45 protein-coding genes, 1 tRNA gene and 3 pseudogenes are annotated in these 48,322 nt (G+C 67.3%); 39 read left to right on the top strand and 10 right to left on the bottom strand.

What is annotated here, in order from left to right:
- The first annotated feature begins 128 nt into the window (after positions 1–128).
- Positions 129–1,217: an anthranilate phosphoribosyltransferase gene (gene trpD, locus VNW74_RS04130; protein WP_414686593.1), complete on the top strand. Its 1,089-nt coding sequence runs from the start codon at positions 129–131 to the stop codon at positions 1,215–1,217.
- Here trpD and VNW74_RS04125 read toward each other — a convergent pair.
- A pseudogene (locus VNW74_RS04125) lies at positions 1,155–2,981 on the bottom strand (DEDD exonuclease domain-containing protein); the annotation flags it as partial. The gene trpD and the pseudogene VNW74_RS04125 overlap by 63 nt on opposite strands.
- A 151-nt stretch (positions 2,982–3,132) precedes the next feature.
- On the opposite strand from VNW74_RS04125, the gene VNW74_RS04120 reads away from it, so the two are divergent.
- From VNW74_RS04120 to VNW74_RS04105, 4 genes are all read left to right on the top strand, one after another.
- Positions 3,133–3,384 carry a hypothetical protein gene (locus tag VNW74_RS04120; RefSeq protein WP_325675324.1) on the top strand — a complete coding sequence of 84 codons (252 nt, stop codon included), beginning with the start codon at positions 3,133–3,135 and terminating at the stop codon, positions 3,382–3,384.
- Positions 3,385–3,521: 137 nt separating this feature from the next.
- Positions 3,522–4,640: a peptidoglycan hydrolase RipC gene (ripC, locus tag VNW74_RS04115; protein ID WP_414686592.1), complete on the top strand. Its 1,119-nt coding sequence runs from the start codon at positions 3,522–3,524 to the stop codon at positions 4,638–4,640.
- A 28-nt stretch (positions 4,641–4,668) separates the two neighbouring features.
- Complete coding sequence (locus tag VNW74_RS04110) at positions 4,669–5,520, top strand: hypothetical protein (RefSeq protein WP_414686591.1); 852 nt, start codon at positions 4,669–4,671, stop codon at positions 5,518–5,520.
- Between the two features lie 23 nt (positions 5,521–5,543).
- Positions 5,544–6,674, top strand: coding sequence for a glycosyltransferase family 4 protein (locus VNW74_RS04105; protein ID WP_325675321.1), 1,131 nt, complete (start codon positions 5,544–5,546; stop codon positions 6,672–6,674).
- Here the strand turns inward: VNW74_RS04105 and VNW74_RS04100 are convergent.
- Entirely contained in the window at positions 6,671–8,473 is a 1,803-nt protein-coding gene (locus tag VNW74_RS04100; RefSeq protein WP_325675320.1) for a long-chain fatty acid--CoA ligase, read from the bottom strand. The genes VNW74_RS04105 and VNW74_RS04100 overlap by 4 nt on opposite strands.
- A 163-nt stretch (positions 8,474–8,636) precedes the next feature.
- Between VNW74_RS04100 and VNW74_RS04095 the strand changes: the two genes are divergently transcribed.
- From VNW74_RS04095 to VNW74_RS04075, 5 genes are all read left to right on the top strand, one after another.
- Positions 8,637–9,035: a polyketide cyclase / dehydrase and lipid transport gene (locus tag VNW74_RS04095; RefSeq protein ID WP_325675319.1), complete on the top strand. Its 399-nt coding sequence runs from the start codon at positions 8,637–8,639 to the stop codon at positions 9,033–9,035.
- 134 nt (positions 9,036–9,169) lie between these two features.
- Entirely contained in the window at positions 9,170–9,607 is a 438-nt protein-coding gene (locus VNW74_RS04090; RefSeq protein ID WP_325675318.1) for an SRPBCC family protein, read from the top strand.
- On the top strand, positions 9,600–10,874 hold the full coding sequence (locus VNW74_RS04085; protein ID WP_325675334.1) for an ArsA family ATPase: 1,275 nt from the start codon (positions 9,600–9,602) through the stop codon (positions 10,872–10,874). Before VNW74_RS04090 ends, VNW74_RS04085 begins: the two co-directional genes overlap by 8 nt.
- Before the next feature lie 73 nt (positions 10,875–10,947).
- Positions 10,948–11,325, top strand: a complete 378-nt coding sequence (locus tag VNW74_RS04080) for a hypothetical protein (protein ID WP_325675317.1) — start codon at positions 10,948–10,950, stop codon at positions 11,323–11,325.
- 137 nt (positions 11,326–11,462) lie between these two features.
- A complete protein-coding gene (locus VNW74_RS04075) occupies positions 11,463–12,191 on the top strand; it encodes a lysophospholipid acyltransferase family protein (protein ID WP_325675316.1) in 729 nt (242 codons plus the stop codon).
- 18 nt (positions 12,192–12,209) lie between these two features.
- Here VNW74_RS04075 and VNW74_RS04070 read toward each other — a convergent pair whose 3' ends face one another.
- Complete coding sequence (locus tag VNW74_RS04070; protein WP_325675315.1) at positions 12,210–13,532, bottom strand: glycosyltransferase 87 family protein; 1,323 nt, start codon at positions 13,530–13,532, stop codon at positions 12,210–12,212.
- A gap of 83 nt (positions 13,533–13,615) precedes the next feature.
- Between VNW74_RS04070 and VNW74_RS04065 the strand changes: the two genes are divergently transcribed.
- The 3 genes from VNW74_RS04065 to VNW74_RS04055 all read left to right on the top strand — a co-directional run bounded on the left by VNW74_RS04065 (position 13,616) and on the right by VNW74_RS04055 (position 16,480).
- A complete protein-coding gene (locus VNW74_RS04065) occupies positions 13,616–14,500 on the top strand; it encodes a hypothetical protein (RefSeq protein ID WP_325675314.1) in 885 nt (294 codons plus the stop codon).
- A gap of 26 nt (positions 14,501–14,526) precedes the next feature.
- Positions 14,527–15,021 (top strand): polyadenylate-specific 3'-exoribonuclease AS, encoded by a 495-nt coding sequence (locus tag VNW74_RS04060; protein WP_325675313.1) that lies wholly within the window; start codon positions 14,527–14,529, stop codon positions 15,019–15,021.
- 70 nt (positions 15,022–15,091) lie between these two features.
- Positions 15,092–16,480 carry a class II 3-deoxy-7-phosphoheptulonate synthase gene (locus tag VNW74_RS04055; protein WP_325675312.1) on the top strand — a complete coding sequence of 463 codons (1,389 nt, stop codon included), beginning with the start codon at positions 15,092–15,094 and terminating at the stop codon, positions 16,478–16,480.
- Positions 16,481–16,501: 21 nt separating this feature from the next.
- Here the strand turns inward: VNW74_RS04055 and VNW74_RS04050 are convergent, their stop codons facing one another.
- Complete coding sequence (locus tag VNW74_RS04050) at positions 16,502–17,713, bottom strand: protein kinase domain-containing protein (protein ID WP_325675311.1); 1,212 nt, start codon at positions 17,711–17,713, stop codon at positions 16,502–16,504.
- An 89-nt stretch (positions 17,714–17,802) separates the two neighbouring features.
- Here VNW74_RS04050 and VNW74_RS04045 point away from each other — a divergent pair, with 89 nt between their 5' ends.
- Positions 17,803–18,207 (top strand): Rv2175c family DNA-binding protein, encoded by a 405-nt coding sequence (locus tag VNW74_RS04045; RefSeq protein WP_325675310.1) that lies wholly within the window; start codon positions 17,803–17,805, stop codon positions 18,205–18,207.
- An 8-nt stretch (positions 18,208–18,215) separates the two neighbouring features.
- On the opposite strand, the gene VNW74_RS04040 is transcribed toward VNW74_RS04045, so the two are convergent.
- Positions 18,216–19,742, bottom strand: a complete 1,527-nt coding sequence (locus tag VNW74_RS04040) for an alpha-(1->6)-mannopyranosyltransferase A (protein ID WP_325675309.1) — start codon at positions 19,740–19,742, stop codon at positions 18,216–18,218.
- Between the two features lie 5 nt (positions 19,743–19,747).
- A complete protein-coding gene (gene idsA2 / locus VNW74_RS04035) occupies positions 19,748–20,797 on the bottom strand; it encodes a bifunctional (2E,6E)-farnesyl/geranyl diphosphate synthase (protein ID WP_325675333.1) in 1,050 nt (349 codons plus the stop codon).
- Between the two features lie 266 nt (positions 20,798–21,063).
- Here idsA2 and VNW74_RS04030 point away from each other — a divergent pair, with 266 nt between their 5' ends.
- Entirely contained in the window at positions 21,064–21,954 is an 891-nt protein-coding gene (locus tag VNW74_RS04030) for a mycobacterial-type methylenetetrahydrofolate reductase (RefSeq protein WP_325675308.1), read from the top strand.
- Positions 21,955–21,976: 22 nt separating this feature from the next.
- Here the strand turns inward: VNW74_RS04030 and VNW74_RS04025 are convergent, their stop codons facing one another.
- Positions 21,977–22,627: an LppM family (lipo)protein gene (locus VNW74_RS04025; RefSeq protein ID WP_325675332.1), complete on the bottom strand. Its 651-nt coding sequence runs from the start codon at positions 22,625–22,627 to the stop codon at positions 21,977–21,979.
- Positions 22,628–22,734: 107 nt separating this feature from the next.
- Positions 22,735–23,334 carry an N-acetyltransferase gene (locus VNW74_RS04020; RefSeq protein ID WP_325675331.1) on the bottom strand — a complete coding sequence of 200 codons (600 nt, stop codon included), beginning with the start codon at positions 23,332–23,334 and terminating at the stop codon, positions 22,735–22,737.
- 216 nt (positions 23,335–23,550) lie between these two features.
- Here VNW74_RS04020 and VNW74_RS04015 point away from each other — a divergent pair, with 216 nt between their 5' ends.
- The 22 genes and pseudogenes from VNW74_RS04015 to VNW74_RS03915 all read left to right on the top strand — a co-directional run bounded on the left by VNW74_RS04015 (position 23,551) and on the right by VNW74_RS03915 (position 46,322).
- On the top strand, positions 23,551–23,952 hold the full coding sequence (locus VNW74_RS04015; protein WP_325675307.1) for a DUF3040 domain-containing protein: 402 nt from the start codon (positions 23,551–23,553) through the stop codon (positions 23,950–23,952).
- Positions 23,953–24,278: 326 nt separating this feature from the next.
- Positions 24,279–24,710, top strand: coding sequence for a division/cell wall cluster transcriptional repressor MraZ (mraZ, locus tag VNW74_RS04010; RefSeq protein WP_325675330.1), 432 nt, complete (start codon positions 24,279–24,281; stop codon positions 24,708–24,710).
- Positions 24,685–25,881, top strand: coding sequence for a 16S rRNA (cytosine(1402)-N(4))-methyltransferase RsmH (rsmH, locus tag VNW74_RS04005; RefSeq protein ID WP_325675306.1), 1,197 nt, complete (start codon positions 24,685–24,687; stop codon positions 25,879–25,881). Before mraZ ends, rsmH begins: the two co-directional genes overlap by 26 nt.
- Entirely contained in the window at positions 25,878–27,089 is a 1,212-nt protein-coding gene (locus VNW74_RS04000) for a hypothetical protein (RefSeq protein WP_325675305.1), read from the top strand. Before rsmH ends, VNW74_RS04000 begins: the two co-directional genes overlap by 4 nt.
- A 140-nt stretch (positions 27,090–27,229) precedes the next feature.
- Positions 27,230–29,107 (top strand): penicillin-binding protein 2, encoded by a 1,878-nt coding sequence (locus VNW74_RS03995; protein ID WP_325675304.1) that lies wholly within the window; start codon positions 27,230–27,232, stop codon positions 29,105–29,107.
- Positions 29,108–29,182: 75 nt separating this feature from the next.
- The gene (locus VNW74_RS03990) at positions 29,183–29,518 is read left to right on the top strand and encodes a WXG100 family type VII secretion target (RefSeq protein ID WP_325675303.1); all 336 of its coding nucleotides are present in this window, start codon (positions 29,183–29,185) and stop codon (positions 29,516–29,518) included.
- A gap of 104 nt (positions 29,519–29,622) precedes the next feature.
- Positions 29,623–31,194: a UDP-N-acetylmuramoyl-L-alanyl-D-glutamate--2,6-diaminopimelate ligase gene (locus tag VNW74_RS03985; RefSeq protein WP_325675329.1), complete on the top strand. Its 1,572-nt coding sequence runs from the start codon at positions 29,623–29,625 to the stop codon at positions 31,192–31,194.
- A 58-nt stretch (positions 31,195–31,252) separates the two neighbouring features.
- The gene (locus VNW74_RS03980) at positions 31,253–32,815 is read left to right on the top strand and encodes a UDP-N-acetylmuramoyl-tripeptide--D-alanyl-D-alanine ligase (protein WP_325675302.1); all 1,563 of its coding nucleotides are present in this window, start codon (positions 31,253–31,255) and stop codon (positions 32,813–32,815) included.
- The gene (gene mraY, locus VNW74_RS03975) at positions 32,812–33,894 is read left to right on the top strand and encodes a phospho-N-acetylmuramoyl-pentapeptide-transferase (protein WP_325675301.1); all 1,083 of its coding nucleotides are present in this window, start codon (positions 32,812–32,814) and stop codon (positions 33,892–33,894) included. Before VNW74_RS03980 ends, mraY begins: the two co-directional genes overlap by 4 nt.
- 20 nt (positions 33,895–33,914) lie before the next feature.
- Positions 33,915–33,988: pseudogene (locus VNW74_RS31835) on the top strand (hypothetical protein); the annotation flags it as partial.
- A gap of 46 nt (positions 33,989–34,034) precedes the next feature.
- A complete protein-coding gene (gene murD, locus VNW74_RS03970) occupies positions 34,035–35,525 on the top strand; it encodes a UDP-N-acetylmuramoyl-L-alanine--D-glutamate ligase (protein WP_325675328.1) in 1,491 nt (496 codons plus the stop codon).
- Positions 35,526–35,530: 5 nt separating this feature from the next.
- Positions 35,531–37,093, top strand: a complete 1,563-nt coding sequence (ftsW, locus tag VNW74_RS03965) for a putative lipid II flippase FtsW (protein WP_414686590.1) — start codon at positions 35,531–35,533, stop codon at positions 37,091–37,093.
- Positions 37,090–38,328 carry an undecaprenyldiphospho-muramoylpentapeptide beta-N-acetylglucosaminyltransferase gene (gene murG / locus VNW74_RS03960; protein WP_325675300.1) on the top strand — a complete coding sequence of 413 codons (1,239 nt, stop codon included), beginning with the start codon at positions 37,090–37,092 and terminating at the stop codon, positions 38,326–38,328. The genes ftsW and murG overlap by 4 nt, the downstream gene beginning before the upstream one ends.
- 35 nt (positions 38,329–38,363) lie before the next feature.
- Positions 38,364–39,785 carry a UDP-N-acetylmuramate--L-alanine ligase gene (gene murC / locus VNW74_RS03955; protein ID WP_325675326.1) on the top strand — a complete coding sequence of 474 codons (1,422 nt, stop codon included), beginning with the start codon at positions 38,364–38,366 and terminating at the stop codon, positions 39,783–39,785.
- Positions 39,785–40,756 (top strand): cell division protein FtsQ/DivIB, encoded by a 972-nt coding sequence (locus VNW74_RS03950; RefSeq protein WP_325675299.1) that lies wholly within the window; start codon positions 39,785–39,787, stop codon positions 40,754–40,756. Before murC ends, VNW74_RS03950 begins: the two co-directional genes overlap by 1 nt.
- Before the next feature lie 189 nt (positions 40,757–40,945).
- A complete protein-coding gene (gene ftsZ, locus VNW74_RS03945; RefSeq protein ID WP_325675325.1) occupies positions 40,946–42,091 on the top strand; it encodes a cell division protein FtsZ in 1,146 nt (381 codons plus the stop codon).
- A gap of 91 nt (positions 42,092–42,182) precedes the next feature.
- Positions 42,183–42,890, top strand: a complete 708-nt coding sequence (pgeF, locus tag VNW74_RS03940) for a peptidoglycan editing factor PgeF (RefSeq protein ID WP_325675298.1) — start codon at positions 42,183–42,185, stop codon at positions 42,888–42,890.
- Positions 42,887–43,687, top strand: coding sequence for a YggS family pyridoxal phosphate enzyme (locus VNW74_RS03935; RefSeq protein WP_325675297.1), 801 nt, complete (start codon positions 42,887–42,889; stop codon positions 43,685–43,687). The genes pgeF and VNW74_RS03935 overlap by 4 nt, the downstream gene beginning before the upstream one ends.
- A 66-nt stretch (positions 43,688–43,753) precedes the next feature.
- Entirely contained in the window at positions 43,754–44,389 is a 636-nt protein-coding gene (locus VNW74_RS03930) for a cell division protein SepF (protein ID WP_325675296.1), read from the top strand.
- 145 nt (positions 44,390–44,534) lie between these two features.
- Positions 44,535–44,825 (top strand): YggT family protein, encoded by a 291-nt coding sequence (locus VNW74_RS03925; protein WP_325675295.1) that lies wholly within the window; start codon positions 44,535–44,537, stop codon positions 44,823–44,825.
- Positions 44,826–45,075: 250 nt separating this feature from the next.
- Positions 45,076–45,894 (top strand): DivIVA domain-containing protein, encoded by an 819-nt coding sequence (locus VNW74_RS03920; protein WP_325675294.1) that lies wholly within the window; start codon positions 45,076–45,078, stop codon positions 45,892–45,894.
- A 77-nt stretch (positions 45,895–45,971) separates the two neighbouring features.
- Complete coding sequence (locus VNW74_RS03915) at positions 45,972–46,322, top strand: hypothetical protein (RefSeq protein ID WP_325675293.1); 351 nt, start codon at positions 45,972–45,974, stop codon at positions 46,320–46,322.
- A gap of 15 nt (positions 46,323–46,337) precedes the next feature.
- Here VNW74_RS03915 and VNW74_RS03910 read toward each other — a convergent pair.
- Positions 46,338–47,030, bottom strand: a pseudogene (locus VNW74_RS03910) (phosphoribosyltransferase); the annotation flags it as partial.
- Between the two features lie 200 nt (positions 47,031–47,230).
- On the opposite strand from VNW74_RS03910, the gene VNW74_RS03905 reads away from it, so the two are divergent.
- The gene (locus tag VNW74_RS03905; protein ID WP_325675292.1) at positions 47,231–47,416 is read left to right on the top strand and encodes a hypothetical protein; all 186 of its coding nucleotides are present in this window, start codon (positions 47,231–47,233) and stop codon (positions 47,414–47,416) included.
- A gap of 134 nt (positions 47,417–47,550) precedes the next feature.
- On the opposite strand, the gene VNW74_RS03900 is transcribed toward VNW74_RS03905, so the two are convergent.
- Positions 47,551–47,636: transfer RNA gene (locus tag VNW74_RS03900), tRNA-Leu, on the bottom strand.
- Between the two features lie 97 nt (positions 47,637–47,733).
- On the opposite strand from VNW74_RS03900, the gene VNW74_RS03895 reads away from it, so the two are divergent.
- Positions 47,734–48,322 (top strand): M20/M25/M40 family metallo-hydrolase (locus VNW74_RS03895; RefSeq protein WP_325675291.1); only part of this gene is annotated, 589 nt, incomplete at its 3' end.

Raw genomic sequence — 48,322 nt, 5'->3', positions numbered from 1 at the left:
CTGGGGCCCTGCGATGGCGACCCGCTGCGCCCGGCTGCGCCGCGCTTGCGATCGGCTGGGGCCCTGCGATGGCGACCCGCTGCGCCCGGCTGCGCCGCGCTTGCGATCGCCATGGGACCATTTGCGGTGTGGCGGCGTCAGGTTCCGGGTCATCCCAGCGGCCCCCGAACGAGGCGCTGGCGTGGCCGCAGATCCTCACGACATTGACCGCGGGGCAGAACTTGCCCCGCGGACAGGCCGGGTGGGCCATGGAGCAGATCATGACCGGATCAGCGACGTCGGCACAGATCGCCGCTTTCGCCGTAGCGCTGAAGATGAAGGTCCCGACGGCCGCGGAGGTCACCGAGCTGGCCGACGTGATGCTGCAGCACGCCCGCCGGCTGCCCACCGAGCGGATCGGAACCGACACCGTCGATGTGGTGGGCACCGGTGGTGACGGCGTCAACACCGTCAACCTGTCCACCATGGCGGCGATCGTGGTGGCGGCGGCCGGCGTGCCGGTGGTCAAGCACGGCAACCGGGCAGCGTCCTCGCTGGCCGGCGGCGCCGACACCCTGGAGGCGCTGGGGGTTCGCATCGATCTGGGTCCCGACGACGTCGCACGCAGCGTCGCCGAAGTCGGAATCGGCTTCTGCTTCGCGCCGCAGTTTCATCCCTCGTACCGGCACGCGTCGGTGGCCCGTCGTGAACTCGGTGTGCCGACGGTCTTCAATCTTCTTGGGCCACTGACCAATCCGGGACGACCACGAGCCGGACTGATCGGCTGTGCGTTCGCCGACCTGGCCGAAGTGATGGCGGGCGTTTTCGCCGCACGCCGGTCCAGTGTTCTGGTGGTGCACGGTGACGACGGCCTCGACGAGCTGACCACCACCACGACGAGCACGATCTGGCGTGTACAGGCCGGCACGGTGGACAAGCTGATATTCGATCCCGCCGGGTTCGGGTTCGCCCGCGCCGAGCTCGACGAGTTGAAGGGCGGCGATGCGACGGCCAACGCGGCGGCGGCACGCTCGGTGCTGGCCGGCGCCAAGGGCCCGGTGCGCGACGCCGTCGTGCTCAACGCCGCGGGCGCGATCGTGGCCCACACTGGGCTATCCAGCCGCGCCGAGTGGCTGCCGGCGTGGGAAGACGGGCTGCGCCGCGCCGCCGACACGATCGACAGCGGAGCGGCCGAACAGCTGCTCGCGCGGTGGGTCCGGTTCGGTGAGCAGCTCTGAGTCCCGGCTCGTTACGGCTTGTTCGGCGGCCACCCGCGCCGAGCGGGCCGATGCGGCCCATCCCGCCCACGGGCCGGCGGATCCCAACGGCGAACACCAGCCGGCAGCTTCGTCGCCGCCGGTGGCCCGCACGATGCGCACCCCCGGTGCGGCCAGCCAGCGCACGATCAGGGCCGTCTCCTCCACCAGCGCCCCGCCCAGCGGGGCGGGCTGCTGCAGGACCACCTGCGCGCCCGCCCGGATGGCGTCGACGACGGGCATCGGCGGCACGCCTCGACGGGCGGTGCCTGCCGCGGCGAGCTGGCCGTAGCGGATGACGGCCAGCTGCCAGCCCCCGTCGCCGTCGGGGGCGGCGGCCACCAGCTCCGGCAGCGTCGCCAGCGCACGCAGGCGCTGGCCACGCCAGAGCACCTCCACCGCGGTCACAGTGTGGTCGCGCAGCCGGGCGGCGCTCTCGTAGCGCTGACGAGCGGCCAGGTCGGCGATCTGCTGAACGGCCGCGGCCACCGCGGTGTTGTCCACGCCGTCGATCAATGCCGCGGCGCGACCGGCCGCCGCGGCGTATTGGCCGGCGGTCACATCACGAGCAGCGGGGCACGGCGAAACCTCATGTTGCGGGCAGGCCGGTCCGTGCAGCGCCCTATGGGCCAGCCGCTTGGTACAAGTGCGCACCCCGGTGAACCGCGCCAGTAGCGCGGCGGTGTCGGCGGCGTCGGCTCGGGAGCGAAACGGGCCGACGGCACGATCGTGACGCGGCGTTCGCACCGCCGAAAACCTGGGGAAGGCCTCGTTGCTCAGCACTATCCACCACCATCGCTGCGGGAATCTCGACCGGCGGTTGTAGGGCGGGGCATGCGCGCTCAGCATCCGCAGTTCGCGAACACCGGCTTCCAACGCGTGCGCGCACTCGACGTGCTCGACGGTGCCTGCCAGCGCGACCATCTCTTTGATCCGGCCGCGCTGATCTGAGCCGTTGAAGTACTGACTTACCCTGCGCCGCAGGTCAATTGCAGTGCCGACATAGAGCACCTCGCCCGTCGGCCCACGGAACAGATAAACCCCCGGCTGGTGCGGCAACCCCTCGGCCAGCACCCGCTTGCGCCGTTGTGCCGGCGTCACGTCGGGCAGATACGAGCGCAGGTCGGCGTATGTGTGCACACCTTGATTGCCGACCCGCTCGATGAGCGCGTGCAATACGTCGACGGTGGCCCGCGCGTCGTCCAGTGCCCGGTGGGTGGGCTCGCTGGCGACCGCGAACAGCCGCGCCAGCGCTGCCAGCCGCACGCTGGGAGCTTCCTCGCGGCTGAGCACCCTGCGGGCCAGCGCAACGGTGCACAGCACTTGCGGCCGCCGCCAGCCGATGCCGCACCGATCGGAGGCGGCCCGCAAAAACCCGACGTCGAACCTGGCGTTATGGGCCACCAGGACCGCACCGCGGGCGAACTCGAAAAACATCGGCAACACCGCGCCGATGGTCGGTGCATCGCACACCATCGCCGTGGTGATGCCGGTCAGCTGCACGATCTGCGGCGGGATGCTGCGCTGCGGGTCGATGAGGGTGGCGAACTCGCCCAGGACCATACCGCCGCGCACCTTGACCGCCCCGATTTCGGTGATGGCGTCGGCGGCTGTTCCGGCACGGGCAGTCACACGCCCACCAGTGGTCTCCAGGTCCACGACGACGAATGTCGTTTCGCGCAGCGATATTTCGGCAGCCTCGTCGAGGTCGGGGAGGCTCAGCTGCTCGCCGGCGGGCGTGCCCATGGCCGAGACGTTAGGCAGTCGCACCGACATCGCTCGGATTGAGCGCGGCGCGTCGCGCCAGAGGACGGTGCGGGCTGGGCCAGCGAGATGTGTCGGTGCCGACGGTTAGCGTGACGGCAAGGCCACCGAGAAGACCGAGAGGACCAGCGAGATGGCGCACATCAGGAAGCCTGATCCGGCGGCGGCAGTCCCGCCGGATGCAGGAGAACCAGTGGTAATCGACTGTGACGACTGCGCGGTGCGTGGTCCCGGATGCCATGACTGCGTGGTCAGTGTGATACTCGGGGTACCGGAAACTTTGCTGGAGGATGAGCGCGCCGCGTTGGAGGTGCTTGCCGATGCGGGATTGGCTCCGCGACTGCGGCTAGTTCCGATCCACCGACAGCGACCCGGAGTAGCCTAACGGCGTTACGTTGAAATCTGGCTGTTTTCTTAATCATCCAGTGTTGGACAACGCCGTTGCCGTTTCGTAACCTATCTGAGATCTAATGCAGACTCGGCTGTCTGGGCCGACGGGTTTAAGGATGCAAAGTCTTGGGGTTGGGGTACAACTGTGGCGGCGTGCGTTTGCGCGCCGTCGCGAGGCTTGCTAGCGGAGCGCTAGTCGGGTTCGTTGCCCTCTCCGGAGTTGCCGCCAGCAATGTGCTGGCCGACCCAGCCAATGACGCGATGGCAAAGCTCAGCGAGCTGTCACGGCAGGCCGAGCAGACCACCGAGGCGATGCACAGCGCCCAGCTTGACCTCAATAACAAGCTGGCCTCGCAGCGGGCCGCCGACAAGAAGCACACCGATGACTCGGCCGCTGCCGACGCTGCGAAGTCACGACTGGCAACGTTTCAGGCCGGTGTCGACAAGTTTGCGGCAGCGATGTATATGGGTGGCCGCACCGACAGTATGAACGCCATCCTCAGTGCCGAATCACCCCAGCAACTGATCGGCAAGTTGGCCGTGCAGCGGGTGATGTCCACCGCCATGCTCGCGCAAATGGCCAACTACCGCGCCACCCGCGAGCAGGCCGCGCAAGCCGAAAAGGCATCCGCGAAATCGGCCACCGACGCCAAGACTGCGGCAGAGCAGGCCGCTGCGGTGCGCGCCAGCCTGCAGTCCAAGCAGAGCCAGCTGCAGCTGCAGATCGGCATCGTCAAGTCCCAGTACCTCGCGTTGAACCCGAACCAGCGCACCGAGCTGGCCGCGCCCGGGCCGGTCCCGCCGCCCGCCGCCATGGCCGCCGCCGCGCCCGCTCCGGCCGCGTTGCCGCCGGGCGACGGACAGCCGGGTGGTGGTTCTGGGTTCGGCGCCGCACCCGGCAACGGTCAGGGCGCTATCGCTGTTCAGGCCGCGTTGACCCAGGTCGGCGCGCCCTACTCCTGGGGTGGCGCCGCGCCCGGCGGATTCGACTGCTCCGGCTTGGTGATGTGGGCATTCCAGCAGGCCGGCATCGCGCTGCCGCACTCCAGCCAGGCGCTGGCCCACGGCGGCCAACCGGTCTCGCTGTCGGATCTGCAGCCCGGTGACGTGCTGACCTTCTATTCCGACGCATCCCACGCCGGCCTCTACATCGGTGACGGCCTCATGGTCCATTCGTCCACCTACGGCGTGCCGGTGCGGGTGGTGCCGATGAATTCGTCCGGCCCGATCTACGACGCCCGCCGCTACTGACCGCCGACGGTCTCACCGTCGCCGCTGGCTGCTGGCCTGCGTACTAGCCACCGAACTGGTCTTCGCGGCCGTCGCCGTGGTCCGTCCAGGACGGACGGACCCTGTGCGAGCTGACCACCCGGCCGCACCCGCGGCGGTCGTTACCACAGCTCCGCGGCTCGTCGAAGTCCGCGACCGCACTGTGCGGATGACCAATCTCGGCGGCCGGCAATCGGAGGTCATGCTGAACCGTGTTGCGGCGGACATCGGTCAGGCTGTCGACGCGGTGGAGGCATTCTGGGGGACCGACTGGCCGCGTGATATCGCCGTGGTGGCCACCGGCTCACAGCGGCAGTTCGAGACCGAGGCCGGCGGTGGGCCCGCGGCGCAGTGGGCCGATATCGCCGCGGTGGCCGTCGCCGACCGGGTGGATCCGGCCCGGCGAATCGCGATCGGCCAGCGGATCGTGTTCGCGCCCGGGGCGGTCGGCATGAGTGCATCGGCGTTACGAATCGTGTTGAGCCACGAGCTTTTTCACTATGCCGCGCGCGCCGACACGGCAGTGGATGCGCCCCGGTGGCTGACCGAAGGCGTGGCCGACTACGTCGCTCGGCCGGCCACGCCGCTGCCCGAGGTGACACCGCTGCCGACGGCGTTGCCGTCGGACGCCGACCTGGCCGCACCGGGGCTGCAGCGTTCGTTGGGCTACGACCGGGCATGGTGGTTCGCGCGTTTTGTCGCCGACACCCGCGGCACGGCGACGCTGCGGGCGTTTTACCGGGCCGCGTGTGGTGTCGGGCACGCCGACCTGCCCACCGCCGTGCATGACGTCCTGGGCTCCGACATGGCGGGCGTACTCGTCGACTGGCAGCAGTGGCTGACCCGTCAATCCAGTCGCTGACAGCTTCGGGCTAGCCTACGCAGGTGTCTCGGGTCCTGCTGGTAACCAACGACTTTCCACCTCGGCGCGGTGGCATCCAGTCCTATCTGGTCGAGCTGGTTAGTCGACTGGCCGGGGAGCACACCGTGACGGTGTATGCGCCGCAATGGAAGGGCGCCGACGCCTTTGATGCTCAGACCGCGGGCTATCGGGTGGTGCGCCACACCGGGACGTTGATGTTGCCCGTACCCACCGTCGACGTCCGGATGCGACGGCTGATCGCCGAGTACGGCATCGACACCGTCTGGTTCGGCGCGGCCGCGCCGTTGGGCCTGCTGGCGCAACGCGCCCGTCAAGCCGGCGCAACCCGGGTGCTGGCCAGTACCCACGGCCACGAGGTGGGTTGGTCGATGCTTCCGGTGGCACGGTCGGTGCTGCGTCGCGTCGGCGACGACAGCGACGTGGTCACCTTCGTCAGCCGCTATACCCGTGGGCGGTTCGCCTCGGCGTTCGGGCCGGAGGCCGCACTGGAGCACCTGCCGCCCGGGGTGGACATCGACCGGTTCCGTCCCGACCCGGCAAGCCGCGCCGAACTGCGGGCCCGCTACCGGCTGGGCCAGCGGCCCACGGTGCTGTGCCTGTCGCGGCTGGTGCCGCGCAAGGGGCAGGACATGTTGATTCGCGCGTTGCCGGAAATCCGGCGGCGCGTGGATGGGGCCGCGCTGGTCATCGCGGGCGGTGGCCCTTACCTAGACACGCTGCGCCAACTGGCCGAGCGGTTTCGCGTCAGCGAACACGTGACGTTCACCGGCGGGATCGCGGCCGCGGAGCTCCCCGCCTACCACGCGATGGCCGACGTGTTCGCGATGCCGTGTCGCACCCGCGGCGCCGGACTGGATGTCGAGGGACTGGGCATCGTATTTCTGGAAGCATCCGCGACCGGCGTGCCGGTGATCGCCGGATGCTCGGGCGGCGCTCCGGAAACTGTGCGGCACAACAAGACTGGGCTACTCGTCGACGGGCGTTCGGGCAGCCAGATCGTCGACGCCGTTACCGAGTTGCTCGCCGACCCCGATCGGGCCGCCGCTATGGGCGCCGCCGGGCGAGAATGGGCCATCGCGCAATGGCAATGGGACGCGTTGGCCGCGCGGCTATCGGAGTTGGTGCGCGGCTAGTCCTTCGCGTAGATCGCCTCGATGTCGTGAGCGAACTTCTCGGCCACTACCTTGCGCTTGACCTTCAGCGTGGGGGTGAGTTCCCCGGTGTCCTCGGTGAAGTCGACGGGCAGGATGCGGAATTTGCGGATCGACTCGGCGTGCGACACCGCCAGGTTGGCCTGCTTGACGGCCGCGTCCACCTCGGCAATCAGGTCGGGGTCGTTGACCAGATCGCCCACCGATGCTCCGGCGGGCTTGCTGTTGCGCTGCTTCCAGCCCTCGAACGCCTCGGGGTCGATGGTGATCAGCGCGCCAACGAACGGGCGGGCATCTCCGACGACCATCGCCTGGCTGATCAGCGGGTGCGCTCGCAGCTGGTCCTCCAATACGGCGGGGGCGACGTTTTTGCCGCCCGCGGTGACGATGATTTCCTTCTTGCGGCCGGTGATCGTCAGGAACCCGTCGCCGTCGACCGCGCCGAGGTCACCGGTCTTGAACCAACCGTCTTCCAGCGCTTCGTCGGTGGCCTGCTGGTTGTGCCAGTAGCCGTGGAACACCACGCCGCCGCGTACCAACAGCTCTCCGTCATCGGCGATGCGCATGCTGTTGCCCGGCAACAGCTTTCCGACGGTCCCGACTTTCAGGGCACCGACCTGGTTGACCGTGATCGCGGCGCTGGTCTCGGTCAGCCCGTAGCCCTCGTACACGGTGAGACCGACGCCGCGGTAGAAGTGGCCCAGCCGCGCGCCCAGCGGTGCGCCGCCCGAGACAGACGCGCGGCAGTCGCCACCCAGCGCGGTGCGCAGCTTGTGGTACACCAGCCGGTCGAAGAGCGCGTGCCTGGCCCGCAGCAGCGGACCGGGGCCGCCGTTGTCTTGCGCCTCGCTCCAGTCGACTGCGGTCTGCGCGGCAATCTCGAAGATGCGGGCCTTGCCGTCGTTGGCGGCATTTTGCGCGGCGGTGTTGTACACCTTCTCGAACACCCGCGGCACCGACACCACGACCGTCGGTTTGAACACCGCGAACATCGGCACCAGATTCTTGATGTCACTGCTAAACCCGACGACGACCTTGTTGTGGAAGGCACACAAGGTCAGTGCGCGGGCCAACACGTGTGCCAACGGCAGGAACACCAGCAGCCGCTCACCCTTGCGCAGCAGCGTCGGCAGAACCGCCTTGGCACCCCGGGTTTCGTAGACGAGGTTGGAATGGGTCAGCTGGCAGCCCTTGGGGCGCCCGGTGGTACCCGAGGTGTAGATCAGCGTCGCCGGATCTTCACTGCGCAACGCTTCGAGACGGGCGGTCAGCTCGGCTGGGTCGACCGAGGCGCCATCCTGGTCGAGTTGCTCGAGGGCTTTGCCGCCCGAACCGTCGATCTGCAGCACGCGCCGCAGCTCAGGCAAATCACCGGTGAGCGCGGTGACCATCGTTGCGTGGGCGTCCGTCTCGGCGAACGCGACCACCGCTGCCGAGTCGGTCAGTACCCAGCGCACTTGCTCGGCCGACGACGTCTCGTAGATCGGGACGGTGACCGCGCCTACCGACAGAATCGCCAGATCGAGGATCGCCCACTCGTAGCGGGTGGCGGAAAAGATAGCCACCCGGTCGCCGGCCTGCACCCCTAGTGCGATCAAACCCAATGCGGCCGAGCGGATTTGGGCGGCGGCGACCGCGCATGTAACGTCGGTCCAGACCCCGTCGACCAGGCGTTGAAAGATCACCGTGTCGGGTTCGTCGCGCTCGTGCTCGAACACTGCGGCGACGATGTTGTCGTGCTCGTCTACCGTGAACGGGGCGGGAGCATTGAATTCACGCACTCTTCTGACCTCGCTTGCGTTATTCCGCCGGGGGCTGGGCTGGATGCTGGATTTAGCCTAGTTCGGCCCGGTGAGGAGCCGGACCAGTGGGGCTGGTCGCGATCAGCAGGACGATCGAGACTGGTGTATGCGGCCACGGCTGCTGTATGTGAAGCTAGGGGCCGTGCACAGCGTTCAAATTGCCGACGAGACGTTCGTCGCCGCCGACCCTGTACGCGTCGGTGCTGCCATCGGCGATCCGGCCAGCTGGCGACGGTGGTGGCCAGACCTGCGGCTGCGAGTTATCGAAGACCGCGCCGACAAAGGAGTCCGCTGGGCGGTTACCGGTCCGCTCACCGGAACGATGGAAATCTGGCTGGAACCGTCGTTGGATGGCGTGCTGCTGCACTACTTTCTGCATGCTGAGCCGTCCGGGGTCGCGGCATGGCAATTGGCCAGGATGAACTTGCGGAGACTGACCCACCGGCGCCGGGTCGCGGGTAAGAAAATGGCCTTCGAGGTGAAGGCGGCGCTTGAACGGTCCCGACCGGTTGGCGTTTCTCCGGTGCTTGACCAGGTCTGAACTCAACCGGGGAGTACCGTTTCTGCCGTGGGCTGGCGGTACAGCCCACAGGGTGCAGGCGTGCCCCGTAAGCGGGCTCCAACCCAATGGCGGCAAAGGCACTACCGGCGTACGGGGGAGAAGGAAGCGACCAGGTGGCGGAGAAGACGGCGCAGACGATCTACATCGACGCGGACCCCAGCACGGTCATGGACGTGATCGCTGACATCGGCTCGTATCCCGACTGGGTGTCGGAATACAAGGAGGCCGAAGTCCTCGAGGCCGACCCCCAGGGCAATCCGAAGGTGGCACGGCTGGTGCTGGACACCAGCGTCCTCAAAGACACACTGGTGCTGTCCTACGAGTGGCCGAAAGATCGCGGCTCGGTGCGCTGGTCGCTGGTTTCCAGCTCGCTGCTGCGGTCCCTCGACGGTGTATATCGTTTGGCGTCCAAGGGCTCTGGCACTGACGTTACCTATGAGCTCACGGTCGACATCGCTATTCCGATGATCGGTTTGCTCAAGCGCAAGGCCGAGCGCAGGTTGATCGACTCCGCGTTGAAGGATCTGAAGAAACGAGTCGAGGCTGAGTGAGTCGGCAGCGCCCACTGTTGCCCGGATCAGTCTTTTCGTCGGCAAAGGTGGGGTAGGAAAGTCCACTTTGGCGGCCGCGACCGCCGTGCGTGACGCGCGCGCCGGTCAGCGGGTGTTGTTGGTATCTACCGACCAGGCGCACTCGCTGGGTGACGTGCTCGGTGTCGCGGTCACCCCGACCGGCCGACGCGATCCCGTGCGAGTCCTCGCAGACCTCGAAACGGGAGCGGCCGACGTCGGCGGCGGCTTCCTCGACGCGTTGGCGATGGACACCTTGGCGCTGCTCGAGGCTCGCTGGCGCACGGTGGTCGACACGTTGGGCCTGCGCTTTCCCGAATCGGAGCTGGACGAGGTTGCGCCCGAAGAACTTTCGGCGTTGCCTGGCGTTCAGGAAGTCCTCGGCCTGCATGAGGTCGGCGAGTTGGCTGCGGCCGAACTATGGGACCACATCGTGGTCGACTGTGCCTCCACCGCCGACGCAATGCGGATGCTGACCCTGCCGGCCACGTTCGCGCTGTACGTCGAGCGAGCCTGGCCGCGGCATCGCAGGCTTTCCACGGCAGCCGACGACGCCCGATCGACCGCGGTGGTGGAACTGCTGGAACGCATCAGCGCAAGCGTCGAAAAGCTCAGCGCGCTGCTGACCGACAGCACGCGCGTCGGTGCACATCTGGTACTCACTGCGGAACGGGTGGTGGCGGCCGAAGCCCTCCGGACGCTGGGCTCGTTGGCGTTGATGGGTCTGCGCGTGGAGGAATTAATCGTCAACCAGATTCTGGTGCAGGACGATTCCTACGAGTACCGCAATCTGCCCGCTCATCCGGCCTTCGACTGGTATTCCGAGCGAATCAGTGAGCAGCGAGCGGTGCTGGACGAACTGGACGCCGCCATCGGCGATGTAGCGCTGGTCCTTACCCCGCATCTGGCCGGTGAGCCGATCGGCCCCAAAGCGCTCGCCGAGCTGTTGGACAGTGCGCGCCGCCGCGACGGGTCGGCGCCGCCGGGGCCGTTGCGTCCCGTCGTGGACCTGGAGTCAGGATCCGGCCTGCAGTCGGTCTACCGATTGCGGCTAGAGTTGCCGCAAATCGATTCCGGCGCGCTTACCCTTGGCCGAGTCGGCGACGACCTGATCGTTGGCGCCGGCGGGATGCGACGCAGAGTTCGGTTGGCGTCCGTCCTGCGGCGATGCACGGTATTGGACGCGCATCTTCGCGGTAGCGAATTGACGGTGCGTTTTCGACCTGATCCGGAGGTGTGGCCGAAGTGAGTCGCGCCGACGACGAACAACAGCGCAGCGGCGGGGTGGGGGTACCACCCGCTTGCCGGGGAGAGTGGCGTAGATGAGTGGCGTCCACCCCGACATCGGTCCGGAGTTGCGCAAACTCGCCCAGAGCATTCTCGACGGGATCGACCCCGCGGTCCGCTTGGCGGTGTCGCGGGCGCTTGGCGACGGCGCCGGCACCGGCAAGTGCCAGCAGGTGTGGTGTCCGATCTGCGCGCTGGCCGCAGTCGTGACCGGGGAGGAACACCCGTTGCTGACGGTCATCGCCGAGCACAGCGTCGCGCTGCTGGCGGTGATCCGGGCCATCGTCGAGCAAGTCGACGGATCGACGCCGCCGCCCGACGGTCCGCCGAGCGGCGGTGCCGAGGTTGATGCGGCGGCCGATGCCGCTGCGACGAGTCGCTATCAGCCCATCACCGTCACCGTCGAGGAGTAGCCGCGGCGGCTCGGGTTAACGGCAGCCGGCTCACGGTCGAAGAGTAAGCAGGTCGCCCGCGCCGCTGTGGTCCCGTACACAGTGGATCGGTACGCTTGGCGCAGAACACCCATCGATGCGGGCAAATGGGAGGGTCCATGTGGTACTGGCTTCTTAAGTACTTCTTCATGGGCCCGCTGCTCGCGGTCCTCGGTCGTCCGAAAATCGAAGGACTGGAATACGTCCCACAGTCCGGCCCGGCGATCCTGGCCAGCAACCATCTGGCGGTCGCTGACAGTTTCTACCTGCCGCTGGTTGTGCGGCGCCGCATCACCTTTCTGGCGAAGTCCGAATATTTCACCGGCACCGGGCTGAAGGGTTGGTTCAACCGCTGGTTTTATAGCACCACCGGACAAGTGCCGATCGACCGCAGCGACGCCGATGCCGCGCAGGCCGCTTTGAATACGGCTGAGCGGTTGCTGAGCGAGGGCAAGCTGCTCGGCATGTATCCCGAGGGCACTCGCTCACCCGATGGCAGGTTGTACAAGGGCAAGACCGGATTGGCCCGTCTGGCACTGCAGACCGGGGTTCCGGTGATACCGGTGGCGATGATCGGCACCAACGTCGTCAATCCGCCCGGCAAAAAGATGTGGCGGTTCGGCCGGGTCAAGGTCCGGTTCGGCAAGCCGATGGACTTTTCCCGCTTCGACGGGCTGGCCGGCAACCGCTTTATCGAACGAGCCGTCATCGACGAGGTGATCTACGAGCTGATGGGGCTGTCGGGTCAGGAATACGTCGACATCTACGCCGCCACCCTCAAAGACGGCAACGGGTCCGGATCGTCGACGCAATCGCCGATGCGGATCCCTGAGACGGCGGCGGGCTAGCCGATCTCCGTCCCCTGGTCAGCCGACGGCTGACACCGGCTGAGGCGCGTTCGACGCCCGTGGTGCAGCGGCGGTAGTGGCGCCGCTGACAGCGACCGTGGCGCCGGCCGTGACGATGGCCGCCAGCGCCCACCACAAGTAGGAGACGCCGGCGAGTTGGCGCCACCACGCCGCGCCCAGCTCATGGTGCTTGGGCAGCAGGTCGATCGGTGTCCAGACCATCAGCGCGACTCCGGCCGCGCTGATCGCTGCCAGCGCCGCGTTCCGCTGCCGCCAGGCCAGCACCGCGGTCACCACCACCGTCGGCAGCATCCACACCCAGTGGTGCGACCAGGACACCGGCGAAACCACCAGCCCGAACAGCGCGATACAGATCACCGCGAGAGTCGGCTCGCCGGCGCGCAGCGCCCGCCGCGCCGCCCACACGGTCAGCGCCAGCACCAGCAGACACGCGGCCACCCACGGCAGGAACCGCGCATGGTCGCTGAGGCCCAGCCGCGCCAGCGCCCCAGCGACGTTCTGGTTGGTGTTCAAACTCGCCGCGCCGATCCGATCGGTGTTGTGGACCGTCTCGCTCCAGTACTGCCAGGAGTCCCGCCACGCCAGCGCAAACCCGGCCAGGGTTGCCACCAGGAAGGACGCTATCGAGGTCAACACGGCGCGTTTGTCGCGGTTTAGCAGGAAATACAGCAGGAACACCGCCGGAGTGAGTTTGAGCGCAATGCCCAACCCCAGCAGCAATCCACGTGGCCACGGGGTGCGGCGCGGCACGCAGTCGGCGATCGCCAGCGTCATCAGCACCACGTTGATCTGCCCGAACGCGAAATTCGATTTGATGGGCTCCAGCCAGATCGCTGCTGCGGCCACGATCAGCGCCGTCAACCACCACCGGCGCAGCCAAGCCGGGCCGGGCACCACCCGAGCGGTGCTCCACACGTCGAGTCGGGTCAGCACGATCATCGTGGAGACGATCAACAGCACCAAGGTGATCAGCGTGATCGTCACGCTCGCGGCCGGCATCCCCAACCAGGCGAACGGGCAAAACACGATGGCGGCGAGTGGGGGATAGGTGAACGGGAGGTTCAACCCGATCGGCGTGTGAAATTCCACACCGTCCGCATACAGCGGGCGGTTATCCAGCCAGGCTTGGCCGCCCATCCGGTAGACGTCGATGTCGATGCGGTATGGGGTGTGGCCGACGAGCCGCCACGCAGCGTAGCCCAATGCGACCAGGGCCAGCGGTTGGAGCAGCGCCCACCAGGCATTTCGCCAGATACCTCGCCGCGCGGCCGCTAGCCGCCCGCGCCAACTGCCCACGTCGGGCGACCGCGATCTACTCATGTCGGTGAACAGCCTATCGGTGCTGGCGCCTTAGCCGGTGTCGCGGAGGGCCGTCGGTGCGAAGTGGGCGTAGGTTTCTTAAGGTGCTCCGCTGGTTCGAAGACGACATTCTCGGCCGCGGTCGACTGCCGCTGGTGTGCTGTCTGGTCGCCTTCATCCTCACCTTTTTCGTGACACGCACCTTCGTGCGCTACATCCGCCGCCGCGCCGACCGTGGCGTGCCGCCAAAGTGGTGGGAGCCACGAAACATTCACATCGGGAAGATGCACATCCACCATGTGGTGGTCGGAGTTCTGCTGGTGATGATCTCCGGCGTGACGTTGGTGGCCTTGTCGGTCACCGGCAACGAACTCGAATACACCGCTAGCGCGATCGTCTTCGGCATCGGAGCCGCGTTGGTGCTCGACGAGTACGCGCTGATCCTGCATCTGTCCGACGTCTACTGGGAGGAAGACGGGCGGACTTCGGTCGACGCGGTCTTCGCTGCAGTGGCGGTGGGCGGACTGCTGGTCCTGGGCCTGCACCCGTTCTTGTTCTTCATCAGCCTGTGGCACGACACCACCCACTCGGTGCCGCTGCGCGCCGGTGTGATCTTCGCGATGGCGCTGACGTTGCCACTGGCGGTGCTGGTCGTGCTCAAGGGCAAGGTGTGGACCGGGCTGATCGGCATGTTCTTCGTCCCGCTGCTGTTCATCGGGGCGATCCGGCTGTCGCGCCCGCAAGCCCCGTGGGCCCGCTGGCTTTACATGAGTCGGCTGGACAAGATGGCGCGTGCGCTGCAGCGGGAACGAACCCTGCGCCGCCCCGTCGTGCGGGCCAAGCTGTGGGTGCAGTACACGATCGCCGGCACGCCGCGCCGGCCCGACCATCGCATGGTCGACGCGCTATTGGATCGCGAGGTCCACCCGGCGCCGCCGCCGCCGATACCACCGCGGCACCCCCTCGCCAGCGGTGCAGGCATCAGGTGACCGGCGGACTACGCTAAATTTCGGCCGTGCGGTACTTCTACGACACGGAATTCATCGATGACGGCCGCACCATCGAGCTGATCTCGATCGGGGTGGCCGCCGAGGACGGCCGCGAATACTACGCAGTCTCGACCGAATTCGATCCCGAGCGGGCCGGAAGCTGGGTGCGCACCCACGTGCTGCCGAAGCTACCGCCACCGGCGTCGCCGCTATGGCGCCCACGCGCCAGGATCCGCGCGGACCTGGAAACGTTCTTCGACATCGACGGCGCCGAGCCGATCGAGCTGTGGGCCTGGGTCGGCGCCTATGACCATGTCGTGCTCTGTCAGTTGTGGGGCCCGATGACCCATCTGCCGCCGGCGATGCCGCGCTTCACCCGGGAGCTGCGCCAGCTTTGGGAGGATCGCGGGCGTCCGCGGCTGCCGCGCCGGCCGCCGGATGTGCACGACGCGTTGGTCGACGCTCGAGACCAGCTGCGGCGATACCGGTTGATCGCCGCCGCCGACGGTCACCACGGCTAGCCCGGCCTGTTCGCGTTCGCGCTGATTTCGGCCCGATTAGCCGGCTGCGGAGCCCAGCTACCATGGACGGGTGAACTGGACCGTTGATGTACCGATCGAGCAGCTGCCGGCGCTGCCTCCGCTGCCGGCGGATCTGCGGGCCCGGCTGGACGCCGCGCTGGCAAGGCCCGCCGCACAGCAGCCAAGTTGGACGCCCGAGCAGGTCGAGCCGATGCGAACGGTGCTGGAGAGTGTGCCACCGGTGACGGTGCCGTCAGAGATCGTGCGGCTACAGGAGATGCTGGCCCAGGTTGCCCGGGGTGAGGCGTTCCTGCTGCAGGGCGGCGACTGCGCGGAGACGTTCGTCGACAACACCGAACCGCACATCAGGGGGAACATCCGCACCTTGCTGCAGATGGCGGTGGTGTTGACCTATGGCGCCAGCGTGCCGGTGGTCAAGTTGGCGCGCATCGCCGGCCAATACGCCAAGCCTCGGTCGGCTGAACTCGACGCGCTGGGGCTGCGCTCCTACCGCGGCGACATGGTCAACGGATTCGCCCCGGACGCCGCGGCGCGTGAGCACGACCCGTCGCGGCTGGTGCGGGCCTACGCCAACGCCGGTGCGGCGATGAACCTGGTGCGCGCCCTGACATCGTCGGGGCTGGCGTCGCTGCACCTGGTGCACGACTGGAACCGGGAATTCGTCCGGACCTCGCCGGCCGGTGCGCGTTACGAGGCGCTGGCCTCCGAGATCGACCGCGGCCTGAAGTTCATGAGCGCCTGCGGGGTGGCCGACCGTAATCTGCAGACCGCCGAAATCTACGCCAGCCATGAAGCTTTGGTGCTCGACTACGAGCGTGCCATGCTGCGGCTGTCGCACGAGCAGGACGGCCAGCCGCAACTGTATGACCTGTCGGCGCACTACCTCTGGATCGGCGATCGGACCCGGCAGCTCGACGGCGCGCATATCGCATTGGCTGAGGTGATCGCGAACCCGATTGGCGTCAAGATCGGTCCGACGACGACACCCGATCAAGCTGTGGAATATGTGGAGCGCCTCGATCCGCACAACAAGCCGGGCCGAGTGACCTTGGTGAGCCGGCTGGGCAACAACAGGGTGCGTGACCTGTTGCCGCCGATCATCGAGAAGGTGCAGGCCACCGGTCATCGGGTGATATGGCAGTGCGATCCCATGCACGGCAACACCCACGAGTCGTCCACTGGTTACAAGACGAGGCATTTCGACCGGATCGTCGACGAGGTGCAGGGCTTCTTCGAGGTGCACCGGGCGCTGGGCACGTACCCCGGTGGCATCCACGTCGAGATCACCGGGGAGAACGTCACCGAGTGTCTTGGCGGTGCCCAGGACATTTCGGACACCGATCTGAGCGGCCGCTACGAAACGGCATGCGACCCGCGGCTGAACACCCAGCAGTCATTGGAGCTGGCGTTCCTGGTCGCCGAGATGTTGCGCGACTGAGTCGAATTCAGCACAAGACCGCTAGAGCAGCCCGCTCAAGTTACTGCCGACGGTCCATGCCGCCGCGGCCACCATCCCGGTGACCGATAACACGACCGCTACCCAGATCAACACCATGCGGCGGGCATGCTGGCGCGCGAGCGCGAACTCGACCATCGCGATTCCGGCGAATTGACCTGATATCTCCCGGTATTCGTCATCGTTCCGCGCGTCCGGTTCAGCGGGCCAGTCCTGAGGCCCTCGGGTCAGCTGACGGGTCGGGTTGTGCACCGGCGTCCGCCCGGGTGGATGCCGGTGCTGCTCTGTGGTCTGGTGTTGGTCGACCTGGCTGCGGTGCAGCGCGGCTGAGCGGTGTTGAGCGGAGTTGCGCGGCGCGGGGACCCGGAATTCCGGTAGCGCCAATTCGTCGACGATCGCCTCCAATTCGGCGCCCATGTCAAGCGCGTCAGCGTAGCGGTCGGCGGGATCGCGCGCCGTCGCGCGCCTGACCAGCCGGTCGAATTGTTCGGGAACACCGGAGATCACCGTGCCGGGGGCCGGCACATCGGTATCCAAACGTTGGTATGCGATCGACAACGCCGAGTCGCCGGAAAACGGCGTCTGCCCGGTCAGCAGCTCGTAGGCCACGATCCCCGCGGCATAGACATCGCTGCGCGGGCTGGCATTGCCGTCCCGAACCTGTTCCGGAGACAGGTAGGCGGCGGTGCCGAGAATGACGCTGGTGGAAGTGATTCCGGCCGCGGCGACGGCGCGGACCAAGCCGAAGTCGACGATTTTGACGTCGCCCTGGTCGGAGATCAACACGTTTTCGGGTTTGACATCGCGGTGCACCAGGCCCGCACCGTGCGCGGCGGCCAGCCCGCCCAGCACCGGGCGCAGCACCGCCGCGACGGCATGCGGCGGCATCGGACCGCGTTCGCTCAGCAGCTCTCGCAGCGTGCCGCCCTCGACGAGTTCCATCACCAGGAACGGGTGTCGGGCGTCCAGGCCCTGGTCGTAGACCGCCACCAGTCCGGGGTCTTTGAGCCGGGCGACGCTGCGGGCCTCGAGTTGGAAGCGGGTGAGGAATTGCTGGTCGCCGGCGTAGCGGGAATCCATCACCTTCAGCGCGACCGGTCGGTCCAACCGCGTGTCAAGGCCCCGGTACACCGTCGACGTGCCGCCGGTGGCGATCTTGGCCGCGACGCGATACCGCCCGTCCAGCAGCGCGCCCTCCAGCGGATCGTCAGCCACGGGGCTTATCGTAGGTGGCACCACGAGTTCCGCCTGAAACCTCGCTCAGCGCGCCCGAATAGTCGCATGCCCGGCCGTACACTGAGTCGGTGAGCAGGATTCCGGCCGGCGACGACGTTCTGGACCCCGACGAACCCACCTTCGATCTGCCCGGCGTTGCCGAGCTGCTCGGCGTGCCGGTCACCAAGGTTCACCAGCAGCTACGGGAAGGTCACCTCGTCGGGGTACGGCGAGCCGGTGATGTGGTAGTGCCGCAGGTCTTTTTCACCGATACCGGCCACGTGGTCAAGAGCCTGCCGGGATTGCTGATGGTTTTGCATGACGGCGGCTACCACGACACCGAAATCGTGCGCTGGCTCTTCACTCCCGACCCGTCGCTGACCGTCACCCGGGACGGAACGCGCGACGCCATCAGCAACGCCCGCCCGGTCGACGCCTTGCACGCACACCAGGCTCGCGAAGTGTTGCGCCGCGCTCAGGCGATGGCCTATTGAAGGCCGACTCAGCCGGGCTCGGCGGTGATCTCGGCCGGCCGGGCCGGCCGTGACAGCGCGTACCAGGCGATCATCGCGCACGTCGTCGCTATGAAGACCTGGATCCACGAGTACATGCCATGGGCGCCATCGGGTCTGAAGATAACCATGATCCAGGTGGAGAATGCGGCGATCGCCGCGACCGCCGGCCGCGACTGGGCCAGCGGGGCCACCACCGCCAGCGGCCAGCTGTAGTACCAGGGCAGCGCGCCGGGTACGAACAACACGACGACGACCATGGCCCAGCCGATCCCGGTCAACACGGCCCGATCGTCGCGCCGGTATCGCCACCACAACAGCGGTAGCGACACCGCGATGATCCCAATCCCGATGAGCCGGGTGACCTGCAGCACGCCATAGAAATTCACCGGGAAGAACAGTCCGCCGACGGCATGGATCAGGTTCGCCGCGCCGGTCGGGATCGTCAGCCAGTTGATGATCTTTACCGAGCCGGCCAATGCGGTTAGCCAGCCCAGCCCCACTCCGGCCACCCCGGATAACACCGCGAACACGGCGACGAAGATCAGCACAGACGCCCCGCCGGCCGCGGCAAAGGCCGGGAGCGGCCGATATCCGCGCCGCTCGCGTAGGTGGCGCATCCACACCCAGACCAGAAACGGCAGCGCGATTCCGGCCGTGGCCTTGACCGCGACCGCGACGGCGACCAGCGTGATGCCTGCGAGATGATGGCGCTCAAAGGTCAGCGCGATGCCGGCGGTCATCAAGCCCACCATCAGCATCTCGTTGTGCACACCGCCCATCAAATGAATGATGACCAGGGGGTTGAGCACACAAATCCACAGGGCGATGGGCACGTCGGCGCTCAGATGGCGGGCCAGCCGGGGTGTCGCCCAGATCAGCAATGCCAGGCCGGGCAGCATGCACAGCCGCAACAACATGGTTCCGGCGATCACATGGTTGCCGACCAGTGTCGTGACCAGCCTTGCAATCATGATGAATGCCGGACCGTAGGGTGCGGTGGTGATGGTCCAGATGGGACTCACGTTGTCCAGCAACGGATTCGAGTTCTCAATCGGCCCGACCGCGTACGGGTCCAGGCCGTCGCGCAGCAGCGCGCCCTGGGCCAGATATGAGTAGGTGTCGCGGCTGAAGACCGGCACCGACAGCAGTAGCGGCGCGAGCCAGAAGCCGGTGGTGGCCACCATGGTGTATTCGCTTGCGTCGCCGGCGAGAACGCGTCGGCCTAGCCACAGCCATGCGGTCAGCATCAACGCGACACCCACCCACAGCACTACCGACGACAGCACCAGCCCGTGGCCATAGCGCATCCACGACAGGTGCAGCGACTCCAGCAGGGGGTCATGCTGTTTCGTGCTGCCCGCGCCGAGTCCTCCGATGGTGATCAGTGCCGCGCCCAGGCAGCCCAGCAGTGCCGGTCGGCCTTCGACTGCGGTGATGAATTCCCGCAGACGTGAAAAGTGTTGTGTCCGGCCGATAGTCGAGCCAGCCGTCGGTACGGAAGTCGGGGTGGACATGCGCGTCACGCGGACCGGTTTGCGGCCAGTCTGGCAAGCTCGGACAGCCCGGTCTTTGCCGCCGCGTGGATAGGTGCATCGGCGAGCGTGGCCAGTGCCCGCCCGGTCAGCGTCTCGATCCTGTCCTCGACCGCGGCCAGCGCGCCCACCCGCTCGATCTCCTTGCGCAGTTCGCCCACCTGGGTGTCGGTCAAGTCGGTGCCGATCGAGCCGCGTAACAGCTTGGCGGCGGCCGCATCTGACTTGTCGGCCAATTCCACCGCCGTTGCCAGCAGCACCGTGCGCTTGCCGGAGCGAAGGTCGTCTCCGGAGGGCTTACCGGTGACCGCTGGATCCCCGAACACCCCCAACACGTCGTCGCGTAGCTGGAATGCGACGCCCAGGTCGGTGCCGACCTGGTGGAAAAGGGATTGCACGTCGGGTCTGTCGGCGGCGGCGGCCACCCCCAATTGCAGCGGACGCGACACCGTGTAGGAGGCGGTCTTATAGGTGTTGACGGTCATCGCCGAGGCGATCGACTCGGCGGCGCTGGCCTCGGCGACGATATCGAGGTATTGGCCGCCGAATAGTTCGGTGCGGATGTCGACCCAGACTCGCCGCACCCGCTCGCGCGCATCGTGCGGCAGATCGATGCCCGCGACGATGTCGTCGGCCCACGCCAGCGCCAGATCGCCGAGCAGGATGGCCGCCGAGATGCCGAATTGGTCGGATGACCCCTGCCACTGCCGGTCGCGGTGCAACGCCGCGAATTGCACGTGCGTGGTCGGACGGCCGCGGCGAGTCGCCGAGCCGTCGATCACGTCGTCATGCACCAGCGCCGAGGCGTGCAGCAGCTCCAGCGCGGAGAACAACAGCAGCACGTGGGCGTCGGCGTCTTTGCTCGACACCGAGCGCCAGCCCCAGTAGGCGAAGGCCGGACGCAGCCGCTTCCCGCCGCTGAGGACGAACTCTTCCAGGCTGGCCGTCAGGCGGTCATAGTCGCCTCCGATGTAGGCGGCCTCACCGCGGCGGTCCTGCAGGTATCTCCGCAGCCGGTCGGTGATGGCATCGGCCAACTCGACGGTCGCTGCTGCTTCTACGCTCAGCGGAACACCCCTTCCTGGTCGCATCATCGTCGGGCGCGATCGTGGCCCGACAAGTCTATTCGGCGCCGCGCTGTCCAGCGGGTTTTGCCTGACTCGGACCCCACGCGGCCCGGGCAGGGCCCCGGAGAAGCTTCGACAGCCTCACTATTTCGCACCTATGCTGTCGGGTGATCCGCGCCCGCCGGCCAGTGTTTCCGCTGCGCCGGGGGCATAGTCGTTTGAAAAGGAACAGCCCGTTGACCTTGAACACCATCGCGCTCGAGCTGGTACCGACAAATGCCGAACGCGGTACGGAGCAGGCGATCGAAGACGCCCGCAAGCTGGTGCGGCTGTCCGCCGAATTCGGCCTCGACGGGCGGATCGGGCACCTGATGATGCCGGGGTTGATTGAGGAGGAGGATGACCGGCCCATCGAAATGAAGCCGAAGCTGGACGTGCTGGATTTCTGGTCGATCATCAAACCGGAGTTGCCCGGTGTGCGTGGATTGTGTAGCCAGGTCACCGCTTTCATGGACGAGCAGTCTTTGCGCGAGCGGCTCGGTGATCTGGTCGGTGCCGGGATCGATGGGATCGTGTTCGTCGGCGTACCCCGCACCATGGTCGACGGTGAAGGTTCCGGAGTCGCGCCGACCGACGCCCTGTCGATCTATCGCGAGCTGGTGGACAACCGCGGCGTGATCCTGATTCCCACCCGGGAGGGCGAACACGGCCGGTTCAATTTCAAGTGCGATCAGGGTGCGACATTCGCTCAGACCCAGCTGCTGTACTCCGATGCGATTGTGGGTTTCCTAACCGAGTTCGCCAGGACCACGGAACATCGGCCGGAGATCCTGTTGTCGTTCGGCTTCGTACCGAAACTCGAGAACCGGGTTGGATTCATCAACTGGCTCATTCAGGATCCGGGCAACGCCGCCGTGGCTGATGAGCAGGCGTTCGTCTCGACGTTGGCCACCACCGAACCTGCCCAGAAGCGCAAGCTGATGGTCGATCTGTACAAGCGGGTCATCGACGGTCTCGTCGACCTGGGATTTCCGCTGAGCCTCCATCTCGAGGCCACCTACGGCAACTCTGCGCCGGCCTTCGAGACGTTCGCCAAGCTGCTCGACTACTGGTCGCCGTCGAGCTGACGGCCGCTGGTCGATCCTCGGGTCAGTCGGACTGCTGGTCGCTCTGCTCGGCGAACCGGGGCGAGCGGTCGCGGCCAAACCAGGCCAGCAGCGCCACCACGCCCGCGACGACAAGCGACGAAAGGCCCAGCCAGAGCGCGGCGCCGCGGAACGAGCGGGTGCTCGGATCGGTGTAGCGGGCCTGAGCGGTCATCGTGCTCACGATGCCCGGTTTGAGTTTCCACTGCACCGTCTCCGGGTCCTCGCGGTCTCCGTTGGTTGACGTCACTGTGCCGGGAAAGGCGACGGTCAGCTCGACGTCCGCCTCGGGATCGGTCAGCGACGTCAGGTCCGCTCGCCCCTCGAGAATCACCAGGTCGCCGGCCCTGCGCAGGGACAGGTTCACGCCCTGGGCATCGGAGTTCATATGCGCCAGCTCGGGCAACTCGGCGAAGGTCAAGTCGGAGAACACCGCCTGTGAACCCACATAGCCGTCGGTGTCGTATTTGGAAATCGCCACCTTTTGGCTGAACGGCACATTGGGATCCAGTTGCGGTCCAGCGTCTTTGTCGCCGTGTGGTTTGGCCGCCGCGATAATCTCCCCGGACACCAGGTCGTCCGGGGAGATGGTGATCGACGCTTTGATCCGGACGCATCCGGCGAGCACCGGTATCACCAGGAGCAGCATTGTCATCGCCGCCAGGCGGCGACGACGAGGAGCGGTGAACACCTGGGCGAAGGGCGGGATATTGCTGGCAGGCACCAGGTCATCGTGCCAGACCGCGTCGGCGCGGTGTGCGGCTACAGCGGGAGTTTGCGGCCCAGGATCGCGAACGCCCGTGGGTCACCGGTGAAGTGGTAGCCGCGGATGATGTCGATAAATCCGAGCCGCCGGTACAACCGCCAGGCCCGATTGGCTTCGCCGTTGATTTCCGGAGTCGATAACAGCACGTTGGCTTCGCTGCGCTCGGCAAGCAGCCGGCGTGCCAACGCTTCTCCGAGGCCTCGGCCCTGTGCGCGGGGATGAATGTGCAGCTCGGTCAGCTCGAAGTAGCTGGCCATGAGGCCCGCGATCTCAGGGCCGGGGAAGCCGCAACGTTGCAACCCGACCACGACTTGCTGCTGCCACCACTGATCGGGGGCTCCGCAGTAGCCGTAGGCCACGCCGAGCAGGGGTGCGTCGCTCAGCTCGGCAGACGATGGCGTCGCCGCGGCCGGGGTGTCGACTTCCACCGCGGCCACGGCCTGCCAGCCGCGTCGCCGGGTGTGCTCGAGCCACATGGCGGCGCGCTGGTTCTCGGTGCCGCGCGGGTAACGCATTGCGTCGACGTAAACGCCCAGCGCATCTCCCAGACGCCGTTGCATGTCGTGCGGCGGCAGGTTGATGAGGAATGTCGCCAACTCGCGGGTCTCCTCGTCGATCGTCCAGTGCCGTGCTCCCATCCCATTATCGGATGCGGCGGCGGTACGCGGATCACCACACGGCGGCGGTTACAATCAGCAAGCGAAGCAGTGGTATGACGCTGATTGACCTCGTATCATTCTCATTAGTTGCCCACGCAGCGGGCATCCACGTGCTATCGGTATTACGGACAGCTTTTCGGCAAGGAGGGACGAATGCCACTCTCCGATCATGAGCAGCGGATGCTCGACCAGATCGAGAGCGCGCTCTATGCCGAAGACCCTAAATTCGCCTCCAGCGTTCGAGGCGGAGGGTTGCGCGCGCCGACCGCACGGCGACGGCTGCAGGGCGCGGCGCTGTTTGTGCTCGGACTCGGGATGCTGGTGTCTGGGGTGGCATTTCGCGCCACCTGGATTGGAACTCTTCCGATCCTCAGCATTGTCGGGTTCGTCGTGATGTTCGGCGGCGTGGTGTTTGCCATCACCGGCCCGCGACTGTCCGGTCGGGGGGAGCGCCCCGGGCCGTCGTCCGGCGGACGTCAGCGCCGAGGCAAGGGCGCCGGCGGGTCTTTCACCAGCCGCATGGAAGATCGGTTCCGCCGCCGCTTCGAGGAATAGCGTCAACGATCAGAAGAAGGGCAGCCAGCGGCTGCCCTTCTTGTTGTGCGACGGGTAAGCCCGTTTCGCGCCGCACCGCCTAGGTGCGCTGCCGGGTCTCGACACGGCCCCTCAGCGTTGACCCACTGCGCCCCACTTTCTCGATAACTCCAGCTCAACGCGGGTTGAGCTGGAGTTTTCGGCAGGAAACCGGCGTGACTGAGTCGCCGCAGTGGCCGAGAACCTGCTGAAACGACACCATTTGGTGATCTTCGTGCCGTTAAATGGAGCGCAGTGGGGGATTGTGGGGTATGGTGGCGGAAGTCGAATGGCGTGGAGGTGGCGAGATGTTTCTCGGCACGTATACGCCCAAGCTCGACGACAAGGGGCGGCTAACGCTGCCCGCCAAGTTCCGCGACGCGCTGGCAGGAGGGTTGATGGTCACCAAGAGCCAAGACCACAGCCTGGCTGTCTATCCCCGCGCGGAATTCGAGCAACTTGCCCGCCGGGCCAGCAAGGCGTCCAGAAGCAACCCGGACGCCAGGGCCTTCCTGCGCAACCTGGCCGCCGCAACTGATGAACAGCATCCCGACGGACAAGGCCGAATCACGTTGTCGGCCGACCACCGTCGCTACGCCAACCTTTCGAAAGACTGCGTGGTCATCGGATCGGTTGACTACCTCGAGATCTGGGATGCGCAGGCCTGGCAGGAATATCAACAGACCCACGAAGAGAACTTCTCCGCAGCCAGCGATGAAGCACTCGGCGACATTATCTGAGGCGCGTGCCCGTGCACCGTGGCCTCTGCCCGAACCGACCCTGACGTACTTCCCCAACGCCAGGTTCGTGCTGTCGGACAGGGACCTCGATGCCTGGGCGGCTCCCCAGGCCGCCGGACGAGTCGACCGCCGTGTCCAACGTCGGGAAGGTGTTGTCGTGCCTGACGCCACTGGTGGTTTCGGTCATGTGCCTGTGCTCCTCGACCGCTGCGTGGCACTGCTCACCCCCGCGCTGACGCGCCACCATCCAGACGGCTCAGGGGCGGTGCTCATCGACGCGACCATCGGTGCGGGCGGGCATGCCGAGCGGTTCCTGACCGAGCTGCCCGGACTCCGCCTGATCGGTGTCGACCGAGACCCGACCGCGCTGGACATCGTCCGCACCCGGCTGGCGCGTTTTGCTGACCGAGTCACGCTGATCCAGACCCGATATGACGGGATCGGCCCTGCGCTGGACGAATTGGGCTACGCTGCAACAGAATCGGTGGATGGGATGCTGTTCGATCTCGGCGTCTCGTCCATGCAGCTCGACCGCAGCGAGCGCGGTTTCTCCTATGCCCACGACGCGCCGTTGGACATGCGGATGGACCCCACATCAGCGCTGACCGCCGCCGAAATCATCAACAGCTACGACGAGGCCGCGTTGACCGACATCCTGCGCCGCTACGGCGAGGAGCGCTTCGCCCGTCGTATCGCCACATACATCATCCGTCGGCGTGGCCGCACCCCGTTCAGTTCGACCGGCGAGCTGGTAGAGGTTGTCTACCAAGCGGTTCCGGCACCGGCCCGGCGTACTGGCGGACACCCGGCCAAGCGCACATTCCAGGCGCTGCGTATCGCGGTCAACGGTGAGCTGGATGCGTTGCGCGCCGCCCTGCCCGCCGCGCTCGACGCGCTGGCAACCGAGGGACGCATCGTCGTACTGGCGTATCAGTCGCTAGAGGACCGCATTGTCAAACGCGTGTTCAGCGACGCCACCACCTCCAGCACACCGCCGGACCTGCCGGTCGAGCTCCCTGGGCACGGACCGCAATTCGTCTCGTTGACGCGCGGCGCCGAACGTGCCGACGACGCCGAGGTCCGGCATAACCCACGGAGTGCCGCGGCGCGACTGCGCGCTTTGCAACGCCTGCAATCGGGGCACCAGGCAGCGAGGAGGGGAGGCCGATGAAAGCCAAGCGTGAAACGCCACCGCCTCGCGGGGCCGATCGTCGACACGGGCACGGCGGCACTTCCCGGAGCACCGGGCGCCGGCCGGCTGATCCGGCGGTTGTGCGTCGAGCCCGTCCGCGCGGCGGGAAAGCCTCAGCGCCAGCCCGTGAGCCACGGATGCCGCGATCCGGGCCGCAAACGACGCCGATCTCCCGGCCGGTCGAGCGGCCGGCCCGGCCGAAAAACGCCAGCCAGGCCAAGGCACGGGCCAAGGCACGGAAAGCCAAGGCACCCAAAGTCGTTCGTCCTCCGTTGCGGGAACGTTTACTCAACCGGCTAGCGTCGATTGACCTACGGCCGCGCACATTGGCGGCCAAAGTGCCGTTCGTGGTGTTGGTGATCGGTTCTCTCGGCGCCGGGCTGGGCCTGACCCTTTGGCTGTCCACCGCCTCGGCCGAGCGTTCCTACCAGCTCAGTACTGCCCGCCAGGAGAACCGGCTATTGCAGGAGCAGAAGGAAGCGCTCCAGCGGGACGTGCTGGAGGCGCAGTCCGCACCCGCGTTGGCCGAGGCTGCTCGCGGCCTGGGGATGATCCCGACCAGGGATACCGCGCACTTGATCCAGGACCCGACGGGTAACTGGATGGTCGTCGGTACTCCCAAGCCCGCCCAGGGAGTTCCGCCGCCGCCGCTTAACACCAAGCTGCCCGACGAAAAGCCGGCACTGCCCGCGGCGCCGCCGATGAATTCGGTCGAGGTGCCGATGCGGGTTTTGCCGGGCAACGGCGGGCTGGCCGTCCCACTGGCGCCCGGACCCCAGGTGATGGTCCGCACCCCTAACGGCGCCACCACGCTGGGTCCCGAGCACTTCCCGACACCTCCCGGCACGCCCCAACTACCGGCTGCAGGACCGGGACCCGAGCCGCAGGGTGTGCCGGCCGCGCCGCCCGCCGCGGCCGCGCCGCCGGCACCGGGGTCGCCGCCCGCGCTACCCCCGGCCGGCGTGCCCATGCCCGCGGGGCCCGCGCCCGCAGCTCCGGCGGCTCCTGTTATGCCCGCTCCCGCCGCTGCGCCGCCTCCCGCCGCTGCGCCGCCTCCCGTCGACGCGCCGCCTCCCGTCGACGCGCCGCCCGCGGGTGTACCGCATCTCACTGCTCCGCCGGCCGCGCCGCTCATCGGCGAGCAGTTTGGCCCTTTGACCGTTACAACGCCCGGCGCTCCACGGTGAGCCGCGGAGACCGGTCGGGCAGCCGATCGTCGCGGCCGGTGCACCCTCGAGGCCTGGTTGGGAAGCCAACGCGGGCAAAGGCTCTCGACGGCGCCAAGTCAGGGAAAACGCCCACGAAATCCGCGGCGCCCAAAAAAGATGTGCGGGGGAAGGCGAGCCCACCGGTCCGCTCAGCGCGCGATCGTCGCACCCGTCAGGCGGTGGAGCTCGGGACGCGTGGCGCGTCCTTCGTCTTCCGACACCGAGCCGGCAACGCGGTCATCTTCCTGGCGCTGTTGGTAGCGGCCGTCCAGCTGTTCTATCTGCAGGTGCCTAGCGCTTCGGGGCTGCGCGCGGAGGCGGCCAGTCAACTCAAGGTCACCGATGTCCAAAAAGCGTTGCGCGGCAGCGTCATCGATCGCAATAACGACCAGCTCGCTTTCACCATGGAGGCCCGCGCATTGACCTTTCAGCCGCGCAGGATCAACAAGCAGCTGACCGAAGCCAGACAGAAGAACGCGAAAGCCCCCGACCCGCAGCAGCGATTGACGGAAATCGCCAAGGAAGTGGCGCTGCGACTGAACAACAAGCCGGACAAGGCCACCCTGCTCAAGAAGCTGCGTAGTGACGAGACTTTTGTCTATCTCGCCCGTGCCGTCGACCCGGCGATCGCCACCGCCATTACCACCAAGTACCCCGAGGTCGGCACCGAACGCCAAGACCTACGCCAGTATCCCGGCGGATCGCTGGCGGCCAACATCGTCGGCGGAATCGACTGGGACGGTCACGGTCTGCTCGGGTTGGAGGATTCCATGGACGCCGAGTTGGCCGGCACCGACGGCTCCATCACCTATGACCGCGGCTCTGACGGCGTGGTAATTCCCGGCAGCTACCGCAATCAGCACAAGGCGGTCAACGGCTCGAGCGTCCAGCTCACCCTCGACGACGACATTCAGTTTTATGTCCAGCAGCAGGTTCAGCAGGCCAAGAACTTGTCCGGGGCACGCAACGTCTCGGCGGTGGTGCTGGATGCCAAGACCGGCGAAGTGCTGGCCATGACGAACGACAACACCTTCGACCCGTCGCAGGACATCGGGCGTCAGGGCGAGAAGCAGATGGGCAACCCCGCGGTCACCTCCCCGTTCGAGCCGGGATCGGTGAACAAGGTCATCACCGCCTCCTCGGTCATCGAATACGGGCTCAGCAATCCCGACGAGGTGCTGCAGGTGCCTGGGTCGATCAACATGGGCGGGGTCACGGTGCACGACGCCTGGAATCACGGCGTGACGCCCTACACCACTACCGGCGTGTTCGGGAAATCGTCCAACGTCGGTGCGCTGATGCTGGCCCAGCGCGTCGGTCCGGACCGCTACTTCGACATGCTCCACAAGTTCGGCCTGGGTCAGCGCACCAACGTCGGGCTGCCGGGCGAGAGCGCCGGGCTGGTCCCCCCGCTCGACCAGTGGTCGGGCAGCACCTTCTCCAACCTGCCCATCGGCCAAGGCCTTTCGATGACCCTGCTGCAGATGGCCGGCATGTATCAGGCGATCGCCAACGACGGGCTGCGGATGCCACCGCGGATCGTCAAGGCCACCATCGCACCAGACGGCACTCGCACCGAAGAACCACGTCCAGAAGGGGTTCGGGTGGTATCGCCGGAGACTGCGCGAACTGTCCGCAATATGCTGCGCGCGGTCGTGCAGCATGATCCGAGGGGCATCCAGCAGGGCACCGGGTCGGCAGCCGCGGTTGACGGTTACCAGATTTCCGGCAAAACCGGCACGGCGCAGCAGATCAACCCTGCCTGCGGCTGCTACTTCGACAACGTCTACTGGATCACCTTCGCCGGGATGGCCACCGCCGATGATCCGCGCTATGTCATCGGGATCATGATAGACAACCCGCAGCGCGCCGCCGACGGCTCACCCGGATCGTCGGCAGCTCCGTTGTTCCACAACATCGCCGGCTGGCTGCTGCAACGCGAAAACGTCCCGCTGTCACCCGATCCCGGGCCGCCGCTGACATTGCAAGCCATGTAGGCGTGGCCTGACTTGCGGCCGATTACCAGCTGCTGCTAGGAGAATGGTCAGGTTTCGGCGGGCGAGGTGGTGGCGATGGCTACTGGAGAGATGTTTCGGGTCGACTTGGAGGCTTTAGCGTCGTCGGCGGCGCAGGTGTCTGGGCAGGGTGAGGACCTGGCGGCTGCGCACTTGTCGTCGGACAACCGGTTCGCGGCGGCCCGGGCGGGCTGGGTGGGCAGCTCAGCGGCGGCGCTGGACGCCAAGACCGCGAGGTGGATGGAGACCTCGCGCAGACTGTTGACCAGGGTTGGCGGTCATGCGCTGGACCTCAACGACGACGGGATCGATTTTGCGGCGATGCAGCGCGACAACGTTGGGACGTTGCGCGCGGTCGGCGGCGAGGGACCGCCTGGTACGACCCAAGTGTGACCCGTGCCGAGTACTCCCACTGGCCCGGCAAAGCTGGGAACCGTATCGAAGGAATTCCCCGGATAGGTAGGGTCATGGCCGGTTAAGACGGTGCAACGGCCTCAATAATCGGCGGCAGGAAGGTGGTATCGGTGCCCACTGCGCTGCGCCCCAGCGTCGGCTCAGGTGTGCCGTTGTCGACGTTGGCGGCGCAGGTAGGCGCCGTGCCCGCCGAGGGCTCACATGCTTCGGTGATCCCCGATCTGCGTATCACCGGTGTGACGCTGCGAGCCCAGGATGTGCGGTCGGGTGATCTGTTCGCCGCACTTTCTGGTGCGTCCACCCATGGCGTCCGCCATCTCGGTGACGCCATCGAACGCGGGGCCGTCGCGGTACTCACCGACGCCGCCGGCGTCGCCGAAATCGCCGACCAAGCCCAGGGGTTCGCACCGCTGCCTGTCCTGGTTCATCCCGAACCCCGTAGCGTGCTCGGCGAACTCGCAGCCACCGTGTACGACCGCCCGTCAGAGCGCCTCGCCGTCGTCGGCGTCACCGGGACGTCGGGCAAGACGACTACGACGTATCTGATCGAGGCGGGTCTGCGGGCGGCTGGGCGCACGGTGGGACTGATTGGCACGATTGGTTTGCGTATCGACGGGGTCGACGTGCCGAGTGCGCTGACCACGCCCGAAGCGCCCGCATTGCAGGCCGAGCTGGCGGTGATGGCCGAGCGCGGGGTCGACACTGTGGTGATGGAGGTGTCCAGTCACGCGCTGACGCTCGGGCGCGTCGACGGCGTCCACTTCGCGGTGGGGGGTTTCACCAACCTCTCCCGCGATCACCTCGACTTCCACCCGACCATGGAGGACTACTTCGAGGCCAAAGCACGGCTGTTTGAGCCCACATCTCCGCTGCGCGCAGATCGTGCGGTGGTGTGCGTCGACGACGACGCCGGTCGCGTGATGGCCGATCGCGCCGACGGTGCGATCACCGTCAGCGCACAGGGCCGGCCCGCGGACTGGCGCGCCGAAGACGTGACGGCCGACGCCGGCGAGCAAAAGTTCACCGCAGTCGACCCGGCCGGCGTGCACCACCGGATTGGCATCCCGCTGCCGGGTGACTACAACATCGCCAATTGCCTTGTGGCACTGGCGATTATTGACGCACTCGGAGTTTCCCCGGAGCAGGCATCGACCGGGTTGCGGCACACGAGCGTCCCCGGACGGCTCGAGCAGATCGACCGCGGCCAAGGCTTTCTCGCGCTGGTCGACTACGCGCATAAGCCAGGCGCGTTGGGTGCGGTGCTGCAATCGCTGCGGCGCCCGGAGAGTCGACTGGCCGTGGTGTTCGGCGCCGGTGGCGATCGCGACCCGGGTAAGCGTGCGCCGATGGGCCGGATCGCCGCCGAGCTGGCCGACCTGGTGATCGTGACCGACGACAACCCTCGGAGTGAGGATCCGGCGACAATTCGCCGCGAGATCCTTGCCGGCGCACGCGAAGCCGGTGCAGCCGCCGAGGTGATCGAGATCGGCGACCGGCGCGCGGCGATCGACCACGCCGTCGCCTGGGCGGGCCCCGGCGACGTGGTGTTGATCACCGGCAAAGGCCACGAAACCGGTCAGACCCGTGCCGGGCAGACCTACCCGTTCGACGACCGGGTCGAGCTCGCAGCCGCCCTCGAGGCACGGCGCCCGTGACCGCCGGCGACGATGCAGTGGGGCGGCCCCCGCCCGCTTGTGGGGGAGAGCGGCGCTGATGATTCGTCTCACCGTTGCGCAGATCGCCGACATTGTCGGTGGCGAGCTGGCCGACATCTCAGCGCAGGCCGCCGCGGATCTGCACGTCACCGGGACCGTCGAATTCGACTCCCGCAAGGTCACGCCCGGCGGGTTGTTCTTGGCGCTGCCGGGGGCCCGTTCCGACGGCCACGACCACGCCGCGTCGGCGGTGGCAGCCGGAGCGGTCGCGGTATTGGCCGCCCGGCCGGTCGGGGTGCCCGCGGTCATTGTTAGCCCCGTCGCCCCGCCCGCAATACAGCATGGCCAGGGCGGGCTGGCCGGTGTTCTCGAGCACGACAAGGACGGGTCGGGCGCGGCGGTGCTGGCTGCGCTGGCCAAACTGGCCGCGGCGGTGGCCGCCGAGCTGGTAGCCGGCGGGCTGACGATCGTCGGCATTACCGGCTCGTCGGGCAAGACGTCGACAAAAGACCTGCTGGCCGCGGTGCTCGAGCCGCTCGGCGAGGTGGTGGCGCCGCCCGGGTCGTTTAACAACGAGCTGGGCCATCCGTGGACGGTCCTGCGTGCCACCGGCAGCACCGACTACTTGATTCTCGAGCTCTCGGCGCGCCATCCCGGCAACATCGCCGAGCTGGCCGCAATCGCGCCGCCGGCCATCGGTGTGGTGCTCAATGTCGGTACCGCGCATCTGGGCGAGTTCGGCTCGCGCGAGGCCATCGCGCAGACCAAATCTGAACTGCCGCAGTCTGTTCCGCGATCCGGGGTGGTCGTCCTCAACGTCGATGACCCGGCGGTGGCAGCGATGGCCGACGTGACAGCGGCCCGGGTGGTACGGGTGAGCCGGCACAGCCGGACCGATGCCGGCCCCGCTGACGTGTGGGCCGGGCCGGTCACACTCGACGAGCTGGCCAGGCCGCAGTTCACCTTGCACTCGGCCGACGGCGCGAGAGACATCCGGCTGGCCGTCCACGGCGACCATCAGGTGAGTAACGCGCTGTGCGCGACGGCGGTGGCGCTGGAATGCGGCGCCACTACCGAGCAGGTAGCAAAGGCGCTGGCCGGCGCCGGCCCGGTGTCGCAACACCGGATGCGGGTGAGCACCCGCGCCGACGGCGTCACCGTGATCGACGACGCCTACAACGCCAACCCCGATTCGATGCAGGCCGGGTTGCAGGCACTTGCCTGGATTGCCCGCGGCGGCGGCGGGGCCGGCAACCGCCGCAGCTGGGCAGTGTTGGGCGAGATGGGCGAACTCGGCGACGACGCGATATCCGAACATGACCGCATCGGCAGGCTGGCGGTGCGATTAGATGTGTCTCGACTCGTTGTCGTCGGAATGGGGAGGTCTATGAGCGCCATGCACCACGGCGCGGTCATGGAAGGCTCGTGGGGCTCAGAAGGTGAAAGGGACGCCACCATCGTCGCCGACGCCGACGCCGCCCTGGCTCTGCTGCGGGCCGAACTGCAGCCCGGGGACGTGGTGCTGGTCAAGGCTTCCAACGCCGCGGGGCTGGGGGCGCTAGCGGACGCGCTGGTCGACGACACCGGCATAGCTGATCAGGGCCGGGGCAGTCCCCGATGATCGATATCCTCATCGCCGTCGCCATTGCGCTGACGGTGTCCATCGTGTTGACCCCGGTGCTCATCCGGCTGTTCACCCGGCAGGGCTTCGGTCACGAGATTCGCGAAGACGGCCCGCCGAGCCACAAGACAAAGCGCGGAACGCCGTCGATGGGCGGGGTGGCGATCCTGGCCGGCATCTGGGCGGGCTACCTGGGCACCCATCTGGCCGGTCTGGCCTTCAACGGCGAAGGGCCGTCGGCGTCTGGTCTGCTGGTGCTGTTTTTGGCCACCACGCTGGGCGCGGTCGGATTCGTCGACGACCTGATCAAGATCCGGCGCTCACGCAACCTGGGACTCAACAAGACGGCCAAGACCGTTGGTCAGATCACCGCCGCGGTGCTCGTGGGTGTGCTGGTATTGCAGTTCCGCAACGACGCCGGGCTGACACCGGGAACCTCCGAACTGTCCTATGTACGCGAAATCGCCACCGTCACACTGGCTCCCGCGCTCTTCGTGTTGTTCTGCGTGGTTGTCGTCAGCGCTTGGTCCAACGCGGTCAACTTCACCGACGGCCTGGACGGGCTGGCTGCCGGCAGCATGGCCATGGTCACCGCCGCCTACGTGCTGATCACCTTCTGGCAGTACCGCAACGCCTGTGCAACGATGCCCGGGCCGGGTTGCTACAACGTGCGCGATCCGCTGGACCTGGCGATCATCGCGGCCGCGACGGCCGGCGCCTGCATCGGCTTTCTGTGGTGGAACGCGGCGCCGGCCAAGATCTTCATGGGGGACACCGGGTCGCTGGCCCTCGGGGGCATCATCGCCGGGATATCGGTGACCAGCCGCACCGAAGTCCTGGCGGTGGTGCTCGGCTCGTTGTTCGTCGCCGAGATCACCTCGGTGGTGGTGCAGATCCTGGCCTTCCGCACCACCGGTCGCCGGGTGTTTCGGATGGCGCCGTTCCATCACCATTTCGAGCTGGTCGGCTGGGCTGAAACCACGGTGATCATCCGGTTCTGGCTGCTCACCGCGATCAGCTGCGGCCTGGGGGTGGCGCTGTTCTACAGCGAGTGGCTAGCGGCCACCGGCGGCCGTTGAGATGAGTCGCGCCGGCGACGATGCAGAGCGCAGCGATGAGGAGGAGCGGCGCCAATGAGCCGCGCCGGCGACGATGCAGAGCGCAGCGATGAGGAGGAGCGGCGCCAATGAGCCGCGCCGGCCGCGACACCGAGCGCGGTTTGCTATCCGACCTGAGGCCCGGCACGCCGGTGCTGGTCGCCGGCGGCGGTGTGACCGGGCACTCGGTGCTGGCCGCGCTGGCGCCGCTGGGTGTGACGGCAACGCTCTGCGACGACGATCCGGCGACCCGCCAACGGTTCACCGATGCCGGGACGGCGACGACGAGTTCGTCGATCGCCGCGCAGCGCATCAACGATTACGCCCTGGTCGTGACCAGTCCCGGTTTCCCGCCGACCGCGCCCGTGCCGGCTGCGGCCGAGTCAGCCGGTGTACCCGTTTGGGGTGACGTCGAGCTGGCCTGGCGGCTCGACGCGGCCGGTTACTACGGGCCTCCGCGCCGCTGGCTCGCGGTCACCGGCACCAATGGCAAGACGACGACCACGTCCATGCTGCATGCCATGCTCACGGCCGCAGACCTGCGCAGCAGCCTGTGCGGCAACATCGGTAGCCCGGTGCTGGATGCGCTGCGCGAGCCCGCCGAGCTGCTGGCCGTCGAGCTGTCCAGCTTCCAGCTGCACTGGGCGCCGTCGGTGCGACCCGAGGCCGGCGTGGTGCTCAATATCGCCGAAGACCATCTCGACTGGCATTCCGACCTCGCCGACTACACCGCCGCGAAGGCGCGGGTACTGACCGGCCGGGTTGCGGTGGTCGGGCTGGACGACCCGCGCGCCGCGGCGCTGCTGTCGGCTACCGACGCGCCGGTGCGCGTCGGCTTTCGGCTCGGCCAGCCCGCCGTCGGGGAACTCGGGGTGCGCGACGGCATGCTCGTCGACAGGGCTTTTTCTGAAGCCGGTTCCTCAGCCAGCTCCGATGCCGTTCCCGAGGGCTCAGCGCTGGCTGCGGTCTCGTCGATCCCGGTTCCCGGGCCGGTGGGGGTGCTTGACGCATTGGCGGCGGCCGCTCTGGCGCGCAGCGTCGGGGTGCCCGCGGAGGCGGTCGCGGACGGGCTGGCAACGTTCCGGGTGGGCCGGCACCGCGCCGAGCTGGTAGCCGTCGTCGACCAGATCAGCTACGTCGACGATTCCAAAGCCACCAATCCGCACGCTGCCGAAGCGTCTGTGCTGGCCTACCCGCGGGTGGTGTGGATAGCCGGGGGTCTGCTCAAGGGCGCATCGGTGCAAGAGACGGTGGCCAGGATCGCTCCGCGGCTGGTCGGAGCGGTGCTGATCGGCCGTGATCGGGCAGAGGTTGCCGAGGCGTTATCACGACACGCGCCGGATGTCCCCGTCGTACAGGTTGTGACAGGCGAGGATGCTGTTATGCATGCGACTGCTGAGTCTCCTGTTACGTATGTGGCAAAAGTGGTTCCTTTGTCGGACGAGACTGTCGGCACTCGCGTGATGAACGCTGCCGTCGCCGCCGCCCGAGACCTGGCCCGCCCCGGCGACACCGTGCTCTTAGCACCGGCTGGGGCCTCATTTGACCAGTTCAGTGGCTACGCCGACCGTGGCGATGCGTTCGCGGCCGCCGTGCGTGCCACGTCCGGGTAACTCGCGTGAACAACATGTTGGCCCGGTTGCTACACCGGGGAGCCAAGGGCGGGCAGCCGGCGGAGAGCACGCCCGGCGCGGCGGAGCAGACCAGCGCGGCGGAGGTCGGCGAGAGCGCGGCGGTGACCAAACCGGCGGTCGCGGCCGGTCCGCGCACCCGGTTCGGTGCCTGGCTGGGCCGGCCGATGACGTCGTTTCACCTGATCATCGCCGTGGCGGCACTGTTGACCACGCTGGGTCTGACCATGGTGCTCTCCGCGTCCGGGGTCCGTTCCTACGACGACGACGGATCGGCGTGGGTCATCTTCGGCCGCCAGGTGCTGTGGACCATCATCGGGCTGGTCGCGTGCTACCTGGCGCTGCGCTTGCCGGTGCGGTTCATGCGGCGCATGGCGTTTTCCGGTTTCGCGCTGACCCTCGTGATGCTGGTGCTCGTGCTGATCCCGGGAATCGGTAAGGAGGCCAACGGCTCCCGCGGGTGGTTCGTGGTCGCAGGCTTCTCGATGCAGCCCTCCGAGCTGACCAAGATCGCCTTAGCGATCTGGGGTGCTCATCTGCTGGCCGCCAGGCGCATGGAGCGGGCCTCGCTGCGGGAGATGCTGGTCCCGCTGGTGCCGGCGGCGGTGATTGCGCTGGCCCTTATCGTCGCGCAGCCAGACCTGGGTCAGACGGTGTCGATGGGCATCATCCTGCTGGGTTTGTTCTGGTACGCCGGCCTGCCGCTGCGGGTGTTCCTGAGTTCGCTGGCCGCCGCGATCGTCGCGGCGGCCATCCTGGCAGTGTCCGCGGGCTACCGGTCCGACCGCGTCCGGTCGTGGCTCAACCCCGGCCAGGACCCGCAGGACTCGGGTTATCAGGCCAGGCAAGCGAAGTTCGCGCTGGCCAATGGCGGTATCTTCGGCGACGGTCTGGGCCAGGGCACGGCCAAATGGAACTACTTGCCCAACGCCCACAACGACTTCATCTTCGCGATCATCGGTGAGGAACTCGGCCTGGTCGGTGCCCTGGGCCTGCTGGCGCTGTTCGGGCTGTTCGCCTACACCGGTATGCGCATTGCGCGGCGTTCTGCCGACCCGTTCCTGAGGCTGTTGACCGCGACCACCACGATGTGGGTGATCGGCCAGTCGTTCATCAACGTCGGCTATGTGATCGGCCTGCTGCCGGTCACCGGTATCCAGCTGCCACTCATCTCCGCCGGTGGAACATCATCGGCCACAACACTTTTGATGATCGGCATGATGGCGAACGCGGCTCGCCACGAACCCGAGGCCGTCGCCGCGCTGCGAGCCGGGCGTGACGACCGGATGAACCGGCTGCTGCGGTTGCCGTTGCCGGAGCCCTACGCGCCGACTCGGGTCGAAGCGCTGCGCGACCGGCTGCGCAGCCGGTCGCAGCCGGCCAAGCCGGAGCGCAAGGCACCCGCCGCCCATGCCAAGCGGCCGGCGAGACCACCCGTGGTGGAGCGACGGAGTTCGCGAGCAGGGCATCATGGAGACGCACAGCGGTACACCGGCCAGCGTCGTGCACACGCCGGTCGTCGCGCACTGGAAGGTCAGCGCTACGGGTGAACGACTCGGTCAAAGAGCCAACCGGGGACTCCTCGTTGTCGGTGGTGCTTGCCGGCGGCGGAACAGCGGGCCACGTCGAACCCGCGATGGCTGTCGCCGACGCCTTGGTCGCCCTGGATCCGCACGTCCGCATCACCGCATTGGGCACCCCGCGCGGTCTGGAAACCAGGCTGGTGCCCGAACGCGGCTATTCGCTTGAGCTGATCACCCCGGTGCCGTTGCCCCGAAAGCCCACCGGTGACCTGGCCCGGCTGCCGCTACGGGTATTCCGTGCCGTCCGGCAGACCCGTGCTGTGCTGGACAAGGTCGACGCCGACGTGGTGATCGGATTTGGCGGATACGTGTCGCTGCCCGCGTATCTGGCCGCCCGCGGCGCCGCCCGGCGGGGGCGGCGCGTGCCGGTGGTGATCCACGAAGCCAACGCCAGCGCCGGGCTGGCCAACCGCGTCGGCGCCCGCAGCGCCAAGCGGGTGCTATCGGCGGTTCCGGACCCGGGTCTGCCGCACGCCGAAGTGGTCGGCGTGCCGGTCCGGGCGTCGATTACGTCGCTCGACCGTGCGGCACTGCGGGCAGAGGCCCGCGCGCACTTCGGCTTCGCCGAGGACGCGCGGGTGTTGTTGGTGTTCGGCGGCTCGCAGGGAGCCGCCTCGATCAACCGCGCGGTCGCCGCGGCCGCCGGTGGCCTGGCGGCCGCGGGGGTAGCCGTGCTGCACGCCCACGGCGCCAAGAACACCATCGAGCTACCCACTCCCGGGCCCGGCGACCCGCCGTATGTTGCAGTGCCCTACCTGAACCGGATGGACCTGGCTTATGCCGCCGCCGATGTGGCGATCTGTCGGTCGGGCGCGATGACAGTCGCCGAAGTGACCGCCGTCGGCCTGCCCGCGGTCTACGTGCCGCTGCCGATCGGCAACGGCGAACAGCGGCTCAACGCGCTACCGGTGGTCAATGCCGGCGGCGGGCTGCTTGTCGCCGACGTCGATCTGTCGCCGGGCTTCGTGGCCGATCAAGTCGCCGGGCTGCTCAACGATGCACCGCGGCTGGCGGCGATGACGAAGGCCGCCGCGCTGGTCGGTCACCCGGATGCGGCGCAGCGGGTCGCGCGCGTCGCGCTGGACGTCGCGCGCGCAGCGCGAGACGGGAAGCGCGCGAAGAAACGCCACAGTGCGCTGGACTTGGCGAAGCAGGCGGGCCAAATGCGTGACGAGCGCCCCGGCGGAGGAGGTCGACGGTGACGCCCCCGCTGCCCCCCGAGCTGCAGCGCGTCCACATGGTCGGTATCGGGGGAGCGGGCATGTCGGGAATCGCCCGCATCCTGCTGGACCGGGGCGGACTGGTGTCGGGGTCAGACGCCAAGGAGTCGCGCGGTGTGCGCGCGCTGCGCGCCCGCGGCGCCCTGATCCGGATCGGCCACGACGCGTCGTCGCTGGACCTACTGCCCGGCGGGGCGACCGCCGTCATCACCACCCACGCCGCGATCCCGAAGACCAACCCCGAACTCGTCGAGGCCCGGCGACGCGGCATCCCGGTGGTGCTGCGCCCGGTGGTGCTCGCCAAGCTGATGGCCGGGCGCACCACGTTGATGGTGACGGGCACGCACGGCAAGACGACGACCACCTCGATGCTCATTGTTGCCCTGCAGCATTGCGGCCGTGACCCGTCCTTCGCGGTTGGCGGCGAGCTGGGCGAGGCCGGCACCAATGCTCACCACGGCAGTGGCGACTGCTTCGTCGCCGAGGCCGACGAGAGTGACGGCTCACTGCTGGAGTACACCCCCGATGTCGCTGTGGTCACCAATATCGAATCCGATCATCTGGACTTCTTCGGCAGTCTTGACGCCTATACGGCGGTGTTCGACTCGTTCGCGGAGCGAATTGCCCCCGGCGGAGCACTCGTGATCTGTACGGACGACCCGGGAGCGGCCGCCCTGGCGGAACGCACTGCGGCGCTGGGGATCCGGGTGCTGCGCTATGGATCGCCCGACGGCCCGGCGCAGGAGCTAGCCGCAACGCTGTTGTCTTGGGAACAGCAGGGGATCGGGGCGGTCGCGCACGTCAAGCTGGACGGCGAAATCCATCCGTGGGTGATGCGGCTGTCGGTGCCAGGCCGGCACATGGCGCTCAATGCGTTGGGCGCGCTGCTGGCCGCGATCGAGATCGGCGCGCCCGCCGAGTGTGTGCTCGACGGACTGGCCGGTTTCGAAGGGGTGCGTCGCCGCTTCGAGTTGATCGGCACCGCGGCGTCGGTGCGCGTGTTCGACGACTATGCCCACCACCCGACCGAGATCAGCGCCACGCTGGAAGCGGTTCGGACGCTGCTGGAACAGAGCGGCGCCGGGCGGTCACTGGTGGTTTTTCAGCCGCATTTGTATTCCCGGACAAAGGCTTTCGCCGCCGAATTCGGTCACGCGCTAGACGGCGCCGACCAGGTTTTCGTGCTCGATGTCTACGGCGCACGCGAACATCCCCTTCCCGGTGTGAGTGGGGTGAGTGTCGCGGAGCACGTCAGCGTGCCGGTGCAGTATCTGCCGGATTTCTCCTCGGTCGCCGAAGCGGTGGCCGAGGTGGCCGGCCCGGGTGATGTCGTCGTCACCATGGGCGCGGGCGACGTCACCATGCTCGGGCCCGAGATCGTGACCGCGTTGCGAGTGCGCGACAACCGCAGCACGCCGGGCCGTCCGGGGGTGTTGTAGTGACCGAGCAGGACGGCGGGGCGCCGGAGGCGGTCGGCGACACCGTGGGGGACCCGTTGGCGGAAATAACTGCCACCGAACCGATACCTGCCGCCCCTGGGGTCGACGACGACGCGGGCGGCGCTGAGGGCACCGCACCGGAGCGGCAAGACGTTTTCGAGGGGCCCCGTCGGCGGGCGAGGCGCGAACGCGCCGAGCGCCGCGCGGCGCAGGAGCGCGCGATGGCGATCGAGCAGGCCCGCCGGGAGGCCAAACGCCTGGCCGGCGGTCGGGCCGCGGTCACGGCCAAAGCCGTTCCGCGCGGGGCGGTCCGGGGCTTGAAGCTGGCGCTGGCGACGATCGGGCTGACCGTGCTCACCGTTGCCCTCGGGCTGGTCCTGTACTTCACGCCGGCGATGTCCGCACGCAGCGTCATCGTCACCGGGATCGGAGCGGTGACTCGCGACCAGGTGCTCGACGCCGCGCAGGTCCGGCTCGGCACGCCGTTGCTGCAGATCAACACCGACCAGGTCGCCGACCGGGTGGCGGCGATTCGCCGGGTGGCGAGCGCACGGGTGCAACGCCAATACCCGTCGGCGCTGCGGATCACCATCGTCGAGCGGGTTCCGGTAGTGGTCAAGGAGTTTCCCGACGGTCCGCATCTGTACGACCGCGACGGCGTCGACTTCGCGACCGCCCCGCCGCCACCGGCGTTGCCCTACATCGACGTCGGCAACCCCGGGCCGACCGACCCGGCGACCAAAGGCGCGCTTGCGGTGTTGTTGGCGCTGCGGCCCGAGATCGTCGCACAGGTGGGCCGGATTGCGGCGCCGTCGGTCGCGTCGATCACCTTGACGCTCACCGATGGGCGCACGGTGATCTGGGGGACCAACGAGCGCACCGAGGAGAAGGCCGAGAAGCTGGCGGCCCTGTTGACCCAGCCGGGCCGGATCTACGACGTGTCCAGTCCGGACCTGCCCACCGTCAAATAGCGAAGATCGCTGCGAAATTTGCCCGGCGCGCGTCGGCGCGCCTGCGCCGATAGCGCGCGCGAGGGCCCTACCGTTCTGTTTACGCGAAACTACTTGACATAACTCTAAGCCTATGGTTGAGGTTGAGGGTTTCGGAGCAAGCTAACGGGTGCCACCAGGGCTAGTCCCACCAGGGAGGAAGACACAATGATGACCCCGCCGCACAACTACCTGGCCGTCATCAAAGTCGTGGGGATCGGCGGCGGCGGCGTCAACGCCGTCAACCGGATGATCGAGCAGGGCCTCAAGGGTGTGGAGTTCATCGCGATCAACACCGACGCACAGGCGCTGTTGATGAGCGACGCCGACGTCAAGCTCGACGTCGGGCGCGACTCGACCCGCGGGCTGGGCGCCGGTGCCGATCCCGAGGTCGGCCGCAGGGCCGCCGACGACGCCAAGGACGAGATCGAAGAGCTGCTTCGCGGGGCTGACATGGTGTTCGTGACCGCCGGCGAAGGAGGCGGCACCGGCACCGGCGGGGCGCCCGTCGTCGCCAGCATCGCCCGCAAGCTGGGCGCGCTGACGGTCGGCGTCGTCACCCGGCCGTTCTCGTTCGAGGGCAAACGGCGGGGCAACCAGGCCGAAACCGGCATTGCCGCGCTGCGGGAAAGCTGCGACACCCTGATCGTGATCCCCAACGACCGGCTGCTGCAAATGGGCGACGCCGCGGTGTCGCTGATGGATGCTTTCCGCAGCGCCGACGAGGTGCTGCTGAACGGCGTGCAGGGCATCACCGACCTGATCACTACGCCGGGTCTGATCAACGTCGACTTCGCCGATGTCAAGGGCATCATGTCCGGTGCCGGCACGGCGTTGATGGGCATCGGTTCGGCCCGCGGTGACGGCCGCGCGCTCAAGGCGGCCGAGATCGCGATCAACTCGCCGCTGCTGGAAGCGTCCATGGAGGGTGCGCAGGGTGTGCTGATGTCCATCGCCGGCGGCAGCGACTTGGGTTTGTTCGAGATCAACGAGGCTGCCTCGCTGGTGCAGGACGCCGCCCACCAGGACGCGAACATCATTTTCGGCACCGTCATTGACGACTCGCTCGGCGACGAAGTGCGGGTCACCGTCATCGCGGCGGGCTTCGACGCGAACGGACCTGGCCGCAAGCCGGTCTTCGGCGGGGTCGGCGAGGGTAACAAGCATGAATTCGAGTCCGGAAAGGCCGGCAAGATCAGCTCGAGCCTGTTCGAACCGGCGGACGCGATCAGCGTTCCGTTGCATACGAATGGCGCGACCTTGAACATCGGCGGTGAGGACGACGACGTCGACGTGCCGCCTTTCATGCGGCGCTAGCCGCGCGACGAGGCCCGCCGCAAAGCGGCGTGGGAGGAGTGCGGCATGGCTTCGGGGCGAGTCGGTGCTACGCGAGCCGGATACTGGGTATGTGAGCGTTCGAATTCGGCGTGTGACCACTACCCGCGCCGGCGGCGTTTCGGCGCCGCCGTTCGACACCTTCAACCTTGGTGACCATGTCGGCGACGACCCGGTCGCGGTGGCGGCTAACCGAAAGCGGCTGGCCACCGCCATCGGCCTGGGCACCGACCGGGTGGTGTGGATGAACCAGGTTCACGGCGATCGGGTCGAGGTGGTCGACGGGCCCCGCACGAGCCCAATCGAGAACACGGACGCATTGTTGACCACCACGCCGCGGCTGGCCTTGGCAGTGGTGAGCGCCGACTGCGTGCCGGTGCTACTGGGCGACGCGCGGGCCGGGGTCGTGGCCGCGGTGCACGCCGGTCGAGTCGGGGCGCGCGACGGCGTAGTGGCACGGGCGGTCGAGGCCATGCTGGCCGCTGGCGCGCATGCGCCGGACATCTCGGCGCTGCTGGGGCCCGCGGTCAGCGGTCGCAACTACGAAGTTCCTGCTGGGATGGCCGACGAGGTCGAGGCAGCGTTGCCGGGCAGTCGCACCACCACTTCGACCGGGACCCCCGGACTCGACCTTCGTGCCGGAGTCGCTTGTCAGCTCAAAGCTTTGGGCGTCGTCGCCATCGACGTCGATCCACGGTGCACGGTCGACGACCTCGGCCTTTTCAGTCATCGCCGCGACGCCCCGACCGGGCGGCTGGCATCGGTGGTTTGGATCGAATGAGCCAGGACTGTCGAGTGGCGGTAAAACTTTCATCCCGACCGGACCGGGAATCGGAATTGGCGGACGCTTTGACGGCGCTACGAGCGCGGCTCGCGGTGGCCGCCGAAACCGCCGGCCGCAAACTCGCGGAAATTCAACTTCTGCCTATTACCAAATTCTTTCCAGCAACCGACGTAGCGATTTTGTCGAGTTTGGGATGCGCCGCCTTCGGTGAATCCCGGGAGCAGGAGGCGGCGGCGAAGGTGGGTCAAGTCGCAAGGTTGCTAGGCGGCTCGTCGACCGGCAATCCCACACCGGCACGCCTGCACTGGCACATGGTGGGCCAGATCCAGCGCAACAAGGCCCGCTCGCTGGCCGACTGGGCGCACACCGCCCATTCGATCGGCAGTACCCGAGTGGTGCGGGCCCTCGACCGCGCTGTGGCGGCGGCATTGAGCGAGGGCCGCCGGGAGGGTCGGCTGCGGGTCTACGTCCAGATCAGCCTCGACGGGGACGTTTCCCGCGGCGGTGTCGACGTCTCCGATCCCGGGGCCGTCGACGAAATCTGCGCGCAGGTCGATGCTGCCGAATCGCTGGAGTTGGTTGGGCTGATGGGCATTCCGCCATTGGAATGGGATCCCGATGTCGCATTCGAGCTTCTGCAGTCGGAGCACCAGCGGGTGCGCCGAGCGCATCCGGATGCGACGGGACTGTCGGCCGGGATGTCAAACGACCTCGAAAGCGCGATCAAACATGGTTCGACGTGTGTGCGTGTCGGTACCGCGTTATTGGGCCGAAGACCGCTAACGTCACCCTAATTAGTCACTCCAGTCACATCTTCATCACAGGCACCGCAACTCCCAGAGCCTAGAAGGGGTCACGCGATGAGCACACTTCACAAAGTCAAGGCCTACTTCGGTATGGCTCCGATGGAGGACTACGACGACGAGTACTACGACGACCACGCCCCGACCCGGGGCGGCTACCCGCGGCAGCGGTTCGCCGAGGACGGATACAGCCGCTACGAGGGGCGCGACTACGACGATCCACGTGGTGAGCCCGGTGAGTATGCGCCGGGCAGCTATCGCGGCGGGTACGCCGACGAACCCCGATTCCGGGCTCATGAATACGACCGCGGCGACCTGGCCCGGCCGCGCTTCGGGTCGCTGCGGGGTTCCACCCGCGGGGCATTGGCGATGGATCCGCGCCGGATGGCGATGCTCTTCGATGAGAGCAGCCCACTCTCGAAGATCACCACGCTGCGGCCCAAGGACTACAGCGAGGCCCGCACCATCGGGGAGCGGTTCCGCGATGGCACCCCGGTGATCATGGACCTGGTCTCGATGGACAACGCCGACGCCAAACGGCTAGTCGACTTTGCGGCGGGGCTGGCGTTCGCGCTGCGTGGTTCCTTTGACAAGGTCGCGACGAAAGTGTTCTTGCTCTCACCCGCCGATGTCGACGTCTCGCCCGAGGAGCGCCGGCGCATCGCCGAGACCGGCTTTTACGCCTACCAGTAGCCGTCGGTAGCTCGGACCTCGCGCGGGCCCGTTGCTGGGCGGATGTGACGCGCCGCTCGAGTCGGTAGGCTGACGTTGCCGCGCTGGCTGCAGCCGGGGCTGTCATCAAAGTCACATCTTCTTCGTCGTTAAGGTCGGGCTCTAGTTGACGCTGTTCGTGCACATCATCGGTTTTGCGCTGTTCATCTTCTGGCTGTTGCTGATCGCTCGGGTCGTCGTCGAGTTCATTCGATCGTTCAGCCGGGACTGGCACCCGCGGGGCATCACCGTGGTCATTCTCGAGATCATTTTGTCGGTCACCGATCCGCCAGTGAAGCTGCTGCGACGGCTGATACCGCAGCTCACCGTCGGTGCGGTTCGTTTCGACCTGTCCATCATGGTCCTGCTGCTGCTGGCCTTCATCGGCATGACAATGGCGCTGGATTACCGCGGCTGAATCCGCGGGCGTGCCATCGGCGGGTGGCCACTATGGGTCCGGACGGTTTGCGGGGCCGGATTTCGTTCGCTTAAGGCGTTGATTTGTCGCCTCTTAATCTTTGAAATTCGGTCTTATTTATCGGGCGAATCGGCAACCGGCGGGTCTGGTGTGACAGGATGGGCGGCAGTTGCAGTATGGCTACGACAACGTTCATCCCGACCTACACTTTCCTAGTCGGTTTGACTGTCCACACTCAAGGGGGCTAAGAATGCCGCTGACACCCGCCGACGTCCACAATGTGGCGTTCAGCAAACCGCCGATCGGCAAGCGTGGTTACAACGAAGACGAGGTCGACGCCTTCCTCGACTTGGTGGAAAACGAGCTGACCCGCCTCATCGAGGAGAACTCCGACCTGCGTCAGCGGGTCAACGAACTGGACCAGGAGCTGGCCAGTGCCCAGGCCGGCGCCGCCACCAGTACTCAAGTGACCCAAGCCATTCCGCTGTATGAGCCCGAGCCCGAGCCCGTCAAGCCCCCGCCGCAGCCCGCCCCGCAGCCCGCCCCCCAGCCTGCGTCCGGTTCGATCGGCGAGGAGCAGGCGATGAAGGCGGCCAGGGTGCTCAGCCTGGCCCAGGACACCGCCGACCGGCTGACCGGCACCGCCAAGGCTGAGTCGGACAAGCTGATGGCCGACGCCCGGGCCAACGCCGACCAGATCCTCGGCGATGCACGTCGCGAGGCGGAAACCACGGTCGCCGAGGCCCGACAGCGCGCCGACGCGATGCTGGCCGATGCGCAAACCCGCTCCGAGACCCAACTGCGCCAGGCTCAGGAGAAGGCCGATGCATTGCAGGCCGACGCCGAGCGCAAGCACTCCGAGATCATGGGCACGATCAACCAGCAGCGAACTGTGCTCGAGGGTCGCCTCGAACAGCTGCGCACGTTCGAACGCGAGTACCGCACGAGGCTCAAGACCTACCTGGAATCTCAGCTCGAAGAGCTTGGCCAGCGCGGATCGGCGGCACCGGTCGACTCCAGCGCCAGCAATGAAGCCGGGTTTAACCAGTTCAATCGAGGCAATAACTAACTCGGCCAAGGTACCGACAGCGGCGGTCGGTATCCTGCAGACTTGGCAATGTCGCCCCGTCGGCTGGAGGTTTACCGATGCTGATTATTGCGCTGGTGTTAGCGGTGATTGGTCTCGCCGCATTGGTGTTCGCGGTCATTACCAGCAATGAGTTGGTCGCCTGGGTATGTATAGGCGCCAGTGTGCTGGGCGTCGTGCTGCTCATCTTTGATGCGCTGCAGGAACGTAAGCGGCGCGACGCCGTGGCGGTCGATAAGGAGCTCGACGGAGCAGCTGCTGAATCACGCTCGCGAGACGACGGGCCGGCCTACGCGGACTACCCCGAGGACGACGAATCCTCAGCGCCTGCGGTTACGGGTGCTGACACCAACGCGATCAGTGAATACGACCACGGCGATGGCGCCAGCGACGAGCACAACACTCACTAGGACCAGCTAAAACGCTCAGTCTGCCGACGTCGGGGTGGCGAGCAGTTCACGGACCTCGTCGTCGCTCACCTGGTGGAAGTCGACGAAAACCTGTCCCACTGCCTCGAAGTCGCTGGGCATAGTTGCGCACACCACGTCGTCGGCCTCCCGCGCCAGCTCCTGGCACACTGACAGGGGCCCCACCGGCACCGCGACGACGATCGCTTCCGGGTTGGCGGCCCGCAGCGCGCGCACTCCCGCGAGCATGCTTGCGCCGGTGGCAATCCCGTCATCGACCAAGATCACGGTCTTGTCGAGTGGGTCGGCGACCGGTCGTCCGCCGCGATAGGCGTGCTCGCGTCGGTCGAGTTCGGCCGTTTCGCGATCAATGACCGCTTGCACCTGCTCGTCGCTGACGCGGAGGCTGCACACCACATTGTCGTTCATGACGACGACGCCGCCGCTGGCCACCGCTCCCATCGCCAGTTCCGACCAGTGCGGCACGCCAAGTTTGCGCACCAGGAACACGTCCAGCTCCGCATGCAGAGCAGCGGCGACTTCCCAGCCCACCGGAACGCCTCCGCGGGCCAATCCGAGGACCAGCAGGCCGTCCTTGTCGCGGTAGGCCGCCAGCTCCTCGGCCAGCACACGGCCGGCTTCCCGACGGTCGCGGAAGGTGCGTCGGGATGTTCGCCGCAGAAAGCCACCGGGTCGGTTCATGCGTCGTACTCGCCGTCGTCTGTCCTATTTATTAATTCGCAGCTTACGACCGGTTTCGCCGCGTCGCGCGGGCTTGGAAGAGATCGGCCGGTCCGGGGCGCCGTTCCCGCCTTGGGTTTCCCGCGCGGGTGCGGCGGGAAACCCGATGCCGCTGCGACACTCCGCCGCGCCCCTTGGAATATGCCATGAAATATGCCATATTTTATGGCATGGCGACACCAGTTGAAGAGTTGATCCAAGCCGCGACCGACGCCAGGCGTATCGCGCAAAAGGCCATTGCGCTGGCCGTGCGCGAGGCCCGCGCAGCCGACTGGTCCTGGGATCAGATCTCTGCCGCGTTGGGCGGAAAGCCGAACGGGGAGACGCTGCGGCGCAACTTCAGCTCCGACGAATAGCGGCCACCGCCCGCATCCCATTTTCACTGAAGGCAGGCCTGCGCACAGTTCTCCCGCATCGGGTGCTACGAACTAGGATGTGGGACTTGGTAGTTCGCAGCGTGAGAACGTCGCATTGCGACGGCGTTTGCGAGTGTCCGAGGGGGGACTTGAACCCCCACGCCCATTAGTAGGGCACTAGCACCTCAAGCTAGCGCGTCTGCCATTCCGCCACTCGGACCCAGGCCAATCAATTGGCAGCTAAGGCTATCGGATTGGCCTGCCAGCACCCAAACGGGTAAGCCGACGGTAGACGCCGCGCGGCCACGCCGGTGGCAATGGTAGGAAAGGTGACTGTGACGGTGCCAACCGAACCACCCGTCGACGACGTGGTGGACGTTGTCAGCAGGCTGATTAGGTTCGACACCACCAACACCGGTGATCTGGCAACCACCAAGGGGGAGGCCGAGTGTGCCCAGTGGATTGCCGCTCAACTGAAAGAGGTCGGCTACCAGGTCGAATACGTCGAATCCGGCGCGTCGGGACGCGGCAATGTGTTTGCCCGCCTCGAGGGCGCCGATAGCTCCCGCGGCACGCTGCTGATCCACGGGCATCTTGACGTGGTGCCCGCGGAGCCGGCCGAGTGGAGCGTGCACCCGTTCTCCGGTGCAATCGAGGACGGCTACGTCTGGGGCCGCGGTGCGGTCGACATGAAGGACATGGTCGGCATGATGATCGTGACGGCCCGGCAGTTCCGGCGGGCCGGCGTCGTACCGCCGCGCGACCTGCTGTTCGCCTTCGTTGCCGACGAAGAAAACGGCGGTAAATACGGGGCGCAATGGCTGGTCGACAACCGGCCCGACCTGTTCGACGGCGTCACCGAAGCGGTCGGGGAGGTAGGCGGGTTCTCGCTGACGGTGCCGCGCC

The sequence above is a fragment of the Mycobacterium sp. genome (assembly GCF_035570115.1).
In the GTDB taxonomy this organism is placed as follows: Bacteria; Actinomycetota; Actinomycetes; order Mycobacteriales; family Mycobacteriaceae; genus Mycobacterium.
The sequence above is the reverse complement of the archived record's forward strand: the minus strand, read 5'-3'. Positions and strand labels throughout refer to the sequence as shown.

Bases quoted from the DNA above. Each gene is read 5' to 3' on its own strand.
- VNW74_RS04120 (WP_325675324.1), top strand. From the start codon at position 3,133: ATGGCGCACATCAGGAAGCCTGATCCGGCGGCGGCAGTCCCGCCGGAT.
- VNW74_RS04080 (WP_325675317.1), top strand. From the start codon at position 10,948: ATGAGTGGCGTCCACCCCGACATCGGTCCGGAGTTGCGCAAACTCGCC.
- VNW74_RS04075 (WP_325675316.1), top strand. From the start codon at position 11,463: ATGTGGTACTGGCTTCTTAAGTACTTCTTCATGGGCCCGCTGCTCGCG.
- VNW74_RS04070 (WP_325675315.1), bottom strand. From the start codon at position 13,532: ATGAGTAGATCGCGGTCGCCCGACGTGGGCAGTTGGCGCGGGCGGCTA.
- VNW74_RS04040 (WP_325675309.1), bottom strand. From the start codon at position 19,742: ATGTCCACCCCGACTTCCGTACCGACGGCTGGCTCGACTATCGGCCGG.
- VNW74_RS04025 (WP_325675332.1), bottom strand. From the start codon at position 22,627: ATGACAATGCTGCTCCTGGTGATACCGGTGCTCGCCGGATGCGTCCGG.
- VNW74_RS04015 (WP_325675307.1), top strand. From the start codon at position 23,551: ATGCCACTCTCCGATCATGAGCAGCGGATGCTCGACCAGATCGAGAGC.
- mraZ (WP_325675330.1), top strand. From the start codon at position 24,279: ATGTTTCTCGGCACGTATACGCCCAAGCTCGACGACAAGGGGCGGCTA.
- rsmH (WP_325675306.1), top strand. From the start codon at position 24,685: ATGAAGCACTCGGCGACATTATCTGAGGCGCGTGCCCGTGCACCGTGG.
- VNW74_RS04000 (WP_325675305.1), top strand. From the start codon at position 25,878: ATGAAAGCCAAGCGTGAAACGCCACCGCCTCGCGGGGCCGATCGTCGA.
- VNW74_RS03990 (WP_325675303.1), top strand. From the start codon at position 29,183: ATGGCTACTGGAGAGATGTTTCGGGTCGACTTGGAGGCTTTAGCGTCG.
- VNW74_RS03980 (WP_325675302.1), top strand. From the start codon at position 31,253: ATGATTCGTCTCACCGTTGCGCAGATCGCCGACATTGTCGGTGGCGAG.
- mraY (WP_325675301.1), top strand. From the start codon at position 32,812: ATGATCGATATCCTCATCGCCGTCGCCATTGCGCTGACGGTGTCCATC.
- murC (WP_325675326.1), top strand. From the start codon at position 38,364: ATGGTCGGTATCGGGGGAGCGGGCATGTCGGGAATCGCCCGCATCCTG.
- ftsZ (WP_325675325.1), top strand. From the start codon at position 40,946: ATGACCCCGCCGCACAACTACCTGGCCGTCATCAAAGTCGTGGGGATC.
- VNW74_RS03935 (WP_325675297.1), top strand. From the start codon at position 42,887: ATGAGCCAGGACTGTCGAGTGGCGGTAAAACTTTCATCCCGACCGGAC.
- VNW74_RS03930 (WP_325675296.1), top strand. From the start codon at position 43,754: ATGAGCACACTTCACAAAGTCAAGGCCTACTTCGGTATGGCTCCGATG.
- VNW74_RS03920 (WP_325675294.1), top strand. From the start codon at position 45,076: ATGCCGCTGACACCCGCCGACGTCCACAATGTGGCGTTCAGCAAACCG.
- VNW74_RS03915 (WP_325675293.1), top strand. From the start codon at position 45,972: ATGCTGATTATTGCGCTGGTGTTAGCGGTGATTGGTCTCGCCGCATTG.
- VNW74_RS03905 (WP_325675292.1), top strand. From the start codon at position 47,231: ATGGCGACACCAGTTGAAGAGTTGATCCAAGCCGCGACCGACGCCAGG.